We start from the raw sequence: 57,671 nt of genomic DNA on the forward strand, positions 1-57,671 counted from the left end.
AGGCCAGTCAGGAGTTGTACCGCGAGCTATTTCCCGACGACAACAAGCTGATCAACCTGCGCGCGCAATTCGACCAGCATCTCGCCGAGGCCGAAGGAGGAGGGCAGAGCCAGCTGCTCAGCCTGCTCGACCAGGCTGCCGCGGCGATCAATCAGGAGGGCGCGAAGGTGCAGGTGCAGCAGCTGGACTTCAATGCCCAGCGCGGCGACCTGGCGCTCAACCTGCAGGCCAACGACTTTGCCTCGCTGGAGAGCCTGCGTACGCGCCTGCAGGAGGCCGGCCTGGCGGTGGACATGGGCTCGGCGAGCCGTGAAGACAGTGGCGTCAGCGCACGCCTGGTGATTGGAGGTAATGGATGAGTGGCTTGGCTTCGCAACTGCAGGCGCGGATTGCCCATCATCCGCTGACCGCCCGCTGGCAGGGGATGCCGGCGCGTGACCGTCTGGCACTGGTGCTGCTCGGCGGCTTCCTGGCGCTGGTGCTGCTCTATCTGCTGGTGTGGCGGCCGGTCAGCCAGAACCTGGAGCAGGCGCGCAGCTTCCTCCAGCAGCAGCGGGCGCTGCATGCCTACCTGCAGGAGCATGCGCCGCAGGTGCGCTCGCTGCAGGGACGCCCGCAGGTCAGCATCGACGCTACCGCCTTGCAGGGCCTGGTGACCGGCAGCGCCGCCAGCCAGGGGCTGAATGTCGAGCGCCTGGACAACCAGGGCGACGGTGGCCTGCAGGTCAGCCTGCAACCCACCGAGTTCGCGCGCCTGTTGCGCTGGCTGGTGAGCCTGGAGGAGCAGGGCGTGCGAGTCGACGAGGCGGGGCTGGAACGGGCCGAGAAGGGGCTGGTGACCACCCGCCTGCTGCTGCGCGCGGGTTGATGCCGTTGCACCAGACGGGTGCCCTTGGCACCCGAATCGGGCATGAGCAAGACAGTCGCGAAAATCGATCCCGGAGAAAAATTTCAAGCAGGGTGTTGACTTAGCCAAGGCCTCTGCGTAAATTGCGCCACCTCGCAAGGCTACTCGGGTGATTAGCTCAGCCGGGAGAGCATCTGCCTTACAAGCAGAGGGTCGGCGGTTCGATCCCGTCATCACCCACCATATCTCTTGCGAGACCGACGCGCAGCGGTAGTTCAGTCGGTTAGAATACCGGCCTGTCACGCCGGGGGTCGCGGGTTCGAGTCCCGTCCGCTGCGCCATATATAGAGAAGCCCTCAGTTCGCAAGAACTGGGGGCTTTTCGCATCTGGTGGAAAATTTTCGCCGTCACCGTTTTGTCATCGGGAATCTTCAGTCTGTTGGCATGGTCTTTGTTTCAATCAAGACCTAACGACAGGAGGAAGAACCTATGGATGACTATGTCGAAGAGCTTCTCGAGTCCCGCGCCATCGAGCAGGACCCGGCCGAACCGGCCGAAGACGCCACCGAGCTTTAACCTGCCTGCAGGCGCTGGCTGCGGCGGAACTCCCCGGGAGTCTGCCCGCTCCAGCGCTTGAAGGCGCGCTGGAAGGCCTCTGCCGAGGCGAAGCCGAGCAGGTAGGCGATCTCGCCGAAGGCCAGTTCGGTATCGCGGATATAGGCCATCGCCAGATCCCGCCGCGTCTCATTGAGCAGGGTACGGAACTGCGTGCCTTCCTCGGCCAGCTTGCGCCTCAGCGTCCAGCTGGGTAATTGCAGTTTCCTCGCCACTTCGTCCAGCTCCGGCTCGCGGCCATGCAGCATCGGCCCCAGCAGGTGGGTGATGCGCTCGCGCAGGCTGCGGGTGCGGGTCAGCTGTTCCAGCTCCCGTTCGGCCAGTTCCAGCAGCTGCTGCCAGGTGCTGGGGCAGTGCTGAGCGAGGGGCTGATCCAGGCTGGCGTTGGCCAGGCGTAGACGGTTATGGGCGGCGCCGAATTCCACCGGGCAGCCGAAGCAGGTTTCGTAGCGCTCGGCATAGTCTGGCGCGGGGAACTCGATCTCCACCCGCTCCACCGTAAGCGTCTCGCCGAGCAGGGCGCCGAGCTGGTGGCGCCAGCTGGACAGCACCGAGTCCACCACGAACCGATTGAAGTCGTTGTACGGACTGATCGAGTAGAAGCTCAGCCAGGCGCCGCCGGCGTCTTCGGTGAAGCTCGACTGGCCGCGGTAGTTGTGGGCGTAGAGCGGCTCGAAGCGGATCAGCGTGCGTGCCGCCTCGCGCAGCGTAGGTGCCTGTCCGGCCGTGACACCCGCCAGGCCGGCCTGGCTGATATGGCTGTGGCGTCCCATCTCCAGGCCCAGGGCGCGATCGCCACTCAGGCCGATGGCGCTGTGGCCCAGGCGCATGTAGCGCGGGATCGACAGACGCTCGCGCGGCAGGGCCAGGCGGGCGGCGTCCAGGCGGAACTGGCGCAGCAGGTCGTCGGCGGCCAGGCCTTTCTCGGCCAGGGCGGCCACCAGGCCGTGGACGAAGGCGACGGACAGGTCGCCGAGGCGCACGCGGCTCGGTTTCATCTCACAGCCACAGGTTGAGCAGGCGGGCGCCGGGCGCTTCGTCGGCCACCTGCCGGTTGTCGCGCTGCACCGCCATGCTGCGCCCGTCGCTGCCCAGGCCCCACAACTGACCGCGCATGAACACGGCTATTCCGGCTCGGGCGGGAGTCTCCTGCAGCTGCGCCGGCAGCGAGTGGCGCAACCAGGCCTCGCCCTCGCTGAGCTCCCTGGCGCGGCTGCGCAGGTCGTCGGGGGTGCCGGACCAGATGCCGTTCCAGTGGTCGTTGCCATGCAGGAAGGCCGGCACTGCCAGCAATTCCACCTGTTGCGCGACCAGCGGTGCATAGCTCTCCGCCCGCCAGCTGTCGGTGCCGATCAGCACGCCCAGGCGCCCGGCCGGAGTAGCGACCACATGCAGTGCCTGGTCCGAGGCGGCGGCGGTGAAGCTGTCCTCGTCGCGATGCGGCAGCACCTTGCGCTGGGGCTGGCCGAGCGGCATGCCGTCGCTGCCGAACACCAGGCTGACGTTGTACAGCGGGCCGTCGCCGACCTGCAGCATGCCTTCCTCGACGCGTGGTTCCGGCAGCACGATGGAGCCGGCGACTATGGTCACCCCATAGGTCTCGGCCAGGCCGCCGAACAGGTTCTGGTAGTCGGCGGCCATCTGCTCGGCCTTCATCCGCAGCAGGGCGTCGCTGAAGCGCGCCGTGCCCTGGTTGGCCAGCAGCGCGCGGATCAGCTCCAGCGGATGGCTCAGTCCCAGCCAGACGCGCGCCTCGGCCAGGTCGCGGGCGGCGAACACCTCGCGCTTCTCGCCGACGGCTACCAGCCAGGTGCCGATATGTTCGGGCAGCACCACCACCGTCTTCGGATTCAGCAGGCCTTCGGCCTGGGCTTGGTCCAGGTAGGCGGCCAGCTTGCGGTGCAAATGCAGGGGACTGCGGTAGTCGGCGCGGTACAGCTCGGGCTGGATACCCAGCAGGTTGCCGCGGCCCTGGTCGCTGCCCAGGCTGAAGGCCAGCGAGCTGCGCAGGTCGCTGAGGAAATGGCTGGCGGGCCGCCACTGGATCCAGGCGGCGTAGGCGATCAGCAGGGTGACGAGCAGCAGCCAGAAGGTGCGGTGGAGCAACTTGAGCATGATGTGGCCTGGTGGCAAGTAAGCCGCCAGCCTAGGGCAAGGCGTCGCCTTTGCCTAGTCGGGCTGTTAGTTATGATCAATAACTTGTGCTTTTCGATCATTGAGCGGTCAGCGGCCGCTCTTTATCGTCTGCCGCAACAACGACCACGTGCGGATCAGTGCGTGGCAGACCGTGATAAGCCCGACGCTGTGGAGATGACCATGAGCAACGCCTACCCGAACCTGCTAGCCCCTCTGGACCTGGGTTTCACCACCCTGAAGAACCGTACCCTGATGGGCTCCATGCACACCGGTCTGGAAGAGAAGCCGGGTGGCTTCGAGCGCATGGCGGCCTATTTCGCCGAGCGTGCCCGTGGCGGCGTCGGCCTGATGGTCACCGGCGGCATCGGTCCGAACGAGGAGGGCGGCGTCTACTCCGGCGCGGCCAAGCTGACCACCGTCGAGGAAGCCGAGAAGCACAAGATCGTGACCCGCGCCGTGCATGAGGCGGGCGGCAAGATCGCCATGCAGATCCTGCATGCCGGCCGCTATGCCTACAGCCCGAAGTCGGTGGCGCCGAGCGCCATCCAGGCGCCGATCAACCCGTTCAAGCCGCGCGAGCTGGACGAGGAAGGCATCGAGAAGCAGATCCAGGACTTCGTCACCTGCTCGCTGCTGGCCCAGCAGGCCGAGTACGACGGCGTCGAGATCATGGGTTCCGAGGGTTACTTCATCAACCAGTTCCTCGCCGCCCACACCAACCACCGCACCGACCGTTGGGGCGGTAGCTACGAGAACCGCATGCGCCTGCCGGTGGAGATCGTGCGCCGCGTGCGTGAGGCCGTAGGCCCGAACTTCATCATCATCTATCGCCTGTCCATGCTCGACCTGGTCGAGGGCGGCAGCACCTGGGACGAGATCGTCCTGCTGGCCAAGGCCATCGAGAAGGCCGGCGCCACCATCATCAACACCGGTATCGGCTGGCACGAAGCGCGTATCCCGACCATCGCCACCAAGGTGCCGCGTGCGGCCTTCACCAAGGTCACCGCCAAGCTCAAGGGCGAAGTCAGCATCCCGCTGTGCACCACCAACCGCATCAACACTCCGGAAGTGGCCGAGCAGGTACTGGCCGAGGGCGATGCCGACATGGTGTCCATGGCCCGTCCGTTCCTCGCCGACCCGGACTTCGTCAACAAGGCCGCTGAAGGCCGTGCCGACGAGATCAACACCTGCATCGGCTGCAACCAGGCCTGCCTGGACCACACCTTCGGCGGCAAGCTGACCAGCTGCCTGGTCAACCCGCGTGCCTGCCACGAGACCGAGCTGAACTACATCCCGACCGCCACCGTGAAGAAGATCGCCGTGGTCGGCGCCGGCCCGGCCGGTCTGGCCGCCGCGACTGTTGCAGCGGAACGCGGCCATAGCGTGACCCTGTTCGACGCGGCCGGCGAGATCGGCGGCCAGTTCAATGTGGCCAAGCGCGTGCCGGGCAAGGAAGAGTTCTACGAGACCCTGCGCTACTTTAAGAAGAAGCTGGAAACCACCGGCGTCGACCTGCGCCTGAACACCCGCGTCAACGTCGACGACCTGGCCAAGGGCGGCTTCGACGAGATCATCCTGGCCACCGGTATCGCCCCGCGCACTCCGGCCATCGAAGGCATCGACAACGCCAAGGTGATCAGCTACCTGGACGCGATCCTGCAGCGCAAGCCGGTCGGCCAGAAGGTCGCGGTGATCGGCGCCGGCGGCATCGGCTTCGACGTCTCCGAGTTCATCACCCACGCCGGCGAGACCACCAGCCTGAACCGCGATGCGTTCTGGAAGGAGTGGGGCATCGACACCGCGCTGGACGCCCGTGGCGGCATCGCCGGGATCAAGGCTGAGGTGCATCCGGCCGCCCGCGAGGTGTTCCTGCTGCAGCGCAAGAAGTCCAAGGTCGGCGACGGTCTGGGCAAGACCACCGGCTGGATCCACCGCACCGGCCTGAAGAACAAGAACGTGCAGATGCTCAACTCGGTCGAGTACCTCAAGGTCGACGACGCTGGCCTGCACATCCGTATTGGCGAAGGCGAGCCGCAGGTGCTGCCGGTCGATACCGTGATCGTATGTGCCGGCCAGGACCCGCTGCGTGAGCTGCAGGACGGCCTGGTCGCCGCCGGCCAGAGTGTGCACCTCATCGGTGGCGCCGACGTGGCCGCCGAGCTGGACGCCAAGCGGGCGATCAACCAGGGCTCGCGCCTCGCCGCCGAGCTGTAACGGAAACGCCCCGCCCAGTGCGGGGCGTTTGCTATGTGGCTCATAACAACAAGGAGAAACCCATGTCCACCGATCTGCAATTGCAACCGGCGGCCGCCGCCAGCCTGCAGCGCTGGCACCAATTTATCGCCGCCAAGGATCTGCGCCAGCTGCCCGAGCTGCTGCATGCCCAGGCGGTATTCCGCTCGCCGATGGCGCACACACCTTATCCGGGCGCGCCGACGGTCAACATGATCCTCAACACCGTGCTGCAGGTGTTCCAGGACTTCGCCTATCACCGCGAGCTGGTCAGTGCCGATGGCCTGAATGTGGTGCTGGAGTTCTCGGCCCGCGTCGGTGAGCGCGAGCTCAAGGGCATCGACATGATCCGCTTCGACGAGAGTGGCAAGATCGTCGAGTTCGAGGTGATGGTCCGCCCGATGAGCGGTTTGCAGGCCCTCGGCGAGGAAATGGGTCGCCGTCTGGCGCCTTTCCTGGCGGCTGCCAAGGCCTGATTCGCCCAGCCCGTCACAGTTTCACCCTGCCGCCGGTCTGCTGCCGCGCGGCGGCAGGGCGCTGCCAACCCAGTCACATTGCCCGCGTTCCGTTTTCCCCTAGACTTGCCTGAAACAATGGATGGCGCCTGCTTCGCAGGTTATGTGCACGCGCGGAACAACCGTAGCGCGCCGATCGTGATCCCGGTGGCCTTGAGGAAAATCCATGAGCATGCAGAACAAAGCGCAGATGGTCGAAGCGGTGCTGTTCTTCAATGAACAGGGCGTCTGCAAGCAAATGCTCTTCCCCGAATTCGAGGCCCTGCTCGACAACGTGGTGAACATGCCCGAGTTCGCCGATCAGCAGATGCGCATGGCCTATGTGCTGATCAACCCGCGCCTGATGGTGCGTGCCGCGGTGTTCTTCTACCTGGACTTCGATGAGAGCGGCGCGGCCGACAAGGGCTGGAACCTGCCGCTGCGCCATCTGGCCGACAATGCCGGGCGTGGCCCGGACCTCGGCGCCGGCCCGATCCGCCTGGCCTGCCGCAGCCAGTGCCCGGTGTCCTGGCACCAGATGCACCTGTGGGACCCCAGCCTGGCGCCCGGCAAGAACGACCTGGCGGTGATCCGCGATGTGGTCAAGCGCAACGCCCTTGGCCTGCTGGCCGAAGAAGAGACCGCCGTGATGCTGCCGGAGCGCCTGCAGGTGGCCGCCGAAGATAAGTGGCAGGCGCCCGACCCCGCCCGCGAAGAGGCCGACAAGCAGGCCGAGCGCAAGGAACAGGAGCACCGCCTGAAGACCGCCCAGCTGATCAAGCAGCAGCGTCTGCGCATCAGCACCCTGGGCAAGCAGTACGAGGAAGAGCAGGCCCGCTTCAAGCTGGCCGCCGATGAGCGCCAGCGCTCGCTGCAGACCGAGATCCACAACCTGCACCAGGCCCTGCGTCAGCAGGAAGAGCTGAATGCCAGCCTCAAGGAGCAGCTGGGCGCCCAGGCCGATGGCATGCAGCAGACCCGCGAGGAGCTGTCCCGCCAGCTGCGCGATCTGGAGCGCCACGGCCGTACCGAGGCCGATATCCTGCGTGCCCAGTTCGATGCCGAGCTGCAGGCCCGGGTCGCCGCCGCGGTGGCGGAGTTCAAGGAACAGGTGGCCATTCGCGACGTCGAGCTGGCCTACCGCGCCGAGCAGGAGACCCAGCTGCAGAACGAACTGGAGCGTCTCAAGCGCGAGCGCGACGACCTGGCCAGCCAGGGTGGCGAACAGATCCTCGAACGCCTGGCCAAGCTCGGTGTGGTGTTTGTCGTCTATCACCCGGGTGCCGGCCACCTGACCATCCCGCTGCAGGATATCGCGCGTTACCAGAACAACCCCCTGAGCTATGCGGCGGCCAAGTGCTTCGTCTCCGAGGAGCAGTACCGCCAGTGGCTGGCCCACTACCAGCAGCCGACATGCGAGGCCAGCCTGCCGTCCGGCGATCGCTGCTCCATGCCTATCGACCGGGTGGAGACGCCCAGCCGCTTCGTGGTCGGCGAATCCAACTGCTGCGCGCGACACAAGGCCGGAGCGCGCCTGCGCACCGTGAGCTGAGCGGTTACCATGGAGCCCGGCGCCTGACTCCTGGCGCCCAGCCGATCAGCTCCCGCATGCCTATTGTCCTGCCGCCCTGGAACCCATCCGCGCCCCTGCAGCCCCTGCGGCTCGACTGGCTCGCGCGCGCCGCCGTCGAGGTGGCCGTGCTGCGCCTGGACCTGCTCGATCCGCTGATCTCCGGTAACAAATGGTTCAAGCTCAAGCCGCATCTCGAGGCTGCCGCGGTTGCGGGCGCCGACGGTCTGATCAGCCTGGGCGGCGCTCATTCCAATCACCTGCATGCCCTGGCCGCGGCCGGCCGGCGCTTCGGTTTCGAAACCGTCGGCCTGCTGCGCGGCGAGCCCCAGGCCACGCCCACGACCCGCGATCTGCAGGAGTGCGGCATGTGTCTGCACTGGCTCGGCTACGCCGGCTATCGCGACCGGCATCGTGCGGACTTCTGGCAGCCCTGGCGCGAGCGCTATCCACGGCTGCTGCCGGTGAGCGAAGGCGGTGGCGGTCTTCTGGCGGCCCGGGCCTGCGCAGCTATAGTCGAGTTGGCCAGGGCGCAGTTGGCCGAGCTGGGCTGGGACGACTACCACGGCTGGTGGCTGGCCGCCGGCACCGGTACCACGGCGGCCGGGCTGGTGCTGGCCGAAGGCGGCGAACGCCAGGTGCACGTGGCCATGGCGGTGCCGTCCGGTCATGGCGTGGAGAGCCAGCTGCAGGCCATCCTGCATGAGGCGGGGCGGGTCGATGCGGGCTACCGTCTGCTGGACGCCAGTCGTGGCGGTTTCGGCAGGATCGATGGGCCATTGGCGCAGTGCATCGATGATTGTGAGCGAGCCGGCGGACTGCCGCTGGAGCCGCTCTACACGGGCAAGGCCATGCTGGCATTGCGCGGCGAGGTGGAGGCCGGTTACTTTGCTCCGGGTACGCGCCTGCTGTTGCTCCATACCGGAGGCTTGCAGGGGCGCCGGGCCATGGCCCAACGCCTGGAAGAACTGGCAGCAGTACGCCAAGAATAATGAAGGACAGGTGTCGATGACCGAGCCGCTGAATCCCGAACAGCTGCGCAGCTTTACCCCGCTCAACGTGCTCTCCGAGCAGCAATGGCGCGAGTTGCGTCCCCAGCTGGTGCCACAGCCGCTATTGGCCGGCCAGCTGCTGTTCCGCCAGGGCGACCAGGCCCGCACCACCTATTACCTGCTGTCCGGCGAGCTGCTGTTGCGCGATGCCGACGGCCGCGAGGAGCGCCTGCAGGCTGGCAGCGAGGCCAGCTGCCATCCGCTCTCGCCGACCCTGCCGCGCCAGCACGAGGCGCGCGCGCTGAGCGACGTCAGCGTACTGGCCCTGGACAGCGCCAATCTCAGCCGCCTGCTGACCTGGCGTCTGGCCTACCAGGACCTGTTGCTGGACCTGGGCAGCAACGGCGACGACGTCGAGTGGTTGGAACGCCTGCTGGAAAACCCGTTGTTCACCAAGGTGCCGCCGGCCAACGTGCGCGCCATGCTCGAGCGCCTGCGCCCGATCGATCTGCCGACCGGCAGCCGGGTGCTGGTGGAGGGCGAGGGCGGCGACTGCTGCTACTTCCTCAAGAGTGGTCGCGCCGAGGTGTTCCGCGCGGGTGAGGGTGGCCGCCAGGTGCTGGCCGAGTTGGATGTCGGCGCCTGCTTCGGCGAGGAGGCGCTGCTCTCCGATCAGCCACGCAACGCCACCGTGACCATGATCGAGCCCGGCATGGTGCTGCGTCTGGATCGCCATGACTTCTTCGCTCTGCTCAAGGCGCCGGTGGTCGACGAAGTGTCGTTCGGCGAGGCCGCGCGCCTGTTGTCGAGCGGCGCCCAGTGGCTGGACGTGCGCCTGCAGGAGGAGTACGAACGCGGTCATGCGCAGCAGTCGCTGAACATGCCGCTGCACCTGCTGCGTCTGAAGGTGCGCCTGCTGGACAAAGGCAAGACCTACCTGTGCTACTGCGACAGCGGCAAACGCAGCGCCAGCGCCGTGTTCCTGCTGTCGCAGATGGGCTTCTCAGCCTACGCCCTGCGCGACGGCCTGGATGCGCTGCCGGCGGTACAGCGTGGCGCGCTGCTGTGCGAGAACGGCCCGGGCTACCTGGCCCGCTCCGGCGGGCGCACCGAACGCAGCCACTGATACCTAGCGCGGGGCGCAGTGCGGCCACTGGTCGTTGACCAGAAACAGCCGTTCGCCCTCGCGCCATTCATCGCCATCCCGCTCCAGACGCACCAGCAGCTGTGCCGGTGCCTGCTCAGGCAATCCCTCCATCCATACCGCCAGTTGTGCGAGCGACCAGAGTGCTGACGATGGCACGCGCGCCGGCGCCAGCCAGGCCTGCCTAGCCAGGGGCTGCCAGTGCTGCCCCGCCGTGGCAAGCCGCGCCCAGTCGCCGCGGCGCAACCAGCGCCCGCGCAGGTGCTCGGGGTTGCAGCCCGAGGGCGGGTGGCAGTCGCCGGGCCAGGGATAGAAAAGGTAGCCACTCAGCCAGGCGGCGGAGCGGGGCGGCTGCGTTGTCAGCTGCGCCAGCGTTGCCCGGGCCGCCGGGCTGGACGCCAGCGGCAACTGATGGCGGGCCAGATGGTTCAGCTTGAGTCCCAGGCGATCCTCGCTGGACGGCCCGAGCCAGTTGGCGGCATCCATACCGGGCTGCTGATCCGGCCCCAGATACAGCTTGATCGCCAGCTCCAGGTGGTGCACGCCTTCGTCGTCCTGCAGCAGCAGGTCCAGTTCGCCCAGCGTGTGGCCGGCCTGGCGTATCGGCAGATTGGCGGCCAGCAGCCGCACGTCCGGGGCTGCCTGCAGGGCGAACTGCCACAGTCGTTCGTAATAGCGGCCGAGGCGGCTGGAGCCGTTGGCCAGGTGCTCGCGCAGTGCCGCGCTGTGCGCTTCTTGGTGCAGCAGCCAGTCGACCAGGCGCTGTGGTTCGGCGAGCCAGCGACTGGCGGCCAGTGGATGGCGCAGGGGTAGCTCGCTGCCATCGAGCAGGGCGGGAGAGAGCAGGGCCCAGGCCAGGTCACGCACCTGGGGCTGGCGCAGCTGCGCCAATAGGTCATCCAGCGGCAGATTCATCGGCCGAGCATAGCCGAGGCGGTTTGCTGCGATCAGCGGCTTTCGCCCATAATCCGGCAACTCCCCCGTTGCAGAGCGCCCCATGGAGCAATTTCGCAATATCGGCATCATCGGCCGCCTGGGCAGCGCCCAGGTGCTCGACACCATTCGCCGCCTGAAGAAGTTCCTGCTCGAGCGTCACCTGCACGTGATCCTCGAAGACACCATCGCCGAGGTGCTGCCCGGCCACGGCCTGCAGACCTGCTCGCGCAAGAACCTCGGCGAGATCTGCGACCTGGTAGTGGTGGTCGGCGGTGATGGCAGCATGCTCGGCGCCGCCCGCGCCCTGGCCCGGCACAAGATTCCGGTACTCGGCATCAACCGCGGCAGCCTGGGCTTTCTCACCGACATCAAACCGGACGAGCTGGAGGTGAAGGTCGCCGAAGTGCTGGAAGGGCGCTTCCTCGAGGAGAGCCGCTTCCTGCTTGAGGCCGAGGTGCGCCGCCACGGCGAGGCCATCGGCCAGGGCGATGCGCTCAACGACGTGGTGCTGCACCCGGGCAAGTCGACCAAGATGATCGAGTTCGAACTGTTCGTCGACGGCCACTTCGTCTGCAGCCAGAAGGCCGACGGACTGATCATCGCCACGCCGACCGGCTCCACCGCCTACTCGCTGTCCGCCGGCGGGCCGATCATGCATCCCAAGCTGGACGCCATCGTCATCGTGCCGATGTACCCGCACACCCTGTCCAGCCGACCGATCGTGGTGGACGGCAACAGCGAGCTGAAGATCGTGGTGGCGGACGATCTGCCGATCTACCCGCTGGTGTCCTGCGACGGCCAGAACCACTTCACCTGCGCGCCCGGCGACACCATCACGGTGGCCAAGAAGCCGCACAAGCTGCGCCTGATCCATCCGCTCGACCACAACTACTACGAGGCCTGCCGCACCAAGCTCGGCTGGGGCGGCCGCCAGTGGAGCCACGACTGAGATGCTCCTCGACAGCGGGCGCGGCTACGATCTGATCGGCGACGTGCACGGCTGCGGGCGCAGCCTGGCGCGCTTGCTCGAGCAGATGGGCTACCGCCAGCAGGGCGGCGTCTGGCGTCACCCTCGGCGCATGGCGCTGTTCCTGGGGGACCTGATCGACCGCGGCCCGCGCATCCGCGAGGCGCTGCACCTGGTGCATGCCATGGTCGAGGCCGGCCAGGCCCTGTGCATCATGGGCAATCACGAATACAACGCACTCGGCTGGTACACCGAGGCGCCGCCGGACAGCGAGCGGCGCCATGTGCGCGAACACACGCCGCGCCACGAGCGGCTGCTGCAGCAGACCTTCCGCCAGTTCGCCGAACATCCGCAGGACTGGCGCGACTTCCTCGACTGGTTCCAGCAGATGCCGCTGTTCATCGACGCCGGGCGCTTCCGCCTGGTGCATGCCTGCTGGGATGACAGCCTGATCGGCGCGCTCAAGGCCGATTACCCGGACGGCCGCATCGACCGCGACTTCGTGGTGGCCTCGGCGGTGCCGGGCAGCTTCGCCAACCGGGTGTTCGAGCGCCTGCTGCGTGGCACCGACCTGCGCCTGCCCCAGGGCCTGACCCTGACCAGCGAGGAAGGCTTCACCCGCGCCTACTTCCGCACCAAGTTCTGGGAAGACGACCCGCAGACCTACGGCGACGTGGTGTTCCAGCCCGACGCCTTGCCCGACAACGTGGCCAGCCTGCCGCTGACTCAGACCGACAAGGGCCGCCTGCTGCAGTACGGCCTGGACGAGCCGATGCTGTTCGTCGGCCACTACTGGCGTCGCGGTCGCCCGGCGCCGCTGCGGCCCAACCTGGCCTGCCTGGACTACAGCGCGGTGATGTACGGCAAGCTGGTGGCCTATCGGTTGGATGACGAGCTGCAGATCGACCCGAACAAGTTCGTCTGGGTCGAGGTCGAGCGGCCGGAGGCACCGCAATGAGTCGGGTAGAGGCGCTGCGTTGCCCCTTGCAGGAAGACCTCAGCGGTTTTGTCGGCCTGTTGCGCCGCCTGCAGGTGCCGCACCGGGTCAGCGAGGAGCGTGACAGCCAGGTGCTCTGGGTGCCGGCCGGCTCATTGGCCGAGCAGGTGCGTGCGCTGTACCTGCGTTACCCGCAGGGTGCCGATGAGGCGGAACTGCCGACGCCTGCGCAGCCGGCTCGCCCGGGCTTCGTGGCACAGCTGCGCGCCAGCTGGATGACGGCGCTGGTGCTGCTGGCGACACTGGTGGTCGCAGCCATCACCCTGCTGGGTGAAAATTTCACCACCCTGCGCTGGCTGAGCTTCCAGGATTTCCATATTCAGGGTGAGTACATCTATTTCCAGCCGTGGTTGGCCAGCCTGGAGGCAGGGCAGTGGTGGCGACTGGTGTCGCCCATGTTCATTCACTTCGGCGTGCTGCACCTGACAATGAACGGCATGTGGTACTGGGAACTGGGGCGGCGCATCGAGGCACGCCAGAGCGGCTGGGCGCTCCTGGGCCTGAGCCTGCTGTTCGGCCTGCTGTCCAACTTCGCCCAGTTCTGGTTTGGCGGCCCTTCATTGTTCGGCGGCCTGTCCGGTGTGCTCTACGGTCTGCTCGGCTATTGCTGGATCTTCCAGCTGCTGGCACCGACCCCGGCCTACGCGCTGCCGCGCGGCGTGCTGGCGATGATGCTGATCTGGCTGCTGGTCTGCCTGTCCGGGGTGATCGACACCCTGGGCTTCGGCTCCATCGCCAACGCCGCCCACGTCGGCGGGCTGGCCGCCGGATGTGCCGCCGGCCTGATCGGCGGTGCACTGGCGCGTGCGCGCCGGTAAACTTGGCCCCCTGTTTAGCTTCCCGCTGTCGGAGTTCCCCGGATGTCGTCCTTTGCCGAAATGATCGAGAACATCACCCCCGAGATCTACCAGAGCCTCAAGCTGGCGGTGGAAATCGGCAAGTGGCCGGACGGCCGCAAGCTGACCCAGGAGCAGAAGGAGCTGTCGCTGCAGGCCATGATCGCCTGGGAAGTGCAGAACCTGCCCGAGGAAGAGCGCACCGGCTACATGGGCCCGCAGGAGTGCCAGTCCCACGCCGAGCCGATCCCCAACCTGCTGTTCAAATCCAACGACACCCTGCACTGATGACCCAGGCCATGAACGAGCTGGGCCGCGGTGCGCTGAGCAAGATGACCATCCGCCTGGGCGAGACGGCGCAATACGCCTTCCGCCTGGACGACACCGAGGTCCCGGTCAACCCGCTGCTGGGCAAACGCATCCGCCTGGAGTTCCTCGGCGCGATCCATTGCAGCCACTGCGGGCGCAAGACCAAGAAGAGCTTCGCCCAGGGCTACTGCTATCCCTGCTTCACCAAGCTGGCCCAGTGCGACAGCTGCATCATGAGTCCGGAGAAGTGCCACCACGAGCAGGGCACTTGCCGCGAGCCGGGTTGGGGCGAGCAGTACTGCATGACCGATCATGTGGTCTACCTGGCCAACTCCTCCGGGATCAAGGTCGGCATCACCCGCGCCACCCAGCTGCCGACCCGCTGGCTGGACCAGGGCGCCAGCCAGGCGCTGCCGATCTTCCGCGTGGCCACCCGCCAGCAGTCGGGCTTCGTCGAAGACCTGCTGCGCACCCAGGTGGCGGACAAGACCAACTGGCGCGCCCTGCTCAAGGGCGATGCCGAGCCCGTCGACCTCGCCGGCGTGCGTGAGCAACTGATGAGCAGCTGCGCTGAAGGCATCGCCGCGCTGCAGCAGCGCTTCGGCCTGCAGGCGATCCAGCCGGTCAGCGATGTCGAGGTGCTGGAAATCCGCTACCCGGTCGATGCCTACCCGACCAAGGTCGCCAGTCATGATCTGGAGAAGACCCCGGTGGTGGAGGGTATCCTCAAGGGCATCAAGGGCCAGTACCTGATTCTCGACACGGGCGTGATCAATCTGCGCAAATACACGGCCTACCAGGTCGCCGTACTCACCGAATAAGAGGCCACAAGCCGATGCGTACCGAACAGCCGAAAATGATCTACCTCAAGGACTATCAGGCGCCGGACTACCTGATCGACGAGACCCATCTGACCTTCGAGCTGTACGAGGACCACAGCCTGGTCCACGCGCAACTGGTGATGCGCCGCAATCCGGCCCTGGGCGCCGGCCTGCCGCCGCTGGTGCTCGACGGCCAGCAGCTGGAGCTGGTCCGCGTGTCCCTGGACGACCGCGAGCTGGCTGCCTCCGACTACCAGCTGACAGACAGCCACCTGACCCTGCAGCCGACGCAAGAACGCTTCGTCATCGACAGCACGGTGCGCATCCACCCGGAGAGCAACACCGCACTGGAGGGCCTGTACAAGTCCAGCGGCATGTTCTGCACCCAGTGCGAGGCCGAAGGCTTCCGCAAGATCACCTACTACCTCGACCGCCCGGACGTGATGAGCAAGTTCACCACCACGCTCTCCGCCGAGCAGCACAGCTACCCGGTGCTGCTGTCCAACGGCAACCCGATCGCCAGCGGCAGCGAAGGTGACGGCCGCCACTGGGCGACCTGGGAAGATCCGTTCATGAAGCCGGCCTACCTGTTCGCCCTGGTCGCCGGTGACCTGTGGTGCGTGGAAGACAGCTTCACCACCATGAGCGCCCGCGAAGTCACCCTGCGCATCTATGTCGAGCCGGAGAACATCGACAAGGTGCAGCACGCCATGGACAGCCTGAAGAAGTCGATGAAGTGGGACGAGGAGGTGTACGGGCGCGAGTACGACCTGGACATCTTCATGATCGTCGCGGTCAACGACTTCAACATGGGTGCCATGGAGAACAAGGGCCTCAATATCTTCAACTCCAGCTGCGTGCTGGCCCGCGCCGAGACCGCTACCGATGCCGCCCACCAGCGCGTCGAGGCGGTGGTGGCCCACGAGTACTTCCACAACTGGTCGGGCAACCGCGTGACCTGCCGCGACTGGTTCCAGCTGTCGCTCAAGGAAGGCTTCACCGTGTTCCGTGACGCCGAGTTCAGCGCCGACATGAACTCGCGCACGGTCAAGCGCATCGAGGACGTGGCCTACCTGCGTACCCACCAGTTCGCCGAGGATGCCGGCCCGATGGCCCACCCTGTGCGCCCGGATGCGTACATGGAGATCTCCAACTTCTACACCCTGACCATCTACGAGAAGGGTTCCGAAGTGCTGCGCATGATCCACACCCTGCTGGGCGCCGAGACCTTCCGCAAGGGCTCGGACCTTTACTTTGCGCGCCACGACGGCCAGGCGGTGACCTGCGACGACTTCGTCAAGGCCATGGAAGATGCCAGCGGCGTCGACCTGAGCCAGTTCAAGCGCTGGTACACCCAGGCCGGCACCCCGCGCCTGGAGGTCAGCGAGAGCTACGATGCGGCGGCCAACACCTATCGCCTGCAGCTGCGCCAGAGCTGCCCGGCCACGCCGGGGCAGAGCGAGAAGCTGCCGTTTGTGATTCCGCTGGAGCTGGCACTGCTCGACGCCCAAGGCCGCGAGTTGCCGCTGCAGCTGGTCGGTGAGGACAAGCCGGTCGGTCGTTCGCGCGTGCTGCAGGTGACCCAGCCCGAGCAGGCCTTCACCTTCGTCAATCTCGAGGCCAAACCGCTGCCGTCGCTGCTGCGCGGTTTCAGCGCGCCGGTCAAGCTGAGCTTCCCCTACAGCCGCGACCAGCTGATGTTCCTGATGCAGCACGACTCTGACGGCTTCAACCGTTGGGAGGCGGGCCAGCAGCTGTCCGTACAGGTGCTGCAGGAGCTGATCGGCCAGCATCAACGCGGCGAGGCATTGGTGCTGGATCAGCGTCTGGTCACGGCGCTGCGCAGCGTGCTGGAGAACGAGGCGCTGGATCAGGCCATGGTCGCCGAGATGCTCTCGCTGCCGGGCGAGGCCTACCTCACCGAGATCTCCGAAGTGGCCGATGTCGATGCCATCCACGCCGCCCGCGAGTTCGCCCGCGCGCAGCTGGCCGAGGCGCTGTTCGAGCCGCTGTGGGCGCGCTACCAGGCCAACCGCGAGGTTTCGCGCAACACGCCTTACGTGGCTGAATCCACTCACTTCGCTCGGCGCAGCCTGCAGAACATCGCGCTGTCCTACCTGATGCTGACCGGTAAGCCGGAAGTGCTGGCTGCGACGCTAGAGCAGTACGAGGCGTGCGACAACATGACCGAGCGCCTCACCGCATTGGCGGTGCTGGTCAATTCGTCCTTCGAGGCGGAGAAGGCCAAGGCGCTGCAGGCCTTCGCCGAGCACTTCAAGGACAACGCGCTGGTCATGGACCAGTGGTTCAGCGTGCAGGCCGCCAGCACTCTGCCGGGCGGCCTGGCTCGCGTGCAGGCGCTGATGCAGCACCCGGCCTTCACCCTGAAGAACCCGAACAAGGTGCGCGCGCTGATCGGTGCGTTCGCTGGGCAGAACCTGGTCAACTTCCATGCGGCCGATGGCAGCGGTTACCGTTTCCTGGCCGACCAGGTGATCAGCCTGAACGCCTCCAACCCGCAGATCGCCTCGCGCCAGCTGGGCCCGCTGACCCGCTGGCGCAAGTATGACTCCCAGCGTCAGGCTCTGATGCGCGGCGAGCTGGAGCGCATCCTTGCCTCCGGCGAGCTGTCCAGTGACGTCTACGAGGTGGTCAGCAAGAGCCTGGCCTGATCGTCGGCTGGATGTTACCGAGCGCTTGCTCGGTAGCATCCGCTGTTACTGCGCTGTTTCCTTTTCTCCTGGTCAGTTTTCACTGATCGCAAGAGCCCCGCCCCAGACGCTTTCTCCTAAAAAATACGAGCGGAATCACAAGGTTAGATAGCGCCAGTCGGGCGACAAATTGAGACATCCTCAGGCGACATTGGCCATATTTGGAACTGGCATGCCTGGCATCGAAAAACTCTCGCTGAATCTGGTTTCTTGGTATCGATCTTGAATAGTCCCGCGTCGGCCGAGAGCCGGGCGCGCCCGGCAAATCGGACATAACAAGAACAATCTATTCATGGAGTTGCCGATGGCCATCCCCTTGCGCAAGTCGTCTCTTTGTCTCGCTCCCGCCAAGGCGGGCTTTGCCCTCGCCGGGCTCATTCCGCTGCTGCTGGCAGTGCCGGCCAGTGCCGTCGAGTTCAGCTTCGCCGATGGCGAGGTGACCGGCTCGCTGGACACCACTCTGTCCTACGGTCAGTTGTACCGGGTACAGGGGCAGGACAAGACCAACGACGACACCAATGGCAACGACGGTAACCGCAACTTCGACACCGGCCTGGTTTCCGAGGTGTTCAAGGTTACCTCCGACTTGGAGGCCAATTACCAGAACTACGGCATGTTCGTGCGCGGCACCGCCTTCTATGACACCCAGATCATGGACAAGCGCAACGACAACGACGATTTCCGCCCGAGCCAGAGCTACCCGAACAACGACCATTTCACCGACGAGACCCGCAGCAGCGCTGGCAACAGCGCCGAGATCCTCGACGCCTACGTCTATGGCAACTGGGACGTGGGCAGCATGCCGCTGACCGTGAAGGTCGGCCGCCAGGTGTTCAACTGGGGCGAGGGCGTCTTCTATCGTGGCGGCATCAATACCACCAACCCGATCGATGCCGCCAAGTTCCGCCTGCCGGGCTCCGAGCTGAAGGAAGTGCTGGTGCCGGTGGAGGCCTTCAACTTCAACATCGGCCTGACCGACAATCTGTCCCTGGAAAGCTTCTACCAGTGGAACTGGAAGGAGTCGGCCATCGATCCGGCTGGTACCTTCTTCTCCGAGACCGATCTGTTCGCCGACGGCGGCAATACGGCCTACACGCTGAATGACTCCTTCGCCAATCCATTGCTTGCAGGGGCCTACAACGGCTTGGTGGCGGCCAATCAGCTGAGTGGTACGGACTATTACGATCCGACGACGGGCACCATCAAAGTCGCCAGTATAAAAAGCGACCTCAACGCCAAGAATGATGGACAGTACGGGTTTGCGTTGCGCTATATGGCTGAAGAGTTGAACTCTACGGAGTTCGGCCTCTACTACGTGAACTATCACGCCAAGGAACCGCAGATCTACGCCGACGTTAACGACTCCTATGCAGGCTTCAATCCCAACGTGCTGTGTAACACCACCGGCGGTACCTCCTGTGCAAACCTGCAGCTGGGCGCCGCGCTGGGTGTGCCCGGCGCCGCGCAAGCCCTGGCGGCAGCTGGTGGCCTTGGAGCAATCGATATCGCCAATCAGGTCGGGGCTCGCCGCGAGTACGTCGAAAACATTCGCATGTATGGGCTGAGCTTCAATACCAACATCGGTGAGGCATCGGTTTTCGGTGAGGTGGCTTATCGGCCCAACCTTCCGGTCGGCATCAGCGCCACCAACGACCTGCTGGGCGACCTGCTGGGGCAAGCGCTGCAGTTGGGTGGTGGCGGGCAGGCCGCTATCGCTGGCCGCGATGTCGCAATGAGTGGCCAGATTCACAACTACGAGCGCATCGAGGCGTTCAACCTGTCCCTCGGCACTATCTACAACTTCGGCCCGGCGATCAGCTTCGACTCGTTGATGGGCGTGGCCGAGATCGCCTCCGAGCACGCTCGCGCCAGCAGCCTGAGCTACACCGCCTACGACGGCAGCAAGCGTGGCTTCGCCGGTCGCCCGAACGGCGCCTACGTGTCCGACTACGACGACGAGGATCAGATCAGCCGTGACGCCTACGGTTATACCCTGGCCCTGTCCGGTACCTGGAACGATGTCTACGCCGGGGTCAACCTGTCGCCCTTCGCCGTGTTCAAGCACAACTTCCAGGGCAACTCGCACCAGACCGGCAACTTCGTCGAGGGGGCCATGGCCTACTCGGTCGGCCTGCGTGCCAGCTACCTGAACAGCCTGGAAGCCGAGGTGCAGTACACCGAGTACTACGGTGGCGGGCAGAACAACAGCGGTCGCGATCGCGACAACCTGGGCGTCAACCTCAAGTATTCCTTCTGAAACCGAATCACAGGGCAGGGCGGCCAGACCGCCCGGCTCGCCAGTACGGAGAACCACCATGTTGATGAAACACACGCTGATGGGCGCCGCAGTCGCCCTCGCGCTTTCCGCCGGCAGCGCCCTGGCCGCCGTTTCCGCCGCGGACGCGGCCAAGCTCGGCACCACGCTCACTCCCTTCGGCGCCGAGAAAGCCGGCAATGCCGACGGCAGCATTCCCGAGTGGACCGGCGGCATCACCCAGGTCCCGGCCGGTTACAAGGGCAGCGGCCAGCACCACGTCGATCCGTTCCCGGACGACAAGCCGCTGTTCACCATCACCAAGGCCAACCTGGACCAGTACAAGGACAAGCTGAGCGCGGGCCAGATCGCCCTGTTCAACTCCTACCCCGATACCTTCCAGATGCCGGTGTATCAGAGCCGTCGCTCGGGCTCGGCGCCGCAGTGGATCTACGACAACAGCATCAAGAACGCCACCACTGCCAAGCTGGTGGAGGGCGGTAACGGTTTCGCCGATGCCTATGGCGGCGTGCCGTTCCCGATCCCGCAGGACGGCGTCGAGGCGCTGTGGAACCACATCGTGCGCTATCGCGGCACCTACATCACCCGTCGTTCGGTGGAGGCTGCGGTGCAGCGCACCGGCGCCTATTCGCCGGTGGTGTCCGAGGTCGAGGCGCTGTTCCGCTACTACGATCCTAAGGGCAGCTACGGCGACCTGAACAACATCCTGTTCTACTACCTGAACTTCACCAAGAGTCCGGCCCGTCTGGCCGGTGGCGCCGCGCTGGTCCACGAGACCCTCGACCAGGTCAAGGAGCAGCGCCAGGCCTGGGCCTATGCGGCCGGCCAGCGCCGCGTGCGTCGTGCGCCGAACCTGGCCTATGACACGCCGATCGCCGCCTCCGAAGGCCTGCGCACCGCCGACGACACCGACATGTTCAACGGCTCGCCGGATCGCTACGACTGGAAGCTGCTGGGCAAGAAGGAGCTGTACATCCCCTACAACAACTACCGCATCGCCGCTGCCGGGGTGAAATATGACGACGTGCTGAAAGTCGGCCACGTCAATCCGGAGCTGACTCGCAACGAACTGCACCGCGTCTGGGTGGTGGAGGGCACGCTGAAGCCGGGCGCCCGCCATGTATACGGCAAGCGCACCCTGTTCCTCGACGAGGACAGCTGGCAGGCCGCGGTAGTGGATCAGTACGACACCCGTGGCGAGCTGTGGCGCGTGTCCATCGCCTACCTGAAGAACTACTACGACCTACCCACCACCTGGTCGGCCATGGAGGCCTTCCACGACCTGCAGAGCCGTCGCTACTACGTGCAGAACCTGGACAGCGAAGAGCCGACCACCGCCAACTTCAGCAAGGCGATTCCGGCCGAGAGCGAGTTCACTCCGTCGGCCCTGCGTCGTCGCGGTACTCGCTAAGAGCAACAGCAAGGCGGAGGCCGGCCTCCGTTGCTCCACCAGTTCTACTCCCGCCGCTCGTTCGAGTGGCTTTTGCGACCCGGTCTGTGACCGGGTCGACATTTTTCTGTCTGACCTCTCGGCCTGTTTCGGACCTCTCGGTCGTTGCCTCCGTGCGTGCGCTGCTGCGCGCTTTTGCCTGGATGTATCTGCTTAAACTGCCGCGCGATCGCGCTGGCATCCGGCCATCTCGATCATCGGTCATCACCCGCAATGCGCTGAATCGCTCGCGCCGGCAGTCCGCGCGCCAGGCATTGCTGCAGGCCTTCCGGAAAGGATGCGGGCTTCCGGCAACACCCTGGTGGTGGTGCTTACAGCTGGCCAGCCATGCCTGGCCTGAACGAGTGGAGCAAACAAGAATGTTGAAAGGATTGTTCGCGACCGGGCTGCTGCTGTGCCTGTCGAATGCCGCCCTGGCGGCGGTGAGTGCCGACGAGGCAGCCAAGCTGGGCGCCAGCCTGACCCCGCTGGGTGGCGACAAGGCGGCCAATGCGGCCGGCACCATTCCCGCCTGGAGCGGCGGTATCACTCAGGCCCCGGCGGGTTACGCCGGCCCCGGCCACCATCATGTCGACCCGTTCCCGCAAGACAAGCCGCTGTTCACCATCAGCAAGGCCAACCTGGAGCAGTACAAGGACAACCTCACGCCGGGCCAGCTGGCCCTGTTCAAGTCCTATCCGGACAGCTTCCAGATGCCGGTCTACCAGACCCGGCGCAGTGCTTCCGCGCCGCAGTGGGTATACGACAACACCCGGCGCAACGCGGAGAAGGCGCGCCTGCTGGAAGGTGGCAACGGTTTCGCCGAGGCCTTCGGCGGCATTCCCTTCCCGATTCCGCAGAACGGTGTCGAGGCCCTGTGGAACCATGTCGCCCGCTATCGCGGTACCTATGCGGTGCGCCAGTCCTCGGATGCCAGCGTGCAGCGCAATGGCAGCTATGCCCTGGTCACTACGCACCAGGAGGCGCTGTTCAACTATTACCAGCAGGGCGGTTCGGCCGAGCAGCTGGACAACATGCTGTTCTATTACATGGCCGTGACCAAGGCGCCGGCCCGTCTGGCCGGCGGCGCGCTGCTGGTGCACGAGACGCTGGACCAGGTGGAGCAGGCCCGCCAGGCCTGGGGTTACGCCGCCGGTCAGCGCCGCGTGCGCCGCGCACCCAACGTCGCCTACGACACGCCGCTGACCACCGCCGACAACCTGATGACCGCCGACGACAAGGACATGTTCAACGGCGCGCCGGATCGCTACGAGTGGAAGCTGCTGGGCAAGCGGGAGATCTACATCCCCTATAACAACTACCGGATCTCCAGCCCGGACGTCAGCTATGACCAGCTGATCAAGCCCGGCCACCTCGACCCGCAGTTCACCCGTCACGAGCTGCATCGGGTGTGGGTGGTGGAGGGCACGCTCAAGCCCGGCGCCCGGCATATCTACGCCAAGCGCACCCTGTACCTCGACGAGGACAGCTGGCAGGTGGCGGTGGCCGATCAGTACGACAGCCGTGGCGAGCTGTGGCGGGTCTCCATCGCCTACCTGAAAAACTACTACGAGCTGCCCACCACCTGGTCGGCGCTGGATGTGTTCCACGACCTGCAGTCCGGGCGCTACTACGTGCAAAACCTCGACAACGAGGAGCAGGGCACCAGCGACTTCAGCCAGCCGTTGCCCGAGTCCAATCACTTCTCGGTGGCGACCCTGCGCCGAGTCGGGACGCGTTGAGTTACCAGAGACGTGAAGGCAAAAGGCCGCTAGAGTGCTAGCGGCCTTTTACTATGTGGCGATTCTCGGTGATTCGGCGCTTAACAAAACATAACGTCACGCCGATTGTCAGGTTTTTCCAAAGCCGTATAGCATGAGCCCGCCTGATAAAAGGCAATGAACCCACCTATAAGAATAAAGGGGGAAATATATGCGTGAGCCCGTCGTGCGGCGCACCCGCTCCGGTTGCCTGACTTCCGTCCAGGCCCCGGCCCGTCATCACTCGCCGCTGGCGAAAGCGCTGTCGCTGCTCAGCGTATGTTCCGTCCTGGCATTCGCCGCGCCCCTGCCTCTGCAGGCCGCGGACGCAGCTGCCGTCCTCTCCATCGAATCGCCCCAGGCCGTGACCAGCCTGCTGCTCGACGTGACTCACGCCGGCAAGCGCCTGGTCGCCGTTGGCGATCGTGGCCACATCCTGTTTTCCGAAGACGCCGGGCGCAACTGGGTCCAGGCTCGTGTGCCGAGCCGCCAGCTGCTGACCGCGGTGTACTTCGCCGACGACAAGCATGGCTGGGCCGTCGGCCATGATGCACAGATCCTCGCCACCGACGACGGCGGCGCCAACTGGGATCTGCAGTTCGAAGACCTGCAGCGCGAAGCGCCGCTGCTGGACGTCTGGTTCCGCGACGCCAGCACCGGCTATGCCGTGGGCGCCTATGGCGCGCTGCTGGAAACCACCGACGGCGGCAAGACCTGGAACGACGTCAGCGACCGCATGGACAACGAGGACGGCTATCACCTCAATGGCATCACCGCCGTGAAGGATGCCGGCCTGTTTGCCGTGGGCGAGGCGGGCAGCATGTTCCGCTCCGCCGACTGGGGCCAGACCTGGGAGAAGGTCAAGGGGCCGTATGAAGGCACCCTGTTCGGCGCCATCGGCACCGCCAGCGCCAACACCGTTCTGGCCTATGGCCTGCGCGGCAACCTGTTCCGCTCCACCGATTTCGGCGCCACCTGGCAGCAGGTCAAGCTGCTCTCCGATAGCGGCCCGCTGGAGTTCGGCCTGGCCAACGCCAGCCTGCTCAAGGACGGCACCGTGGTCATCGTCGGCCATGGCGGCAGCGTTCTGACAAGCAAGGACTCCGGGCGCACCTTCACCGTGGTCAATCGTCCGGACCGGGCCTCCCTGGCCGGTGCCACCGACGACGCGGCCGGCAACCTGGTCCTGGTGGGGCAGGGCGGCGTGCAGATCGCTTCTCCGACTGGCGCCGAGCCAGGCCAAAAACAATAATCCGGGGCGAATGAGCATATGAGTTCCATGAGTAGCCATCACCAGGACAAGGCGACCTTCCTCGAGCGCCTGATCTTCAACAACCGGCCAATCGTGATCGCGCTGTGCACGGTGATCACCATGCTGCTGCTGTGGCAGGCCTCGCACATCCGGCCTTCGACCAGCTTCGAGAAGATGATCCCGCTGGAGCACCCCTTCATCGAGAAGATGCTCGAGCACCGCAACGATCTGGCCAACCTGGGCAACACCGTGCGCATCTCCGTGGAGGCGAAGGATGGCGACATCTTCTCCAAGGAATACATGGAGACCCTGCGCCAGATCCACGACGAGGTGTTCTACATCCCCGGCGTCGACCGTTCCGGTCTGAAGTCGCTGTGGAGCCCGAGCGTGCGCTGGACCGAAGTGACCGAAGAGGGCTTCGACGGCGGCGAAGTGATCCCGCAGACCTACGACGGCTCTGCGCAGAGCCTCGGCGAGCTGCGCAGCAACGTGCTGAAGTCCGGTCAGGTCGGCCGCCTGGTGGCCAACAACTTCAAGTCCAGCATCGTCGATGTGCCGCTGCTCGAGCAGTACCCGGACCCGAAGGATCAGAGCAAGCTGCTCAAGCTGGACTATCGCCAGTTCTCCCACGAGCTGGAGGAGAAGATCCGCGACAAGTACCAGGCGCAGAACCCCAATGTGCAGGTGCACATCGTCGGCTTCGCCAAGAAGGTCGGTGACCTGATCGATGGCCTGATCATGGTGGTGGCCTTCTTCGGCATCGCCCTGGTCATCACTCTGGTGCTGCTGTACTGGTTCAGCTGGTGCATCCGCTCGACCATCTCGGTGGTCTCCACCACCCTGATCGCGGTGGTCTGGCAGCTGGGCCTGATGAACCTGGCCGGCTTCGGCCTCGACCCGTACTCGATGCTAGTGCCGTTCCTGATCTTCGCCATCGGCATCTCCCACGGGGTGCAGAAGATCAACGGTATCGCCCTGCAGTCGAGCGATGCCGACAACGCCCTGACCGCTGCGCGCCGTACCTTCCGCCAGCTGTTCCTGCCGGGCATGATCGCCATCCTGGTGGACGCCGTCGGCTTCATCACCCTGCTGATCATCGACATCGGCGTGATCCGCGAGCTGGCCATTGGCGCCTCCATCGGCGTCGGCGTGATCGTGTTCACCAACCTGATCCTGCTGCCGGTGGCGATTTCCTACATCGGTATCAGCAAGAAGGCCGTCGAGCGCAGCAAGCGCGAGGCCAACTGCGATCAGCCGTTCTGGCGCCTGCTGTCCAACTTCGCCCATCCTGTAGTGGCGCCGATCTCGGTGGTCATCGCCCTGTCCGCCGGCGTGGCCTCCTTCTGGTACCAGAAGGCCCACCTGCAGATCGGTGACCTCGACCAGGGTGCGCCGGAGCTGCGTCCGGACTCGCGCTACAACAAGGACAACGACTTCATCATCAGCAACTACTCGACCAGTTCCGACGTGCTGGTGGTGATGGTCAAAACGCCGAACGAAGGTTGCTCCACGCACCAGACCCTGGCGCCTATCGACCAGCTGATGTGGCAGCTGGAGAACACCGAGGGCGTGCAGTCGGCCATCTCCATGGTCAGCGTGTCCAAGCAGGTGATCAAGGGCATGAACGAGGGCAGTCTCAAGTGGGAGACCCTGTCGCGCAACCCGGACATCCTCAACAACTCCATCGCCCGTGCGGACGGTCTGTACAACGCCGACTGCTCGCTGGCGCCGGTACTGGTGTTCCTCAACGACCACAAGGCGGCGACCCTCAAGCGCGCCGTGGGCGTGGTGGAAGAGTTCGCCAAGGAGAACAACAAGGACGATCTGCAGTTCATCCTCGCCGCCGGTAACGCCGGTATCGAGGCGGCCACCAACGAGGTGATCGCCACCTCCGAGCTGAAGATCCTGGTGCTGGTGTACATCTGCGTGGCGGTGATGTGTCTGATCACCTTCCGCTCCTTCGGCGCCATGCTGTGCATCATCCTGCCGCTGATCCTCACCTCCATTCTGGGTAACGCCCTGATGGCCTGGCTGGGTATCGGTGTGAAGGTGGCGACCCTGCCGGTGATCGCGCTGGGCGTGGGTATCGGTGTCGACTATGGCATCTATATCTACAGTCGCCTGGAAAGCTTCCTGCGTGCCGGTATGCCGCTGCAAGAGGCCTATTACCAGACCCTGCGCTCTACCGGTAAGGCCGTACTGTTCACCGGTCTGTGCCTGGCCATCGGTGTGGTCACCTGGATCTTCTCGGCGATCAAGTTCCAGGCCGACATGGGTCTGATGCTGACCTTCATGCTGCTGTGGAACATGTTCGGTGCTCTGTGGCTGCTGCCAGCCCTGGCGCGCTTCCTGATCAAGCCGGAGAAACTGGCCGGCAAGAAAGGCGGCTCGCTGTTCGCACACTGATCTGACGCAGTACTGAAAAGGGCTCCCTCGGGAGCCCTTTTTTATTGCCTGCTGTTTGTTCCTGGTCAGCTGCCGCGTCCGGTTAGCGGTGGCGGCTATCCCGGTCACCATTGGCTCAAGCAGGACCGCGGTTGGGGCGGGCGTGGCGCTCGAAGGCGCAGCAGTGCGGCTGACTGAAGGATCATCTCGGGGCTGTCCTGATGGTGCCCGAGGTGTTGTTGGAGTTGCTGCAGGCGGAGGGCAGGCAGCTGTGCGGCGGGCGACAGAGGCCATGCTGCGGATGAAGACGCTGGATATCTTCGAACTACAGCAGGCCTTCGCGGGGCAAATGGCGGGCATGAAAAAGCCGCCTTGCGGCGGCTCTTTCAGTACGGCTCGAATTACATGTTGGGGTAGTTCGGGCCGCCGGTGCCTTCCGGAGCGATCCAGGTGATGTTCTGGGCCGGGTCCTTGATGTCGCAGGTCTTGCAGTGCACGCAGTTCTGCGCGTTGATCTGGAACTTCTTCTCGCCGTCTTCCTGGGTCACCACCTCGTACACGCCGGCCGGGCAGTAGCGCTGCGCAGGTTCGTCGTACTTCGGCAGGTTGACGCTGAGCGGAATGCTGGCATCGGTCAGCTTCAGGTGGCAGGGCTGCTCTTCCTCGTGGTTGGTGTTGGACAGGAACACCGAGGAGAGTTTGTCGAAGCTCAGCTTGCCGTCCGGCTTCGGATAGTCGATGCGCTTCGACTCTGCAGCGGGCTTCAGGCAGGCATAGTCCGGCTTGGTGTCGTGCAGGGTGAAGGGGATCTTGCCGCCGAAGACGTTCTGGTCCAGCCAGTTCAGGCCGCCACCGAAGACCGGGCCGAACTTGTGCAGGGCCGGGCCGAAGTTACGGCTGCGGAACAGCTCATCAAACAGCCAGCTGGCCTTGAAGCCATCGACGTAACCATTGAGCAGGTCGCCGCCCTGGCCGTCGGCCAGCAGTGCATCGGCTACCGCTTCGGCGGCCAGCATGCCGGACTTCATGGCGGTGTGGCTGCCCTTGATCTTGGCGAAGTTCAGGGTGCCGAGATCGCAACCGATCAGGGCGCCGCCCGGGAAGACCATCTTCGGCAGCGAGTTCAGGCCGCCTTTGCAGATGGCGCGAGCACCGTAGGCGACGCGCTTGCCGCCTTCCAGGTACTGCTTGATCACCGGGTGGTGCTTGTAGCGCTGGAACTCGTCGAACGGCGACAGGAAGGCGTTGCCGTAGGACAGGTCGACGATCAGGCCGACCACAACCTGGTTGTTCTCCAGGTGATAGAGGAAGGAGCCGCCGGTGTTCTCGGTGCCGACCACGTCCAGCGGCCAGCCGGCGGTGTGTACTACCAGGCCCTGCTCGTGCTTGGCCGGGTCGATGTCCCAGATCTCCTTGATGCCGATGCCGTAGTGCTGGGCGTCGGCTTCGGAGTCGAGGTTGAATTTCTTGATCAGCTGCTTGCCGATGTGGCCACGGCAGCCTTCGGCGAACAGGGTGTACTTGCCGCGCAGTTCCATGCCGGGGGTGTAGTAACCCTCTTTCGGATGGCCTTCACGGTCCACGCCGAGGTCGCCGGTGATGATGCCGCGAACCACGCCGTTCTCGTCGATCAGCGCTTCCTGGGCGGCGAAGCCTGGGTAGATCTCGACGCCCAGAGCTTCGGCCTGCTGGGCCAGCCAGCGGCACAGGTTGCCCAGGGAGATGATGTAGTTGCCTTCGTTGTGCATGGTCTTGGGCACGAACAGGCCCGGCACTTTGATGGCGCTGTCAGCGTTCTTCAACATATAGATGTCGTCACGCTTGACTTCGGTGTTCAGCGGCGCGCCCAGCTCTTTCCAGTTGGGGAACAGCTCGTTCAGGGCGCGCGGCTCGAAGACCGCACCGGAGAGGATGTGAGCGCCGACTTCGGAACCCTTCTCGACCACGCAGACGCTGATTTCTTTGCCGGCGTCGGCGGCCTTCTGCTTCAGTCGGCAGGCGGCGGAGAGGCCCGAGGGGCCGGCGCCGACGATGACGACGTCGAATTCCATAAATTCGCGTTCCACAGAGAATCTCCTACTCAAGGCTTCTTCGGTGTTATTGATCTGGCTTGGCTAGGCTTTCTCTGGCCTGCGCGCTGGGCATTATATATATAGCCCCTTGCACGTCCAATACAAACGTTTGTTTGAATTTTGTCAAAGCCGTGTAGCGCAAGGCTTGGCGCCAGATAAATGGGAGTTTTTCGTGTTGACCGAAAAGGGCGTTCCGGTCAAGATACGGGCGGTTTTGCGTTCGCCGTATGGGCTGACCGTCGGTTCCGGCCGACTAGCATCACCGGCCAGGCTTGCCTTGGCGACATTCTTATTCACCGGAGAGTAACGAGGAATCCATGAAGGTTCTTGTAGCTGTCAAACGAGTGGTCGACTACAACGTCAAAGTCCGCGTCAAGGCGGACAACTCCGGCGTCGACCTCGCCAACGTCAAGATGTCGATGAACCCCTTCTGCGAAATCGCCGTGGAAGAGGCCGTACGTCTGAAGGAAAAAGGTGTGGCGAGCGAGATCGTCGTCGTCACCATCGGCCCGAACACCGCTCAGGAGCAACTGCGCACCGCTCTGGCCCTGGGTGCTGACCGTTCGATCCTGGTTGAGACCAACGAAGAGCTGAACTCCCTGGCCGTGGCCAAGCTGCTGAAAGCCGTGGTCGACAAGGAGCAGCCGCAACTGGTCATCCTGGGCAAGCAGGCCATCGACAGCGACAACAACCAGACCGGCCAGATGCTGGGCGCCCTGACTGGCTTCGCCCAGGGTACCTTTGCCTCCAAGGTCGAACTGGCTGGCGACAAGGTCAACGTGACCCGCGAAATCGACGGCGGTCTGCAGACCGTTGCTCTGGCCCTGCCGGCGATCGTCACCACCGACCTGCGCCTGAACGAGCCGCGCTACGCGTCGCTGCCGAACATCATGAAAGCCAAGAAGAAGCCGCTGGACGTGGTTACCCCGGACGCCCTGGGCGTTTCCACCGCTTCCACCGTCAAGACCCTGAAAGTCGAAGCGCCTGCTGCCCGCAGCGCCGGCATCAAGGTCAAGTCCGTGGCTGAACTGGTCGAGAAACTGAAGAACGAGGCGAAGGTAATCTAAATGACTATCTTGGTTGTTGCAGAACACACTAACGCCGCTCTGGCCGCTGCCACTCTGAACACCGTTGCCGCTGCTCAGAAGATCGGTGGTGATATCCACGTGCTGGTCGCCGGTTCCAATGCCGGTGCTGCTGCCGAAGCCGCTGCCAAAATCGCTGGCGTGAGCAAGGTGCTGGTTGCCGATAACGCCGCCTTCGCCAACCAGCTTCCGGAGAACGTCGCTCCGCTGGTTGCCGAGCTGGGCAAGGGCTACAGCCACATCCTGGCCGCCGCCACCAGCAACGGTAAGAACATCCTGCCGCGCGTTGCCGCTCAACTGGACGTCGACCAGATCTCCGAGATCGTTGCCGTCGAAAGCGCCGACACCTTCAAGCGCCCGATCTATGCCGGTAACGCCATCGCTACCGTGCAGTCCTCGGCTGCCGTGAAAGTGATCACCGTGCGTGGTACCGGTTTCGACGCCGCTGCTGCCGAAGGTGGCTCCGCTGCCATCGAAGCCGTTACCACTGGCGGCGACGCCGGCAAGTCGTCCTTCGTCGGCGAAGAGCTGGCCAAGTCCGACCGTCCGGAACTGACCGCTGCCAAGATCGTCGTTTCCGGCGGCCGTGGCATGCAGAACGGTGACAACTTCAAGCACCTGTACGCTCTGGCCGACAAGCTGGGCGCTGCCGTTGGCGCCTCCCGCGCTGCCGTCGACGCCGGTTTCGTGCCGAACGACATGCAGGTTGGCCAGACCGGCAAGATCGTCGCTCCGCAGCTGTACATCGCGGTCGGCATCTCCGGTGCCATCCAGCACCTGGCAGGCATGAAGGACTCCAAGGTCATCGTCGCCATCAACAAGGACGAAGAAGCCCCGATCTTCCAGGTGGCTGATTACGGCCTGGTGGCTGACCTGTTCGAAGCCGTACCGGAGCTCGAGAAACTGGTCTGATCCAGCTTCTTCGCTCTCGCAAAAAACCCGCTCATCGAGCGGGTTTTTTGTTTGTGCAAGGCCGGCTTCTACAGGCTGTCGAGGAAGGCCTGATAGTGCTGCGCCGTTTCCTCGGGGCGCTCGATCATCGGCGCGTGGCCGCAATCCTTCATCACTACCACGGTCGGTTTCTTCAGCAGCGGCTGCATCACCTCGATGCTGGAGACATGCAGGGCACGGTCCTGCTCGCCCCACAGCACCAGGGTCGGTACCTGGATATTCGGCAGCTCGGGCTCCAGCGGCACATAGTGCCCACGCAGCTGGGCGAAGATGCGGTCGTAGTTCTCCTGGTTGGCCACCGACCTCTCGGCAAAGTAGCGCTTGAGAGACTCAGGCAGCGGCGGCGGAGTGACGAAGACGAAGTTCATCAGAGCGTCGAAGTCTTCGGCTCTGCGGACCACCAGCGGATTGGGCTCGCCGCGCTCGAGGCGCTGGATCATTTCGCTCTTTTGCGGTGCAGTGACTCCCGCATTGTCCAGAAGCGCGACACTCAGGACCTGTTCGGGATGGCGCGCGGCATACAGCGCGGCGATATGCCCGCCCATGGAATTGCCGATCAGGTGCAGCTTGTCGAGCTGCAGAGCGTTGGCGAAGGCCCGCACCCGCTCCATCTGACTGACCACATCGTAGCTGGCATCCGGTTTGCTGCTCTCGCCGAAGCCGGGTAGGTCCAGGGCGATGACACGGTAGCGGTGGGTAAGGTGACGGGAGAAGCGCAGCCAGTTATCACGATCGGCGCCGAATCCGTGAATCATCAGCAGTGTTTCACCGTCCGCCGGCCCGCCTTCGTAGTAATGTATGGCCAGCCCGTCGACCGTGATTGCTTTTGGGGAGACTCCCGCCAACTGGCGTTCGACGAACCGCACACCGGCCACCAGCGCGGCAGGGGAGAGGTACAGCGCACCGGCCGCGCCTGCCAGCAGCAGGGCAATGCCGAGGGCGATTTTTTTCATGGCGAATCCTTATCGCTAATAATTATTAGGCGTGCTTGCTACGCTAGCATGAAGAGCGCGGGGCTGGTGAAGGCCCGCCGCTTGCCACGCATACCAGCGGTGCTTCCGATGCGAAAGATGTTGTCGTTGAAAATCCTCGGCCTCATGGGCCTGTTGCTGCTTCCCGGCCTGGCCTCGGCCGCCGGCAAGTGCGAGCGCCTGGTCGCCACCGGCAACCCCGAATATCCGCCCTATCTGTGGCGTGACCCGCAGAGCCCGCAGCACCTGGTCGGTGCCAATGCCGACCTGCTGGCACTGATCGGCAAGCAGCTGGGGGTGAAGATCGAGATCATCTACACCGGTCCCTGGTCCCGCGCCCAGGATGAGGTGCGCACCGGTCGGGTCGACCTGCTGGCCGGCGCCTTCCTCACCCTGCCGCGCCTCGAGAGCATGGACTACGTGTATCCGGCCTTCTTCAGCACGCCCAGCGTGGTCTGGGTGCGCAAGGGTCAGGGCTTCCCCTACAGCGGCTGGGAAGATCTGCGCGGGCGTACCGGCGGCACGCTGGTGCACAACAGTTTCGGTCAGCAGTTCGACAGTTTCGCCAAGGCCAACCTCAGCCTCGAAGAAGTGCCGAGCCTGATCCAGGCCTTCCAGAAACTGCTGCTGGGGCGCACCGACTATGTGATCTACGAGCGCTACCCGGGCGTGGCACTGGCCAACACCCAGGGCATGCTGGAGAGCCTGGAAACCCTGGAGCCGCCGATCTCCAGTGAAGGCCTGTACCTGACCCTGTCGCACAACTCCGCCTGCAACGATCCCTGGCTGCGCGGACAGCTGGCGAAAAAGATGACAGAATTGACCGCCGCCGGCCTGCCGGAGTCCCTCCTGCAGCGCAATCTGGAGCGCTGGAAAGCCCAGCAGGCGCAAGCCGCCGACGTTCCCCCGCAAGAGCAGGAAGATTCTCAGTGAACCCACGTTTAACCCTTGTCCTGGCAGTGCTGGCGCTGGCCGGCTGTGCCAACGACCCGGCGCCGAACGAGCAGATGCGCCTCACCGTTCAGGCCGTCGAGCAGGCGCGCGCGGTCGGTGCAGATCCGCAACTCGAGGAGATGCGTGAGGCCGAGCGCAAGCTGGCCCGCGCCGAGAAGAACATGGGCGAGGAGGACTACAAGCGCGCCCGGGTGTTCGCCGAACAGGCCGAGCTCGACGCTCGCCTCGCCGAGGCCAAGGTCCTCAACCAGAAGAGCCAGAAGCAGCTCGATGAACTGAACGCGCGCCTCACCCGCCTGCGCAAGCAACTGGGAGAGCTGCCGTGATGCCGAAGATGACCATGGGCGGCGCTCTGCTGCTCTCCCTGGCGCTGCTGGGCGGTTGTGCCAGCCAGCATAGCCAGCAGGTGCTGGGCGAGGCCGAGGCCAGCTTCCAGCAGGTGAAGGAAGATCCGGACGTGCTGCGCAGCGCACCCAAGGATGTGATCCGTGCAGGTGAGTCGCTGGCCCGCGCCGAGCGTCTGTCCAACTACTGGGGCAGCGCCGACGATGTCGCACACTACGCCTTCCTCAGCCAGCGCTACAGCCAGATCGCCCGTCAGCACGCCGACCTCAACCTCAACCAGGAACGCCTGGCCAAGCTCGAGCTGGAGCGCGAGCGCCTGCAGCTGGCGCTGCGCGAGGCCAAGCTGCTCAGCGCCCAGCAACAGGGCCAGTGGCTGGAGGAGCAGGTGGTCAGCCTGGCCGCCAGCGAGACCGATCGCGGCCTGGTCATGACCCTCGGCGACGTGCTGTTCGACGCCGGCCGTACCGAGCTGAAGGCTTCCGCCAACCGCACCATCCTCAAGCTGGTGCAGTTCCTCCAGATCAACCCGCGGCGCACCATCCGCATCGAGGGCTACACCGACAACCGTGGCGTGGCGGCAGAGAATCTGGAGCTGTCGCGGGCCCGTGCCCAGGCTGTGGCCGACGTGCTGGCCGACCTCGGCATCGATGCCAAGCGCATGCAGGTGAAAGGTTACGGCGAGGCCCACCCGCTGGCGGAGAACGCCTCGGCCAAGGGCCGCGCGCAGAATCGCCGGGTCGAGATACTGATCTCCGACGAGGCTGGCCAGCTCGGCGAATACCGCTGAGTAAGCTGTGCGCTCAACGAAACCCCGGTGCCTCGGCCCGGGGTTTTTTATTAGACCAAAGTCTAATCAGGCCCATGCAGGTCCGCACCTAAACTAGAACAGATGGAACTGTACCGCTGGCAAATGTTCTGACTGTATCGTCAAGCATCAGCTGCATTTCGCTACTGTTACGGTCCAGTACTGCAAGGAGCCTCCTCATGACCAGTTTGTTGCTTTACCAGCGCATCGCCCAGCAGCTGGCCGAGGATATCCGCCGCGGTGTCTATCAGCCGGGCGAGCGCGTGCCCTCGGTGCGCAAGATGAGTTCGCAGCTCAGCGTCAGCCACGCCACCGTGCTGCAGGCCTATGCCAACCTGGAAGACATGGGCCTGATCCGCGCCCGCCCGCAATCCGGCTTCTACGTGCACCAGACTGCCGGCCTGACCGCGTCCACGCCGGATATCGCTCGCGTCGAGCGGCCGGCCATGGTCACCCGCAGCAGCATCATCAGCCAGGTGCTCAACGATTCGCGCCAGGACGGCGTGTTTCCCCTCGGCGCCGCCGTGCCGCACGTGGACTACCTGCCGGTGCGCTCGCTGCACCAGCAACTGGCCAAGGTCACCCGCTTCCAGAGCCCGCGCGCGTTCAGCTACATGTTCAGCCCCGGCTACGAGCCGCTGCGCCGCCAGGTGGCGATCCGCATGCGCGATGCCGGCGTGGTGGTCGATCCTTCCGAAGTGGTGATCACTCACGGCTGCGTGGACGCCATCCACATGGCCCTGCGCGTGCTGACCCAGCCCGGCGATCTGATCGCCGCCGAGTCGCCGACCTATTACGGCCTGCTGCAGCTGGCCGAGGTGCTCGGCCTCAAGGTCATCGAGATCCCCAGCGACCCGACCACCGGCCTCAGCCTGGAGGCCCTGCAGCTGGCCGCCAACCAGTGGCCGATCAAGGCTCTGGTGCTGACCGCGCGGCTGTCCAATCCGCTGGGTGGCAGCATTCCCGAAGAGCGGCAGAAACAGCTGCTGCGCCTGACCCGCGATCACGGCATCCAGGTGATCGAGGACGACATCTATGGCGAGCTGTTGTTCGAGCCAGGGCGCAGCAAGGCGCTCAAGGCCCATGATCGCGACGACCAGGTGGTGTACTGCTCGAGCTTCTCCAAGACCCTGTCACCGGGCGTGCGCATCGGCTGGATCATCGCCGGTGGCTATCAGGAGGAGGTGGAACGGCTGCAGACCTTCAGCACCCACTCGGCCTGCAGCGTGACTCAGATGGGCGTGGCCGCCTACCTGGAGAACGGTGGCTACGACCGCCACCTGCGGCATATCCGTCAGGAGTACCGCAAGAACATGACTGCCTACCAGCTGGCGGTGCAGCAGCACTTCCCCGAAGGCACGCAGATGACCCGCCCCTACGGTGGTTTCATCCTCTGGGTCAGTCTGCCGGGCAAGGTCAGCGCCCAGGAGCTGCACGTGCGGGCGCTGCAGCAGGGGATCAGCATCGCGCCGGGGATGATCTTCAGCAACACCGAGCAGTTCAACCACTGCCTGCGCCTGACCTGTGGCGTGCCGTGGAACCGCGAGTCCGAGCGGGCGATCATGACTCTCGGCATGCTGGCCAAGCAGCTCTGTCAGGAGTCGGCTGGCGGCCAGCAATAGGTGCAGCGAATCGACCCGCCGGTAGGCGGGTCAGTTCTTTCAGGTGCTGGCGAGTGCGGTCGAGAAGCGCTCGCTGCGCAGAGCCCGCCAGGTCCATAGCGCGCCGAGCAGGTCCGGCAGGCCGAGCACCAGCAGCATGGGCGAGACCATGCCGGTGGCGACGAAGACGCCGAACACCGCCAGCACCGAGGCGCGCACCGGCACGGTGGCGGCGATGAAGGGCCGCAGGTCCCGGCGCCCGGCCAGGCTGTAGTAGATGCCCAGGTAGATCACCAGCAGCCCGACGATGCGGATCCACACCTCCTCGGTCAGTGGGAAGCCGAACAGCGCCAGCAGCAGGTTGGGTGTCAGCAACAGCGTTGCCCCCAGCACCAGCAGGTAGCAGCCAAAGGCGAAGATGGTTTTTCCGGACGGGCTCATCAGGGTTTCCTTGTACTGAGTTGAATCAATCGGTGGTGTCGGTCAGCCGGTAGGCCTCGGCATCGAAGCGCCGGGTCGCGCGGCGGAAGCTCCAGCTGAAGCCCGGCCAGATCACCACGTTGCGCCCGCTCTCCGCGTGCTTGTACCAGCTGCGGCAATTGCCCACGGACCACACCGCGCCCTGCATGCGGCTGCGCAGGGCCGCATTGAAGCGCTCCTGCACCTGCGGCTGGATATCCAGGCTGTTCGCCCCCTGGGCCTCCAGGGTGTCCAGGGCGCCGAGGATGTAGGCGACCTGCGACTCGATCATGTAGACGATGGAGTTGTGGCCGAGCCCGGTATTGGGGCCCATCAGCAGGAACAGGTTGGGGAAGCCCGCCACCGTGGTGCCCTTGTAGGCCTCGGGGCCCTGGCTCCAGGTGTCGAGAATGTCCTGGCCGTCGCGGCCGAAGATCATCCCACGAGGGAAGGGCGTGCTGGCCTTGAAGCCGGTGCCGAGGATCAGCAGGTCGACCGGGTGGCGCTGGCCGTCCTCGGTGATCACCGCGTCCTCGTCGATCTCGCGGATGCCCTGGGTCACCAGGCTGACATTGGCCTGGGTGATGGCCGGGTAGTAGTCGTTGGAGATCAGGATGCGCTTGCAGCCGATGGCATAGCGCGGCGTCAGCTGGCGGCGCAGCTCCGGGTCGCGTACCTGGCGGCGCAGCAGGTTGAGGGCCAGGAAGCGGTGGAAGGCCATCAGCCGCGGATTGAAGGCGAAGCCCAGGGCGCGGGTCTCGTGGGTCGCGTAGATGAAGCTCCTGACCAGCCGCTGCAGCCGTGGGAAACGCCGCAGCAGGCCGCGTTCGAAGCCCGAGAAGCCACGGTCCGGCTTGGGGATGATCCACGGCGGGGTGCGCTGGAACACCGTGAGTGCACCGGCTGCCGGCTGGATCTCGGGAATGAACTGGATGGCCGAGGCACCGGTGCCGATCACGCCGATGCGCTTGCCCTCGAGGTCGTAATCGTGGTCCCAGTGCTGGGAGTGGAAGACGCGGCCGCGAAAGCGCTGCAGGCCGGCGATGTTCGGGTAGTCGGGCGTGGACAGGGCGCCGGTGCCGGCGACCACGAAGCGGGCGAACACCACCTGGCCGGCGCCATCGGTGACCTGCCACAGGGCGCGCTTTTCCAGCCAGCGCAGCGAGGCGACCTCGCGCTGGAAGTGGATATGCGGCAACAGCTGGTACTTATTTGCGCAATGCGCCAGGTAGTCGCGAATCTCCGGCTGCGGCGAGAAGCGCCGCGACCAGTCCGGGTTCGGCTCGAAGGAGAACGAGTAGAGGTGCGAGGGGATGTCGCAGGCGCAGCCGGGATACTGGTTGACCCACCAGGTGCCGCCGACGCCGGCCTCCTTCTCGTACACCACGAAGTCGTCTTCGCCGCGCTGCTTGAGGCGCACGGCCATGCCGATGCCGGAGAAACCGGCACCGATGATCAGGACCCGGTAGATCTTCTCCGCTGTCAGGGACGCGTTGAGCTGTGCAGTCATCTTCTTCTCTTGTCGCTGCTGGGTTTCTATCGCGTGGGCAAGCTCAACGGACCTGGGCCAGCGCCTCGTCGGACGGCGCGCGCGCTCTGCTGGGCTGCTCGATCTGCGCGGCGATGGCGTCCGCCTGCACCTGCAGGATGTCCGGGCCGGTGCGCGGGCCGAACAGGCCGGTGAAGTGCAGGAACATGCGCCAGCCGAAGCCCAGGCCATCGCCGCGCTTGCGTGGGATCAGGTGCAGGTGGGCATGGGGAATGTGCTGGTTGCTGGCCTTGCCGTCGTTGACGATCAGGTGCGAGCCCTCGACGCCGAAGCCGGCGCGGCGCTGGGCGGCGAGCAGCTTGTCGAAGGTCAGGTAGAGATGCTGGCGGGTGGCGGCCGGTAGCTGGTCGAGCGTCTCCACGTGCTGGCGCGGAATCAGCAGCACATGGCCCTGGCCCAGCGGGTGGATGTCCATGAAGGCGAAGCAGTGTTCGTCCTCGTAGACCTTTACGGAGCGTTCGGTGCCGGCGGCGATCCTGCAGAACAGACAGTCCATGGCCATTTCCTCAGCTGGCGTCGGCGGCCGGCGCAGCCCCGTGGCGGGACTCCCGCGGCTGACGGGCGAAGAGGCGGGCGAGCAGCCAGCGGTCGCGCAGGAACGGCTTGTTGTCGAGCAGCGCGTGGACCTTGTGCAGGTTGAAGAACGGCACGCCCGGATAGACGTGGTGCTCGACGTGGTAGTTGATGTTGGCCCAGATCAGGCTGAGCACGCGGCTGGGTATGGTGATGGTGTTGTGTGCCAGGTCCAGGCGCTGCTCGTCCTCGCTGCCGAGGGTGGCCATCGGGAAGTGCTCGTAGCCGCGCGAGATCGGGTTGATCAGCAGCGCCAGCAGCAGCACCGGCAGGATGAAGATCAGCACGAACTGGTAGAGCATGCCCATGCTGGAGAACCAGACGCCGAGCGCCACCATCGTCACCAGGTTGAACACTAGCTCGCGCAGCACCAGGTTGCGCACCTTGCTGCCGTAGCGCACCAGGGAGAAGTAGGTGAAGCGTGGCACGAACACGGCGATGCGCAGGAACATCCACTTCACGCCGCTGGCGTAGTTCCACTCGTCCGGGTCCTTGTCCGCATCGCCCAGGTAGCGGTGGTGATACTTGTGGCACTCGGTGAAGGACGAGTAGGGGAAGACGATGAACCAGGCGAAGAAGCGCCCGACCCAGAGGTTGCAGATTCCGGAGCGGAAGGCGTTCTGGTGGCCGCAGTCGTGCTGCAGGATGGTGAAGGCGTGCATCTGGTTGCCGAGTACCAGCACGGCGAGCAGCTGCACCAGCCAGTGCTCGCTGAGCAGGATGGCGGCGGCGCCGGCGACCCACACCGCCACATGCAGCGCCGACCAGAGCAGGAACCTGACCGGGTCGGGCTGCTGCAGGGCCAGCAGTTGCGCCTGGCGCTCGCGGTCGACCTTCAGCTCCGCGCGCTTGGCCAGGCGGATCTCGTCTTGTGCCGCCAGAATCGCTTCTCTATCCACCACGTCCACCTTCCTCGGATTGTTCTGGGTTACTCGACCTGCAGTCGCACGTCGTCTGTCGCCGGATAGCCGATGCACATGAGCGCGTGGCCCATCTTCAGTTCGGCCGAGGACAGGCCATGGTCCTCGCGCATCTCCACTTCGCCGGCCAGCTTGGTGCAGATGCAGGCGGTGCAGAAGCCGCTGCGGCAGGAGAAGGGCGGCTGTACGCCGTTGGCCAGGGCGGCTTCGAGAATGGTCTGACCCGGGGGCACGGCGAAGTTGAATTCCTGGCCCTGCATCAGCAGCTGAACCTGCTTCGGCGCGTTGGACTGCGCCGGCGGCTGGGGGCTGGCCTTGGCCGGGGTGAAGCTCTCCATGTGCACCGCTTCGGGGGGCACGCCCATGGCCTGCAGAGCCTCGGTCACTTCGTCCATCATGCCGTTGGGGCCGCAGGCGTAGTACTCGATGGCGTAGCCCGGCGGGTTCGGCAGCGCCTGGAGGATCTCGCTGACCCGCTGGCGGGTCAGACGGCCGCTGTGCGGGTGGGGCGACTCCGGCTGGGACAGCACGTGCAGCAGGTTCAGGCGCTCGCCGAACAGGCGCTGCAGCTGCTCCAGCTTGTCGCGGAAGATCACCGAGTCGGTGTTGCGGTTGCCATAGATCAGCGATACCCGCGAGTCCGCCTCGAAATGCAGCGCCGACTTGAGGATGGAGAAGATCGGCGTGATGCCGCTGCCGGCGGCGAACAGCACCAGGTGGCGGCGCTTGCCCGGCTGCGGGGCGAAGGTGAAGCGCCCGTGGGCGCCCAGGGTATGCACCGCGTCGCCGGCGGCCAGCTGCTGCACCAGGCGGTTGGACACCTTGCCGCCGGCGATGCGCTTGACCGTGATCGACAGGGTCTTGTCCAGGCCCGGCGTGCTGCTGATCGAGTAGGCCCGGCAGCCCTTGGCGCCGTCGCCATCCACGTCGACTTCCAGGGTCAGGTACTGGCCGGCGGTGTAGCGGATCTTCCTCAGCAGCGGCTGCTTGAGGTGGATGGTCACCGCATCCTCGGTTTCCCGCTCGATGTAGGCCACTTTCAGGGTCAGTGCTTTGCTCATGGCGTTCACGTCCGCTGCGCTTGCTGGGGGAAGTGCAGAGGGCGGGGCGCGGCCTGGTGGCCGGCGGCGCTCTGCTGGTAGGCCTGCTCATGCTCGGCGATGGGCGCGGCGGCGCAGCGGCGCTTGAGCAGGGCGACCTTCTCGGCCTGGGACAGCGGCTCCCACCAGTCCAGCTTGTCGGCCAGCGCGTTGAAGCGGCGCAGCATCAGCATGAGGAACAGGTCGAGCACGCTGAGGTCGCGGAACACCAGGGACTGCGAGGCCTTCAGTTCCGGCTTGATGCGTTCGAACAGCGCCGGGCTCTCCGACCAGTGCACGTTCTCCCAGTGGTGGTGGCAGGCGTGATAGCCCTCGTTGAGGGTGTTCACCGGCTTCTCCAGCAGGGTCACGGTGTTGTACATGAAGTCCTTGGGGTCCTGCTGGCCGCCGTAGAAGGCGTGCTGGCTCCAGTGGATAACGCCCATCAGGAAGTTGCTCGCGCACCAGGGCACCAGCATGTACAGCACCGCGATCGGCAGGCTGTACAGCGCCAGCAGGGCGAACAGGGCCAGGTGCAGCACATTGCCGACGATCATGCTGCGCATCTGCGCCGGTTTGCGCTTGCTGCGGAAGTACAGGTACGGCGACACCAGCAGCTGCTGGTACATCACCTCGCGCACCATGTAGACGAGGAAGTGCCAGGCGTTGGCATGGTCGTAGCGGGCGGTGGCGTAGACATCCAGCGGGCCGGCGTTTTCCCGGTGGTGCTGCTGCAGGTGCGCCGCCGCATGCGGGGTCAGGCCCATGGGGATGGCGAAGAACATGTAGAGGAAGGAGTTGCCGGTCCACTTCTCCAACACGCTGGCGCGCTTGAACAGGCCGCCGACCTTGTGGCCTTCCTGGTGCATGGAGCTGAACGAGCGCACGAAGGCGCGGATGTTCGGGCCGTAGACGCAGGCGTAGAAGCCCAGCACCAGCGGCCAGGAGATCTCCACGATGACCAGCTGGGCGATGAAGATCGGTATGGCGGTCAGGCCCAGGGTGATGGCCGCGGCCAGGATCGGCTCGTCGCGCGGGTCCTTCAGCACCCGATTCGCCAGGCGCTGGACCTGGCCGTGATAGGCGGCGGTGATGGCGCCACCGAGGGCGCAGTAGCCGGGGATCGCCTGCAGGATGCGCCGGCCCAGCTGCAGCGTCAGCGCCAGGGCGAGGATCACGCCAATGGCCGCGGTGTTGAACACCAGCAGCACGGCGAACAGGGGAATGGCGAAGAAGTGGAACAGCGGATGGATGTTGCCCGGCCGCACCGGATAGAGCGTGTCTGTCGTCGCCATGATTTCAGGCTTCCTGCTGAGTCATGTGGATCATCGCGCCGCGCCCGCACCGACCTCGGCCGGCGCGGGGCGACGCAGTGCCTTAGCCTTGCGCCGCCGGTGCGGCGGCCGAGTCCCGCAGGTATGCCGCGAGCAGCGGCGTGGCGGCGGCGCGGGAGATCGGGTGGAAGCAGATCGCCCGGGAGGCGGCCAACAGGTAGGCGACTTCGTCGGAGGCGATGAAGGCCATGCCACCCAGCAGCTCCACGGCCAGGTTGGTGGAACGCTCGATGGTGCCCTGGACCAGGAAGCGGGTGCACAGCGCCTTGCTGTAGCTGGCCTCGTCGGCGGCGCGCTGTTCTTCCAGGTCACGGGCCGCACCGACCAGGGCCTGGTGCGCGCCTTCCAGTTCGATGGCCAGCTGGGCCAGCGGGGCATCCTCGGTGTGGCGTTTCTTCAGCAGCAGCTCGACCAGCGCCGAAGCCACGCCCAGGTAGGTGCCGCCGACCATCAGCTGGAACCAGCAGAGGCCGGACAGCGAGGTTTCCTGGGCGGAGGCGGCCACTGCTTCGTCGTCCACGGCCTCGGCCAGCAGCATGCGCTCGGCGGGCACGAACACGTCGTCGAAGACCAGCGCGTTGCTGTCGGCGGCCTGCAGCACCGGGGTATTCCAGAAGCGCTCGCGGGATACCCCGTTGCCGTCGTTGAACACCACGGCGAAGCCCTGGGTGATGCTGCCGTCATCGTTCTCGCGGGCCACGCCGACGACTATCACGTCCATGTTGTGGCTCATGGTGCAGGGCTTCTTGGTGCCGCGCAGCAGGTAGCCGCCCTCGACCGGGGTGACCTTGACGCTGGTGTTGAAGATCTCCGCGCCGACCTTGCCTTCGGCGAATGCCGAGGCGATCAGCAGCTGGTCCTGGCAGATGCCGTAGAGCAGCTCGTCCGCCGCCGGAATCAGACCGCCGAGCTGCACGATGGTGGCGATGGTGTGGTGGTGCATGGTCATCATCACCGCCAGCGACGGGCTCAGGGCGCCGACCGCGCGCAGTATCTCCACCGTCTCGCGCGGCGAGGCGCCGAGGCCGCCGTAGGTCTCGGGGATGATCAGGCCGGCGGCCTTGTAAGAGCGGAACAGCTCGCACAGCTCGCTGGAATCTGCCTTCTCCAGCGCCATGCGGCCGCGGGCTTCCAGGGCGGCGATCAGGCCCGGCAGGCGGGCTTCGGTGACGCTTCGTGCGTGTTTCATCGACATGGGATAGTTCTCGAGTTGTTCTTGTGGTTATCCGGCCATCTCGACCAGTTGCTCGACGGCGGGGGCGAAACCGAAGTTCAGGGCCAGCTCGAAGATGGCCTCGGCCTCTTCCAGCGGCGGACGCTTGCCGATGCTGTAGTCGCGCGTCTTGCCGGCCATGGTCAGCACCATGGTTTCGGCCAGGCAGCTGAAGGTCACGCCGGTGGGCAGGTCGGTGAGGTTCTGGTTGCCGAAGCGGTAGCCGCGCTCGGGCAGGTGGATCAGGCCACCCTCTATGACCGTCACGTCCGGACGCTGCGGCAGCGAGGAATGACCAATATCCGGCGGCTGCGCGCAGTCGCAGATGATCGCGTTGTGGTGCAGCGCGGCCGGGTCGATGAAGGCGGAGCCGTTGGAGGTGGCCGAGAGCACGGCCTCCAGCTTGGGCAGCCAGTGGGCCAGGTCGGAGGCGACCACCACCGGCGGTTGCACGTTGCTGTGCTGGCGAACCAGGGCATCGACGGCGTCGAACAGCTCGCGCAGCTGGGCGTCGTCACCCAGGTCGCGCTCCAGCAGGCTGGCCACCGTCTGCTGCGACAGCAGCGCGGCGAGGGGCTTGCCGATACCGCTCGGGTGCCCGCTGTGGATGCCGCGCAGGGCCGTGGCATACAGCTCGCCGCCGACCAGCCGCAGCTCGTGCATGGCGCCCTGGTTGGCCGCGTTGCCGAGCAGCACCAGGTGTTCGGTGAACTTGCCCAGGCGCAGGCTGGCCAGGCGGCCCACAGAGCCGTAGGCACCGATCACCCCGGTCAGCCGCTTGGCCAGCGGCGCGCCGCGGTTGGCGCAGGTGCTGAGCAGGGCGTCGACGCCGACCATGGCGGTGAGGCTGTTGCCGGTGGTGGTGTGGAAGCGGTCGTTGACCACGTCCAGGCCGGCGTTGGAGATCACCGAGGTGTAGGCGCCGAGGCCGACGAAGTCGACGCCCAGCGGGCGCACCGCGTCCAGGTAGTTGTCGATCAGCTTGCGCCGCTTGCCCAGGCTCAGGCGCATCAGGTCGCGCGGGTGCAGCAGGCTGCCGACCAGCCAGCCTTCCACGTAGTCGCCCTGGTCGTTGTAGATCTGCCGGGCATGGAAGGACACGCCGGCATCCAGGTCGGGCTTGGCCCAGTCGGAGAACTCGGCCAGCCAGTCCTGCATGAAGGCCTTCTCCTCGCCGACCACACCAAGGGCGTCGACTATGTTGTCGCCGTTGACGCTCTCCTGGGTGGTGGGGTGCAGCAGGAAGGCGAAGCGTCCCAGGCAGCGGCCGCCACGGTCATGGTTGCGCGGCTTGCCGGCGCTGGGCGCCGACCACTTGGCCAGCGGCCCGCGCTGGGCAGGGAAGCCCTGGGCCTCGAGGATCAGGCGGTGCTGCTGGTCGTGGGCGATCAGCTCGGCGGCGGCGGTCAGGCCGTCCACCAGCACGTCGATATCTTCCTGGGCGATGCTCAGCGGCGGCTGGATGCGCAGCACGTTGCCCTCGTTGAGGGTCGGCAGGCAGTACACGCCATGGCGGGTCTTCAGGTAGCCGCAGACGATGGGCACCAGGGCGCCGAAGGCGCTGGCCAGGGACAGGGTGTAGAGGCGCTCGCCGGACCAGCGGCGGAACTTGAGGCCGAGCATCAGGCCGCGGCCGTCGAGGCTCTCGAACACCTGCGGGTAGCTTTGCACCAGGTTTTCCAGACGGGTGCGCAGATAGCCGCCGCGCTCGGCCGCCTGGCGCACCACGGCGCGGTCGTTGGCGGTGAGGTGCTCGACCACCGCCAGGCCGATGGCCGCGGTGAAGCCGTTCACGCCGAAGGTGGAGCTGTGGTGGCGGTCGAAGTCGCGGCTCCAGCACTGCTCGCCGTAGATGCAAGCGCCGATCGGCACCAGACCGCCGCCCAGCGCCTTGGCCAGCAGCAGCATGTCGGGGGTGAGGCCGTTGGCTTCGGCGGCGAACAGCTGGCCGGTGCGGCCCAGGCCGGTCTGGATCTCGTCCAGCACGAACAGGGCGCCGTGCTTGCGGCACAGGTTCTGCGCCGCCAGCAGGTAGCCCGCCGGCGGGGTGATCATGCCGGCCTCGCCCTGGACCGCCTCGACGAAGAAGGCGGCGACGCGCTGCTCCTTCAATATCGCTTCGAGGGCTTCCAGGTCGCCATAGGGCACGTGGCTGAAACCGTTGCCGCGGATATGGAAGGGCTCGCGGTAGACCGGCTTGCCGGTCACACCCACGGCGCCCTGGGTCTTGCCGTGGAAGCCGGTGTGGGTGCCGACGATCAGCTCGCGGTTGGTGGCGGCGCGCGCCAGCTTGATGGCGGCCTCCACCGTCTCCGCGCCACTGGTGGCGAAGCTGACCCTGGCCATCTCGCCGGGCGCGATCTCGATCAGGCGCGCGGCCAGTTGCTCGGCCAGCGGGTTGCCCAGAGGCTGGATGAAGGAGGGCAGGCCGGAGTCGAGGAAGGCGATGGCCGCCTCGCGGATATGTGGCGCGCCATAGCCGAACGGCACGGCGCCGAACTGGCCGACGAAGTCGATCAGCGTATGGCCGCTGGCGGTGGTGATGCGGGTACCTTGGGCGCTGGTCACCGTCTCGTCGAGACCGGCGAAGTCGAGCAGTTCCTGGCGGGTGCGGTTGATCAGGGAAGGGCTCATGCTGGCTTACCTCGCATCCCCGGTGATGACGGAATGCAGGTGCGCGCTGATCTTGCGCACGCTGTCATGCTGGTAGGCGAACTCGGGATCCAGCGAGATGCCGAAGAGGTCCTCGAACTCGGCAGAGAGTCCGACGATGAGGACCGAGTCGACGCCCATCTCGTGGAACGAGCGCTCCAGGTCGAGGGAGCTCGAGTCGAGTTCCAGTAGCCCAGCCACGGTCGCCGTGACGGAGGCGGTTATCTCGTCAATATGCACATGTCCTCCACAAGTTCCCTGTCCATATAAAAAGGTCTATATCGCCACGCAGTGGAATAAGACTTGGGCGTTGTAAGCGCAGCGGCATGAATGCCCGAAGGCGTGAATAATTGTTCTTATGGTGCTGCGCGAAATTACTCTCGAGGACAAGTGTTTTCCTTGTGGGATATCACTTGGGAGTTGCGATGTTGGGTGTCCGATGTTTCGCGCTCAATACTCCAAGTGGAGTAATGGCACCGGTTATTTGTGACTTTTGCGCTGGCATATAAACGTCATGAATTATCTGGGGCGAACGGCAATATGGGACGGCAGTTCAATACTGCCGTCCCAGTTGTTATTTAGGGGGGAGTTGTCTGTTATTCGTCGGAGAATAACGCGGCGATCTGGGCCCGACTCGATGCATGCAGTTTGCTGAGGATGTTCTGCATGTGGGTCTTCACCGTCTTGTCGCTGATGCCGAGGATCTGGCCGATTTCCCAGTTGGTCTTGCCGCGCACCACCCAGCGGGCGATCTCGGTTTCCCGGCTCGACAGCAGCGAGGACGCCTGGGGGCTGCCGCGATCGTTCTGCTGCTCGCGCAGCTGTTTGCTGCCGCGTACGCGGTTCAGCGCGATGTGCAGGTAGGGCGCCAGCACGGTCATGCGCAGTTTGTTCTCGTGGCTGATGTTGGCGGCCGCGTTGACGAAGTAGTAGCCGGTGAAGGTGTTGCGCTGCAGTCCCGGGAGCACCATCCAGGCCACGTTGTCGATGCCGTGACGGCGGAAGATATCGGCCCAGATGCACTCGGTCGGGGTCTTCAGGTCGCAGGTGGTAGTGAACTTCGGGCGCCCGTAATGCTCGGCCAGGTCGATGTCCAGCGGCGGCACCAGGCCTTCGTTGCCGACGATCTCGCCCAGGCACTCCTCCGACATGGCATCGGTATGGATCAGGTTGTAGACGAAGGCGCGGTGCGCCCTGATCCGGCCGCTGGCGAAGATGAAGTGTTCGCACGGCAGGTACATCGCCAGGGCCTGCTGAGTGCGCAGCTTGAGGTCGTCTATGGTGCGTACCGAGGCGATGGCCGTCAGCATCCGCACCAGGGTCAGGCGCTCCTGATTGGCCTCCGGCAACAGCGGCAGCACCGGCGGCGAGTTGCGCTCACTGTCATACACGGCCGCCAGCGGTGCCCTCAGGGTATGCACCAGGCCGGAGGTCGGAGCTCGGAGCAGGGCACTGCCCGCCAGGAAACTCATGCTTCCAGGGTCTGGCTGTTGAGAGTGGAATCGAGCAGGACACGACCGCCAAGCTCGGCGACCACGACTTTCCTGCTCACCTCGATGCTGTCCGCCGGCAATTCCTCATGCAGCGCGCGGATCAATGGTTCGAACAGGCGCCGACACTCCTGGCGCCTGACCTTGCCGCTGGACGTGCGCGGCAGCGTGCCGCCGAACACCAGCAGGACTATGGGTTGTGCCACCCGGTGCTGTTGCCAGAGATCGGCCTTGATGTCGGCCAGCACGCGCGCCACGTCCAATTGCCGGACGGAGCGCCGCTCCACTTCCTGGGCCACCACCAGTTGCTCGCTGTCCTCCAGCTCGACGCTGAACACCGCCGAGCCGTCCGGGCGGAAGCTCTCGTCGGCGCGGAACACCGTGCTCTCGATATCGCCGGGATGGTGGTTGACGCCATTGAGGATGATCAGGTCCTTGAGGCGGCCGGTGACATACAGCTCGCCGTCGAGCAGGAAACCGAGATCACCGCTGCGGAAGTAGTTGCTGTGTCCGGCCTGTTCCGGGCGCGCCGGGAGGAATGCCTCGGCGGTGCTCTCCGGGCGTCGCCAGTAGCCCTGGGCGACGCTGTCGCCGACCACGCAGATCTCGCCGACCCGGCCCTCGGGCAGGCGTTCGCCGGTCTGCGGATCGCCGATGAAGGGCTCGTGGCCGGGAATGCCGCGCCCGCTGCTGACCAGGGTGCGTACCCGCACCTCCGGCGACTCCATGACGAAGGCGTGGGCCACCGGCTCGGCGCGGTTGTCTTCGAGCAGCGGGGCATGGAAGTGGCGGATCACCGGCTCGCGCACGGCGCGGTCGCAGGTGACCAGCAGAGTGCCTTCGGCCAGGCCGTAGCAGGGGAAGGCCGCACCGCTTTTGAAGCCGCAGCGGGAGAACTTGGCGTGGAAGGACTCGAGCGTCTGCGCCCGCACATGCTCGGCGCCGTTGAAGGCGATCTCCCAGCAGCTGAGGTCGAGGTCGGCCAGTTCCTCGTCCTTGACCTTCTTCAGGCACAGTTCATAAGCGAAGTTGGGGCCGCCGCTGATGGTGCCGCGGTACTTGCTGATGGCCTGCAACCAGCGCAGCGGGCGTTGCAGGAAGTGGATCGGTGCCATCAGGGTGCAGGGGTAGCCGACATAGACCGACTGCAGGATGCCGCCGATCAGGCCCATGTCGTGGTAAGGCGGCAGCCAGCTGACGTTGTGGCTGCCCTGATGGGTGGAGAAGTTCTCGTGGATGCTCTGCGAGTTGTGGATCAGGTTGCCGTGGGTGACCACCACGCCCTTGGGCGTGCCGGTGGAGCCCGAGGTGTATTGCAGGAAGGCGGCGTCGGCGCGGGTGACCGCGACCGGGCTCCAGTCGCTGGCGCTGGTGTCGAGCTGGGTGATGTCCAGCACCTGTGTCGCCGGTGCCGTCTCGGCCAGCCGGGTGCGAATCGCCTCGGTGTCTTCCCGGGTGGTCAGGGCCGCCGCCGGGTTGCAGTCGCCGAGGATGCCGTCCAGGCGATCCAGGGTCTTGGTGGCGCCTGGCGGGTAGGCCGGCACCGCGATCAGGCCGGCATACAGGCAGGCGAGGAAGCCGGTCACATAGTCGAGGCCTGGTTTGAGCAGGATCAGCACCCGGTCGCCCGGCACGCAATGGCGTTGCAGGGCGGCGGCCGCGGCGCGGGCGGCGCGGTCCAGTTCGGCGAAGGTGATGGTGATCTCGTTATCGCGGCCGTCCAGCAGAAAACGGTAGGCGAGTTGATCGGGAATCGTCTTGGCGTGGTGTTGCAGACTCTCCGCGAAGTTTGCGTAAGAGAGGTGCTGGTTATGCTCTTTTTCGATCATGTGCTCAACTTTCCCCGATCACTTATATCGATCTTCTATGACCATTATTCCGAACAACCGGAGCCGTCTGCGTAGAAGGCTTTGCCGCATTCATCCTCTTGAAGCATCTATCCGAAGGGAATACTCCAAACGGCGTATATCTGCCATCTCTCTCCCTACCGCATATTCGACAGACGGTCCGATATGTCGACGAGTTCAACTCCCGAAGGACTTCAGCTCTTTTGGTGTCCTTATATGTGAACCGGCAGGTTCTATATTTCGCGATATTACAAAGCCAGCGCTATTGGATTGGATGCTGTTATTTCGAACACTTGCACATGAATAGTGCAGGCCGATGACAGCCACTCTCCAAGAATGCGTTGCGTTGAATGAACAACCCGTCAGGAGAGTGCGATGCCCTTTAGCGAATACGCAGAATTCGATGCCCTCGGGCTTGCCGAGTTGGTCAGGAAGCGCGAGGTGCAGCCCTCCGAACTGGTAGAGGAGTCGATCCGCCGCATCGAGGCCCTCAACCCCGCGACCAACGCGGTGGTCTACAAGGCCTACGACACGGCCAGGGCACTGGCGGCGCAACAGGACCGGGCCACGCCTGCCGGCCCGCTGCATGGCGTGCCGTTCCTGCTCAAGGACATCCTCGGCGATTGCCAGGGCATGCCGTCGGCACTGTCGTCGTGCATGTTGCGCGAGCGGGTGATGGAGCAGGACTGCGAGCTGGTCAGCCGCTGGCGCAAGGCCGGGCTGAATTTCATCGGCAAATCCAACACCCCGGAGTTCGGCATCCTGCCGACCACCGAATGCGCCTTCTACGGGCCGGCGCGCAATCCCTGGAACCTGGACTACTCGACCGGCGGCTCCAGCGGCGGCGCGGCGGCGGCGGTGGCCTGCGGCATGGTGCCGGCGGCCCACGGCAATGATGGTGGCGGCTCGATCCGCATTCCCGCCTCGTGCTGCGGCCTGGTGGGGCTCAAGCCGACCCGCGCACGCAACTCGCTGGCCCCGGATTTCGGCGAATTGCTCAGCGGCCTGCTCGACGAGCATGTGCTGACCCGCACGGTGCGCGACAGCGCCGCCTTGCTCGATGCCACCCACGGCGTGGTGCCGGGCGATCCCTATCGCGCTCCGCCGGTGAGCGGCACCTTCCTCGGCGAGCTGGCGCGCGAGCCCGGCAAACTGCGCATCGCCTTCTCCCGCGTCGACCCGGCCGGTCGGCCGCTGCATCCCGATTGCATCGAGGCGGTGGAGAAGACTGCCAGGCTGCTGGAATCGCTCGGCCATGTGGTCGAGGAGGCGCAGCCGCAGATCGAGCCGGAAAGCTTCGTCGGTGCCTTCACCACCCTGTGGTTCTCCGGCATCGCCTTCGCCGTGGAACTGATGAGCCTGCAACTGGGGCGCCCTCCGCAGGAGGGCGAGCTGGAAGGCCTGACCCGTGCAGTGCAGCAGCGTGGCCGTGCCGTCAGCGCGGTGGAATACCAGCTGTCCGAGCTGGTGCTGCAGCAGGTCGGCCGGGAGATGGCGCGTTTCCATCAGACCTACGACTGCTGGCTGACGCCGACCCTGGCGACCCCGCCGATCCGCAATGGTGTGGTCGATGTGCAGGAACAGGACCTGGACAAGGCCTACGCACCGCTGCTGGACTACAGCCCGTTCACCGCCATCCACAACGCCTCCGGGCAGCCGGCCATTTCCCTGCCGGTGCACTGGAATGCCGCGGGCCTGCCGATCGGCCTGATGCTCAGCGCCGAGTTCGGCGGCGAGGCGCTGCTGCTGCGCCTGGCCGGCCAGCTGGAACAGGCGCAACCGTGGAAGCAGCGGCGCCCGGAGCTGTTCCTGCAGCTGCAGGCCGCCGCCCCGGCGCTGGCCTGAGCGAGGAGGGCGCGATGACGGTCCACGAGCCCCTGCGGCAAACCGCGGAAACTGCCGTGCCCTGGCCCACCGACGCGCTGAGCCGCGAGGAGCTGGCGCGCTTCGGCAAGGAGCTGATCCGCCAGACGCTGCCCTTCACCGTCGAGGATCGGCGCCGCAGCTGGTGGCATTTCTGGACCAGCTTCGCGGCGCTCGCGCTGTTCGGCGTCGGCGCCGCCGCACCGCTGTGGTGGCCGCTGCGCCTGGTGTTCAGCGTGCTGCTCGGGCTGGCGCTGGTGCGCATGTTCGTGCTGTTCCATGACTACATGCATGGCGCGATATTGCGCGGCTCGCGCTTCGCCGATCTGTTCTTCAAGGGCTACGGCCTGATGCTGCTGGCGCCGCCGACGCTGTGGAAGCAGTCCCACGACTACCACCACGGCCACAGCTGCCAGTACGTCGGTGCCGAGCAGGGGCGCCTGCCGCTGCTGTCCACCCATACCGACCTGGGCACCTTCCCGCTGATCTCCACCGAGGAGTACGCCCGCGCCAGCACCTGGAAGCGCCTGCGCTATCGCATCGCGCGCCACCCGCTGATGATCCTGCTCGGTTCGCAGACCATCTTCGTGTTCAGCATCTGCCTGGTCTCGCTGATCACCCAGCCGCGCCACCGCTGGTGGTCGCTGCTGGCCCTGTCGCTGAACCTGGCCACGGTGCTGCTGCTGTCGCACTTCGCCCCCGACCTGCTGCTGTACCTGCTGCTGATCCCCATCCTGGTGGGCTCGGCGCTGGGCGTGTACATGTTCTACTGCCAGCACAACTTCCCCGGCGCGCGTTACCCCCAGGGCGAGGACTGGGACTACGTGGAGACGGCGATCCATTCCTCCAGCTACATGCGCACCGGACCGGTCATGGCCTGGTTCACCGCCAATATCGGCTACCACCATGTGCACCATGCCAATTCGACCATCCCTTTCTATCGCCTGCCCGAGGCGATGGCGGCGATCCCGGCGCTGCGCGAGCCGACCGTCACCTCGCTGCATCCGCGTGATATCTGGCGCTGCCTCAGCCTCAAGCTGTGGGACCCGGCGGCCAAACGCATGATCAGCTTCCGCGAGTTCCACCAGCAGGCCGCCGCCCGGGCCGCCGAGGGAATTTCGCAGGGGGCTTAACCCGGACCGGCATGGCGCTGCGTCTACCCAGGCGAATGGACTTTTCGCCCGAGGAGAACCCGCCATGTCCAGCATCACCGTTCTGATTCGCCAACCCCTGCTCGCCGGCTTCGGCGCCACCCTGGCGCTGGGCCTGGTGGCCTGCAGCGCCTCCAACGATGAACCCGCCACCAGCGTCGTGGTGCCCAAGGCGGCCGAGTCCCGTGCCAAGCAGGAAATGCTGCACGAGGAGGTCGATGCCAACGCCTCTTATGCTCCGCAGCCCGCAGCCGTGGCCGGTGCCCTGGAGGCGCGCAAGGCCATGCCGCAGAGCGTGCCGATGATCGCCCCGGCGGCGCCGCTGGCCGACAGCGCCGCCTTCGGCTACCAGGACGTCTACCGCGAGCAGTACCAGAAGATCGAGAGCAGCCCGGTGCAGGCCGTGGCCCAGCAACCGGTATCGACCTTCAGCATCGACGTCGACACCGGCGCCTACGCCAATGTGCGGCGCTTCCTCAACGACGGCAGCCTGCCGCCCAAGGACGCGGTGCGCCTGGAGGAGCTGGTCAACTACTTCCCCTACGCCTATCCCAAGCCCGAGGGTGACGTGCCGTTCAGCGTCGCCACCGAGCTGGCGACCACCCCATGGAACCCCGAGACCCGCCTGCTGCGCGTGGCGATCAAGGCTGCCGACCTGAGCGCCGCCGAGCTGCCGCCGGCCAACCTGGTGTTCCTGGTCGACGTGTCCGGCTCCATGGACCGCCGCGAGGGCCTGCCGATGGTGCAGAGCACGCTCAAGTTGCTGGTCGATCAGCTGCGCCCGCAGGATCGCGTGGCCCTGGTCACCTATGCCGGCAATGCCAGCGTGGTACTGGAATCCACCGCCGGCAGCGAGAAGGCCAAGATTCGCACCGCCATCGACCAGCTCACCGCCGGTGGCTCCACCGCCGGCGAGTCGGGCATCCAGCTGGCCTACCAGGAAGCGCAGAAGGGCATGCTCGAGGACGGCATCAACCGCATCCTGCTGGCCACCGACGGCGACTTCAACGTCGGCATCAGCGACTTCGAGACGCTCAAGCAACTGGCCGCCGACAAGCGCAAGACCGGTGTGTCGCTGACCACCCTCGGCTTCGGTACCGACAACTACAACGAGCAGCTGATGGAGCAGCTGGCCGATGCCGGCGACGGCAACTACGCCTACATCGACAACCTGCGCGAGGCGCGCAAGGTGCTGGTCGACCAGCTCAGCTCGACCCTGGCGGTGGTGGCCAAGGACGTGAAGATCCAGGTCGAGTTCAACCCGGCCGAGGTCAGCGAGTACCGCCTGCTGGGCTACGAGAACCGCGCGCTGAAGCGTGAGGACTTCAGCAACGACAAGGTCGACGCCGGCGAGATCGGTGCCGGGCATACCGTCACCGCCCTGTACGAAGTGGTGCCGGTGGGCGCCAAGGGCTGGCTGGAGCCGCTGCGCTATGCCCAGACCAAGGAGCAGCAAGGCAAGGCCGGCGAGATCGCCTGGCTGCGCCTGCGCTACAAGGCCCCGCAAGGTGGTGCCAGCAAGCTGGTCGAGCGCCCGATCGGCAAGGGCGAGGCGACGCCGATCGCCGAGGCCAGCGACGACCTGCGCTTCGCCGCCGCGGTGGCCGCCTTCGCCCAGCAGCTCAAGGATGCCAAGTACACCGGCAACTTCGGCCTGGCCGACAGCGCCAAGCTGGCGCGTGGGGCCAAGGGCGAGGATCCGTTCGGCCTGCGTGGCGAGTTCGTGCAGCTGGTGGAACTGGCGCAGAGCCTGCAAACTCCGCAAAACGTTCAAGTCAGGGCCGACTAATTGAACCAACCACTGAAGGACGATGACGCCGCGCTCTTGCGGCGTTATCGCAATGGCGAGGCGGCGGCGTTCACGCAACTCTATGAGCGCCACCGCCTCGGCCTGTTCCGCTTCCTGCTCGGCCTGTGCGGCGACCATGCGCTGGCCGAGGAGGTGTTCCAGGACACCTGGATGAGCCTGATCCGCAGCGCCAGCGAGCAGCGCGAGGCGGTGCTGTTCAAGACCTGGCTGTACCAGATCGCGCGCAATCGCCTGATCGACCACTGGCGCAAGAGCGGGCGCCACCAGGGAAAGCTCGATGAGTACGACGAGGCGCAGCACGCCAGCGCCGACCCCGGCCCCGGCCCCGAGCAGCAGCTGCTGCTCAGTCGCGATCAGGAACGCCTGCAGGCGGCGCTGGCCGATCTGCCCGAGGAGCAGCGCGAGGTGTTCCTGCTGCGCGCCCACGGCGATCTTGAACTTCACCAGATTGCCGAACTCACCCGTACTCCGGCGGAAACCGTGAAGAGCCGCCTGCGTTATGCGCTGAACAAGTTACGTCGGCTGCTGGCCGATCCGGCTTCGGCCGAGGAGGTATCCGCATGAGCCAACACGATCAAGATCTGCAGCAGGAGCAACAACTGCTGGAGCATTTCCGCGAGCACAGCCGCGGCGAGCCCTCCGCGGCCGTGGACGCCCTGATCCTCGCTGCCGCCCACAACGCGCTGGTCGATGCCCAGCCGCGCCTCAGCTGGTCGCAGCCCCTGCACGCCTGGCTGTTCGGCGCCGGCAGCCGCACCCGCTGGTCCATGGCCGTGGCCGGCCTGGCGGTATTCGGCATCGGCCTCAACCTGGCGCTGCATACCCGCGAGCAGCTGCCGCAGGCCTACGACGCGCCCGCACCGGCCTCCGCCCCGGCATTGCAGGAAATGGCGCCGGCACCGATAGCGGAGGCGCGCAAGCAGAGCGCCGAGCGCGAGTACAAGAAGGCCGAACAGCCAGAACAGTCCGTGGCCGGCGCCCTGGATTCGGGCGCCGCCTTCTCGGTCTCGCCACCGGCCGCCGCCGCGCCGCGGCAGATGGCCCCGGCCAAGCCATTGGCGGCGCCGTCGGTCGAAGCCATGGCCAACTCTGCCGCCGCCCCAGCCGAAGCGGATGCGGCGCGTGAGGCTCGGGCCCGTGCCAAGGCTGCTGCCCAGGCAAAGGCCAAGTCAATTGCAGCGGCGCAAGCGGCTAAGCAGCGTGCGGAGGTGCAGGGCGGCGCAGTGTTGAGCGATTCGCTAAGCGAGGATCAACTGGCCGAAACCCTGGGCCATTCCGATGTGGACGAGGCGCCGCCGCTGGAGCTGCAACTGCACAATGTGCTGAACATGCGTAAGGCCGGGCAGCACGTCGACGCCGATCGGCTGCTGGCCATGCTCAAGCAGCAGCATCCGCAGCGGGACCTGGACGCCGAGCTGAAGCGCCTGCAGGCCGAGCTGGAAAAGCCGGACAGTTCGCGCTAGCGGCGAACGCGTCCGGCTACACTGCGGCTCCTTTCACGCGCAAGGAGCCGCGCCGTGCATTCCGCCGACCCGAACCCGGACGAGCCGCTTTCCCACCTGCTGCTCAAGCTGGTCTGGGAGCTGTTCAAGCTGGTCGCGCCCATCGTGGCGCTGACCCTGATCCATCCGCTGCTGGCATTGGGAGCGGTGCTGCTGGCCGCGCTGTTCGCCTGGGCCGGGGTGCGCCTGGTCTGGCTGCGTCTGGCGCGCTTGTGCAACGGGCTGGTGACGGCGGGGGCTATCGGCTTCGGCTTTTCCATCATTCACTGGGCACCGACCTGGTGGGGCATTCCTGCGGGCATCCTGCTGCTATTCACCGGCCTGGGCCTGGCGGCGGCGCTGGAGAGGCGCCTCGGCCTGGCCAGGGTCAAGCCGCAGCCAACCGAGGCGGCGACGGTAAGCGGAATCAGCGCCTGGGGCGGTGCTGACCTGCTGACCCCGGAGGGCGAAGTGGTGCGCACCTTCGCCTGGGGCGAGATCGCCATGGGCGGGCCGACCTACGGCAACTACCTGTTCCCCGATGGCGTGCTGCTGGCGGGCATCGGTGCCTCGGCGCGCTTCTCCAGCAGCGGCCGCTACTTCGCCGCGCCGCTGCCCAGCCGCGACACCTGGGGCCTGCTGATCCTCGATCGCCAGGAGCGACGGGTCTATCGCAGCGCCGAGGTTGGCGAATTCTGGGAACTCGACGAGTTCAGCGACGAGGCCATCAGTGGTCGGCACAGCCCGCTGGTGGGCAACCAGAGCTACCGCATGGCGCTGGCCGATCTGTTGCGCCAGAGCGAGGCGGTCGACCTGATCGCGGTGGCTGATCTGTGGCTGGAACCGGCCTGGGTGCCCGTGCTGGCAGACCGGGAGTTTCCGGCGCCGGTGGGGACACATTGCCTGCGCGGTATCGCCCATCTGCCCGAGAGCCTGCGCGGCCTGGACGACCCGCTACAGCCGCTGCGCTATCCGAGCCTGCGCCTGGAAATCGATGGCAGACCCAGCGACCTGCTGCTCGCCGCCGAAGCGGCGCCGGTGTGGCGTGCCGATGGCCAGGCGCTGGTGTGCCATGCCGCCGCGCTGCAGGCGACCTCGCATTGGTCGCGGCCGCTCTGGCTGTGGCAGGCCGGCAAGGGCTGGCGGCAGCTGCCCGAGCCCTGGGTCGACGCGGACGACGAGCCCGGCCTGGCCTGGGACGGGCCGCTTGAGCTGAGCGAGCAGGAGCTGACGCTGGGCGGGCGGATGACTACGCCACAGCTCGATCATCTGCGCTTCGGCTACGCGCTGCATGACTATCACAGCGATGTGGAAGCCTGCATCGGCCATGATGCCGAGGGCCGCATCCTGGCCGGCGAGCAGTGCGGTACCGGCCTGCTCCGCGTGCTGCCGCTGGCGGGCCAGGGGCTGCGTGGCGAGGGCGCCGTGCTCGGCGAGCCCTTGCTCGGTGGCGAGCCTCCACGCTTCGAATGGCTGCGCGACGGCGTAGACGGGCGTCTGGGCGCCTACGCCTGCCATATCGGCGACTGGGTGCTGAAGGGCGAATGGCTGCTCGATCACCGGGTCTCCGATTGCGGTAGCTACCTGGCCCTGGTGGCCTTCGCCGAGGCGCCTGCCGTGCCACATCGCGTCTGCGTGGTGGATATGCAGCGGCGCCGCCTGCTGGAGTTCGCCGGGCAACCGCTGGTGGCACGCCTGCTGGATTTTCGCGCTGGCGTGCTCAGCCTTGCCCTGGTGCGTGGCCGTCTGGCTCGCGACGAGGACGACACGCCGCTGCGCCGCTTCGACCGTGCCGCGCCGGCCGCGCTGCGGGCGGCGCGTTTTATCCAGCGGGAGGAGGACTCGCGCCTCTATTACCAGCGCCTGGAGCTGCACGTAGGCGAGGAGGCGCTAGAGGCCCTGTCGAACTGGCGTGTGGTCGAGTGCCCGCAGGTGGCCAATGCCGACGGCGATTTCGTGTTGCCGGCGCCAGGAGGCGGCGATGCGGCCTGGCTGTTCGGCGCCCAGAGCGAGTATCGCGACCATTACCTGCGCGAGCGCCATCCGCGCGGTGGCGGTTGCCTGCTCACCGCTTCCGGGCTGGCGGTGGCCGATCTGGGCCCGTCGCTGATCTGGTCCGCCGATGGCCGTTACCTGGCGCTGACCCGGTATATCCCGCGCATGCAGGTGGCGGAGCGGGTCGACACCGACCAGTGGCAGCTGCTGTTGCTCGACACCCAGGAGCGCACCCTGCGCAGCACCGGCAGCCACATGGGCTGCATGCCGCAGTTCCTGCGCTTCGCGGACGGGGTGATCGAATGGCGGGTGCTGCCCAACGACTGGGAGCACGAGGATTCCGCCGCGGAATGGCAGGTGCGCCGTCTGCCGCTGAGCGAGCTGCTGCCCCTGTGCGGGACGCCGTTGCAGGCACGCGGCGCGCTCTGGCTACCGCCCGAGGAGCTGGTTCGCGCCGGCCAGTGGCAAGGGCTGGATGCCGCTGCGCTGCAGGCCTGGCGCAACATCGAGTAAATCCTTCGGCTTGCCAGAAACGGGGGGAGGGGCGAGCATTGGGGCAACAGTTTGCGAAATCTGCTGCCATGAATTTCATTCGAGTGCTGGCGCTGCCCCTGGTCCTCGGCCTGGTGGCCTGCGACGAGCCACCCAAGCCACCGGTGCCCGTACCGGAGCCACCCAAGACCGAGACCGCTCCTGCCAAGGCGCAACCCGCTGAGCCTGCCGATCCTGCGCCTGTAGTCACGAACAAACTGGTGCCGGAGAA

47 protein-coding genes and 2 tRNA genes (2 of these 49 running past the window's edge) are annotated in these 57,671 nt (G+C 65.8%); 33 read left to right on the forward strand and 16 right to left on the reverse strand.

The window, feature by feature from the left end; all coding sequences use genetic code 11:
• The 4 genes from gspL to FFS62_RS09330 all read left to right on the forward strand — a co-directional run.
• Positions 1 to 359, forward strand: partial view of a type II secretion system protein GspL gene (gspL, locus tag FFS62_RS09315; RefSeq protein WP_137972552.1) — the 3' portion only. The gene continues 787 nt to the left of window position 1, outside the view; 359 of the gene's 1,146 nt are visible here — the last part of the coding sequence; the start codon falls outside the window, past its left edge; the stop codon is at positions 357 to 359.
• A complete protein-coding gene (locus tag FFS62_RS09320) occupies positions 356 to 868 on the forward strand; it encodes a type II secretion system protein M (RefSeq protein ID WP_137972553.1) in 513 nt (170 codons plus the stop codon). The genes gspL and FFS62_RS09320 overlap by 4 nt, the downstream gene beginning before the upstream one ends.
• 146 nt (positions 869 to 1,014) lie before the next feature.
• Positions 1,015 to 1,090: transfer RNA gene (locus FFS62_RS09325), tRNA-Val, on the forward strand.
• Between the two features lie 21 nt (positions 1,091 to 1,111).
• Positions 1,112 to 1,188: transfer RNA gene (locus FFS62_RS09330), tRNA-Asp, on the forward strand.
• Positions 1,189 to 1,419: 231 nt separating this feature from the next.
• Here the strand turns inward: FFS62_RS09330 and FFS62_RS09335 are convergent.
• Positions 1,420 to 2,460: an AraC family transcriptional regulator gene (locus tag FFS62_RS09335; protein ID WP_137972554.1), complete on the reverse strand. Its 1,041-nt coding sequence runs from the start codon at positions 2,458 to 2,460 to the stop codon at positions 1,420 to 1,422.
• A 1-nt stretch (position 2,461) separates the two neighbouring features.
• A complete protein-coding gene (locus tag FFS62_RS09340; RefSeq protein WP_137972555.1) occupies positions 2,462 to 3,577 on the reverse strand; it encodes a carbon-nitrogen hydrolase family protein in 1,116 nt (371 codons plus the stop codon).
• 201 nt (positions 3,578 to 3,778) lie between these two features.
• Here FFS62_RS09340 and FFS62_RS09345 point away from each other — a divergent pair, with 201 nt between their 5' ends.
• The 5 genes from FFS62_RS09345 to FFS62_RS09365 all read left to right on the forward strand — a co-directional run bounded on the left by FFS62_RS09345 (position 3,779) and on the right by FFS62_RS09365 (position 10,012).
• Positions 3,779 to 5,812: an FAD-dependent oxidoreductase gene (locus FFS62_RS09345; protein ID WP_371920113.1), complete on the forward strand. Its 2,034-nt coding sequence runs from the start codon at positions 3,779 to 3,781 to the stop codon at positions 5,810 to 5,812.
• Positions 5,813 to 5,874: 62 nt separating this feature from the next.
• Positions 5,875 to 6,306, forward strand: a complete 432-nt coding sequence (locus tag FFS62_RS09350; protein ID WP_137972556.1) for a nuclear transport factor 2 family protein — start codon at positions 5,875 to 5,877, stop codon at positions 6,304 to 6,306.
• 205 nt (positions 6,307 to 6,511) lie between these two features.
• On the forward strand, positions 6,512 to 7,876 hold the full coding sequence (locus tag FFS62_RS09355) for a chromosome partitioning protein ParA (protein WP_137972557.1): 1,365 nt from the start codon (positions 6,512 to 6,514) through the stop codon (positions 7,874 to 7,876).
• A 56-nt stretch (positions 7,877 to 7,932) separates the two neighbouring features.
• Positions 7,933 to 8,886 carry a 1-aminocyclopropane-1-carboxylate deaminase/D-cysteine desulfhydrase gene (locus FFS62_RS09360; protein WP_137972558.1) on the forward strand — a complete coding sequence of 318 codons (954 nt, stop codon included), beginning with the start codon at positions 7,933 to 7,935 and terminating at the stop codon, positions 8,884 to 8,886.
• Between the two features lie 16 nt (positions 8,887 to 8,902).
• Positions 8,903 to 10,012, forward strand: coding sequence for a cyclic nucleotide-binding domain-containing protein (locus FFS62_RS09365; RefSeq protein WP_137972559.1), 1,110 nt, complete (start codon positions 8,903 to 8,905; stop codon positions 10,010 to 10,012).
• Positions 10,013 to 10,015: 3 nt separating this feature from the next.
• Here FFS62_RS09365 and FFS62_RS09370 read toward each other — a convergent pair whose 3' ends face one another.
• A complete protein-coding gene (locus FFS62_RS09370) occupies positions 10,016 to 10,945 on the reverse strand; it encodes a DUF1853 family protein (RefSeq protein WP_137972560.1) in 930 nt (309 codons plus the stop codon).
• An 82-nt stretch (positions 10,946 to 11,027) separates the two neighbouring features.
• Here FFS62_RS09370 and FFS62_RS09375 point away from each other — a divergent pair, with 82 nt between their 5' ends.
• From FFS62_RS09375 to FFS62_RS09425, 11 genes are all read left to right on the forward strand, one after another.
• Complete coding sequence (locus FFS62_RS09375) at positions 11,028 to 11,915, forward strand: NAD(+) kinase (protein ID WP_137972561.1); 888 nt, start codon at positions 11,028 to 11,030, stop codon at positions 11,913 to 11,915.
• A gap of 1 nt (position 11,916) precedes the next feature.
• Positions 11,917 to 12,891, forward strand: coding sequence for a metallophosphoesterase (locus FFS62_RS09380; protein ID WP_137972562.1), 975 nt, complete (start codon positions 11,917 to 11,919; stop codon positions 12,889 to 12,891).
• Positions 12,888 to 13,748, forward strand: a complete 861-nt coding sequence (locus FFS62_RS09385; RefSeq protein WP_137972563.1) for a rhomboid family intramembrane serine protease — start codon at positions 12,888 to 12,890, stop codon at positions 13,746 to 13,748. The genes FFS62_RS09380 and FFS62_RS09385 overlap by 4 nt, the downstream gene beginning before the upstream one ends.
• 42 nt (positions 13,749 to 13,790) lie before the next feature.
• The gene (locus FFS62_RS09390; RefSeq protein WP_021699693.1) at positions 13,791 to 14,054 is read left to right on the forward strand and encodes a YeaC family protein; all 264 of its coding nucleotides are present in this window, start codon (positions 13,791 to 13,793) and stop codon (positions 14,052 to 14,054) included.
• Positions 14,055 to 14,065: 11 nt separating this feature from the next.
• Positions 14,066 to 14,896: a DUF2797 domain-containing protein gene (locus FFS62_RS09395; protein ID WP_137973390.1), complete on the forward strand. Its 831-nt coding sequence runs from the start codon at positions 14,066 to 14,068 to the stop codon at positions 14,894 to 14,896.
• Positions 14,897 to 14,910: 14 nt separating this feature from the next.
• Complete coding sequence (gene pepN / locus FFS62_RS09400) at positions 14,911 to 17,568, forward strand: aminopeptidase N (protein ID WP_137972564.1); 2,658 nt, start codon at positions 14,911 to 14,913, stop codon at positions 17,566 to 17,568.
• A 343-nt stretch (positions 17,569 to 17,911) separates the two neighbouring features.
• The gene (locus tag FFS62_RS09405; protein WP_137972565.1) at positions 17,912 to 19,864 is read left to right on the forward strand and encodes a DUF1302 domain-containing protein; all 1,953 of its coding nucleotides are present in this window, start codon (positions 17,912 to 17,914) and stop codon (positions 19,862 to 19,864) included.
• 58 nt (positions 19,865 to 19,922) lie between these two features.
• Complete coding sequence (locus tag FFS62_RS09410; protein WP_137972566.1) at positions 19,923 to 21,293, forward strand: DUF1329 domain-containing protein; 1,371 nt, start codon at positions 19,923 to 19,925, stop codon at positions 21,291 to 21,293.
• Between the two features lie 398 nt (positions 21,294 to 21,691).
• Positions 21,692 to 23,053 carry a DUF1329 domain-containing protein gene (locus FFS62_RS09415; protein WP_137972567.1) on the forward strand — a complete coding sequence of 454 codons (1,362 nt, stop codon included), beginning with the start codon at positions 21,692 to 21,694 and terminating at the stop codon, positions 23,051 to 23,053.
• Positions 23,054 to 23,243: 190 nt separating this feature from the next.
• Positions 23,244 to 24,323, forward strand: a complete 1,080-nt coding sequence (locus tag FFS62_RS09420; protein WP_137972568.1) for a YCF48-related protein — start codon at positions 23,244 to 23,246, stop codon at positions 24,321 to 24,323.
• 18 nt (positions 24,324 to 24,341) lie between these two features.
• Positions 24,342 to 26,729, forward strand: coding sequence for an RND family transporter (locus FFS62_RS09425; RefSeq protein ID WP_171016302.1), 2,388 nt, complete (start codon positions 24,342 to 24,344; stop codon positions 26,727 to 26,729).
• A gap of 380 nt (positions 26,730 to 27,109) precedes the next feature.
• On the opposite strand, the gene FFS62_RS09430 is transcribed toward FFS62_RS09425, so the two are convergent.
• A complete protein-coding gene (locus FFS62_RS09430; RefSeq protein ID WP_137972570.1) occupies positions 27,110 to 28,792 on the reverse strand; it encodes an electron transfer flavoprotein-ubiquinone oxidoreductase in 1,683 nt (560 codons plus the stop codon).
• 305 nt (positions 28,793 to 29,097) lie between these two features.
• On the opposite strand from FFS62_RS09430, the gene FFS62_RS09435 reads away from it, so the two are divergent.
• Both FFS62_RS09435 and FFS62_RS09440 read left to right on the forward strand, forming a co-directional pair.
• Positions 29,098 to 29,847 carry an electron transfer flavoprotein subunit beta/FixA family protein gene (locus FFS62_RS09435; protein ID WP_043310197.1) on the forward strand — a complete coding sequence of 250 codons (750 nt, stop codon included), beginning with the start codon at positions 29,098 to 29,100 and terminating at the stop codon, positions 29,845 to 29,847.
• Positions 29,848 to 30,777 (forward strand): electron transfer flavoprotein subunit alpha/FixB family protein, encoded by a 930-nt coding sequence (locus FFS62_RS09440; protein ID WP_137972571.1) that lies wholly within the window; start codon positions 29,848 to 29,850, stop codon positions 30,775 to 30,777.
• A 68-nt stretch (positions 30,778 to 30,845) separates the two neighbouring features.
• On the opposite strand, the gene FFS62_RS09445 is transcribed toward FFS62_RS09440, so the two are convergent.
• Entirely contained in the window at positions 30,846 to 31,769 is a 924-nt protein-coding gene (locus FFS62_RS09445) for an alpha/beta fold hydrolase (RefSeq protein ID WP_137972572.1), read from the reverse strand.
• 117 nt (positions 31,770 to 31,886) lie between these two features.
• On the opposite strand from FFS62_RS09445, the gene FFS62_RS09450 reads away from it, so the two are divergent.
• From FFS62_RS09450 to FFS62_RS09465, 4 genes are all read left to right on the forward strand, one after another.
• Complete coding sequence (locus FFS62_RS09450; RefSeq protein ID WP_137972573.1) at positions 31,887 to 32,720, forward strand: ABC transporter substrate-binding protein; 834 nt, start codon at positions 31,887 to 31,889, stop codon at positions 32,718 to 32,720.
• A gap of 20 nt (positions 32,721 to 32,740) precedes the next feature.
• Complete coding sequence (locus FFS62_RS09455; RefSeq protein WP_137973391.1) at positions 32,741 to 33,067, forward strand: DUF4398 domain-containing protein; 327 nt, start codon at positions 32,741 to 32,743, stop codon at positions 33,065 to 33,067.
• Positions 33,067 to 33,873 carry an OmpA family protein gene (locus FFS62_RS09460; protein WP_137973392.1) on the forward strand — a complete coding sequence of 269 codons (807 nt, stop codon included), beginning with the start codon at positions 33,067 to 33,069 and terminating at the stop codon, positions 33,871 to 33,873. Before FFS62_RS09455 ends, FFS62_RS09460 begins: the two co-directional genes overlap by 1 nt.
• Before the next feature lie 197 nt (positions 33,874 to 34,070).
• On the forward strand, positions 34,071 to 35,513 hold the full coding sequence (locus FFS62_RS09465) for a PLP-dependent aminotransferase family protein (RefSeq protein WP_137972574.1): 1,443 nt from the start codon (positions 34,071 to 34,073) through the stop codon (positions 35,511 to 35,513).
• Between the two features lie 39 nt (positions 35,514 to 35,552).
• On the opposite strand, the gene FFS62_RS09470 is transcribed toward FFS62_RS09465, so the two are convergent.
• The 11 genes from FFS62_RS09470 to FFS62_RS09520 form a co-directional block, all read right to left on the reverse strand.
• Positions 35,553 to 35,933, reverse strand: coding sequence for a hypothetical protein (locus FFS62_RS09470; RefSeq protein WP_137972575.1), 381 nt, complete (start codon positions 35,931 to 35,933; stop codon positions 35,553 to 35,555).
• A gap of 25 nt (positions 35,934 to 35,958) precedes the next feature.
• Positions 35,959 to 37,461 (reverse strand): NAD(P)/FAD-dependent oxidoreductase, encoded by a 1,503-nt coding sequence (locus FFS62_RS09475; RefSeq protein ID WP_137972576.1) that lies wholly within the window; start codon positions 37,459 to 37,461, stop codon positions 35,959 to 35,961.
• Between the two features lie 43 nt (positions 37,462 to 37,504).
• Positions 37,505 to 37,996, reverse strand: a complete 492-nt coding sequence (locus tag FFS62_RS09480; protein ID WP_137972577.1) for an HIT family protein — start codon at positions 37,994 to 37,996, stop codon at positions 37,505 to 37,507.
• A 10-nt stretch (positions 37,997 to 38,006) separates the two neighbouring features.
• Entirely contained in the window at positions 38,007 to 38,972 is a 966-nt protein-coding gene (locus FFS62_RS09485) for a fatty acid desaturase (RefSeq protein ID WP_137973393.1), read from the reverse strand.
• Between the two features lie 29 nt (positions 38,973 to 39,001).
• Positions 39,002 to 40,054 carry a ferredoxin--NADP reductase gene (locus FFS62_RS09490; RefSeq protein ID WP_137972578.1) on the reverse strand — a complete coding sequence of 351 codons (1,053 nt, stop codon included), beginning with the start codon at positions 40,052 to 40,054 and terminating at the stop codon, positions 39,002 to 39,004.
• A 5-nt stretch (positions 40,055 to 40,059) separates the two neighbouring features.
• Entirely contained in the window at positions 40,060 to 41,367 is a 1,308-nt protein-coding gene (locus tag FFS62_RS09495) for a fatty acid desaturase (RefSeq protein WP_137972579.1), read from the reverse strand.
• Positions 41,368 to 41,449: 82 nt separating this feature from the next.
• Positions 41,450 to 42,601, reverse strand: a complete 1,152-nt coding sequence (locus FFS62_RS09500) for an acyl-CoA dehydrogenase family protein (RefSeq protein WP_137972580.1) — start codon at positions 42,599 to 42,601, stop codon at positions 41,450 to 41,452.
• A 27-nt stretch (positions 42,602 to 42,628) separates the two neighbouring features.
• On the reverse strand, positions 42,629 to 45,253 hold the full coding sequence (locus FFS62_RS09505) for an aminotransferase class III-fold pyridoxal phosphate-dependent enzyme (protein WP_137972581.1): 2,625 nt from the start codon (positions 45,251 to 45,253) through the stop codon (positions 42,629 to 42,631).
• A 6-nt stretch (positions 45,254 to 45,259) separates the two neighbouring features.
• Positions 45,260 to 45,511 carry an acyl carrier protein gene (locus FFS62_RS09510; protein WP_137972582.1) on the reverse strand — a complete coding sequence of 84 codons (252 nt, stop codon included), beginning with the start codon at positions 45,509 to 45,511 and terminating at the stop codon, positions 45,260 to 45,262.
• Between the two features lie 356 nt (positions 45,512 to 45,867).
• Positions 45,868 to 46,743 carry a LuxR C-terminal-related transcriptional regulator gene (locus tag FFS62_RS09515; RefSeq protein ID WP_137972583.1) on the reverse strand — a complete coding sequence of 292 codons (876 nt, stop codon included), beginning with the start codon at positions 46,741 to 46,743 and terminating at the stop codon, positions 45,868 to 45,870.
• Positions 46,740 to 48,590, reverse strand: coding sequence for a fatty acyl-AMP ligase (locus FFS62_RS09520; protein ID WP_137972584.1), 1,851 nt, complete (start codon positions 48,588 to 48,590; stop codon positions 46,740 to 46,742). Before FFS62_RS09520 ends, FFS62_RS09515 begins: the two co-directional genes overlap by 4 nt.
• A 393-nt stretch (positions 48,591 to 48,983) precedes the next feature.
• Between FFS62_RS09520 and FFS62_RS09525 the strand changes: the two genes are divergently transcribed.
• The 7 genes from FFS62_RS09525 to FFS62_RS09555 all read left to right on the forward strand — a co-directional run.
• Positions 48,984 to 50,453 carry an amidase gene (locus FFS62_RS09525; protein ID WP_137972585.1) on the forward strand — a complete coding sequence of 490 codons (1,470 nt, stop codon included), beginning with the start codon at positions 48,984 to 48,986 and terminating at the stop codon, positions 50,451 to 50,453.
• A 56-nt stretch (positions 50,454 to 50,509) separates the two neighbouring features.
• Positions 50,510 to 51,604, forward strand: a complete 1,095-nt coding sequence (locus FFS62_RS09530; protein ID WP_256662184.1) for a fatty acid desaturase — start codon at positions 50,510 to 50,512, stop codon at positions 51,602 to 51,604.
• A gap of 64 nt (positions 51,605 to 51,668) precedes the next feature.
• Positions 51,669 to 53,411 (forward strand): VWA domain-containing protein, encoded by a 1,743-nt coding sequence (locus FFS62_RS09535; protein WP_137972587.1) that lies wholly within the window; start codon positions 51,669 to 51,671, stop codon positions 53,409 to 53,411.
• Positions 53,412 to 53,996, forward strand: coding sequence for an RNA polymerase sigma factor (locus FFS62_RS09540; RefSeq protein WP_137972588.1), 585 nt, complete (start codon positions 53,412 to 53,414; stop codon positions 53,994 to 53,996).
• Entirely contained in the window at positions 53,993 to 54,895 is a 903-nt protein-coding gene (locus FFS62_RS09545) for a hypothetical protein (protein ID WP_137972589.1), read from the forward strand. Before FFS62_RS09540 ends, FFS62_RS09545 begins: the two co-directional genes overlap by 4 nt.
• 54 nt (positions 54,896 to 54,949) lie before the next feature.
• On the forward strand, positions 54,950 to 57,421 hold the full coding sequence (locus FFS62_RS09550; protein WP_137972590.1) for a hypothetical protein: 2,472 nt from the start codon (positions 54,950 to 54,952) through the stop codon (positions 57,419 to 57,421).
• Between the two features lie 68 nt (positions 57,422 to 57,489).
• Positions 57,490 to 57,671, forward strand: the beginning of a protein-coding gene (locus FFS62_RS09555; protein WP_137972591.1) for a hypothetical protein. It continues 373 nt past the right edge of the window; the window shows 182 of its 555 coding nt (coding positions 1-182); the start codon lies at positions 57,490 to 57,492; its stop codon lies off the right edge, out of view.

The organism is Pseudomonas sp. F(2018), from assembly GCF_005508865.1.
GTDB lineage: Bacteria > Pseudomonadota > Gammaproteobacteria > Pseudomonadales > Pseudomonadaceae > Aquipseudomonas.

Coding starts and splice junctions, on each gene's coding strand:
- FFS62_RS09410 (WP_137972566.1), top strand. CDS start 19,923: ATGTTGATGAAACACACGCTGATGGGCGCCGCAGTCGCCCTCGCGCTT.
- FFS62_RS09490 (WP_137972578.1), bottom strand. CDS start 40,054: ATGAGCAAAGCACTGACCCTGAAAGTGGCCTACATCGAGCGGGAAACC.
- FFS62_RS09370 (WP_137972560.1), bottom strand. CDS start 10,945: ATGAATCTGCCGCTGGATGACCTATTGGCGCAGCTGCGCCAGCCCCAG.
- FFS62_RS09350 (WP_137972556.1), top strand. CDS start 5,875: ATGTCCACCGATCTGCAATTGCAACCGGCGGCCGCCGCCAGCCTGCAG.
- FFS62_RS09470 (WP_137972575.1), bottom strand. CDS start 35,933: ATGAGCCCGTCCGGAAAAACCATCTTCGCCTTTGGCTGCTACCTGCTG.
- FFS62_RS09340 (WP_137972555.1), bottom strand. CDS start 3,577: ATGCTCAAGTTGCTCCACCGCACCTTCTGGCTGCTGCTCGTCACCCTG.
- FFS62_RS09335 (WP_137972554.1), bottom strand. CDS start 2,460: ATGAAACCGAGCCGCGTGCGCCTCGGCGACCTGTCCGTCGCCTTCGTC.
- FFS62_RS09320 (WP_137972553.1), top strand. CDS start 356: ATGAGTGGCTTGGCTTCGCAACTGCAGGCGCGGATTGCCCATCATCCG.
- FFS62_RS09440 (WP_137972571.1), top strand. CDS start 29,848: ATGACTATCTTGGTTGTTGCAGAACACACTAACGCCGCTCTGGCCGCT.
- FFS62_RS09465 (WP_137972574.1), top strand. CDS start 34,071: ATGACCAGTTTGTTGCTTTACCAGCGCATCGCCCAGCAGCTGGCCGAG.
- FFS62_RS09495 (WP_137972579.1), bottom strand. CDS start 41,367: ATGGCGACGACAGACACGCTCTATCCGGTGCGGCCGGGCAACATCCAT.
- pepN (WP_137972564.1), top strand. CDS start 14,911: ATGCGTACCGAACAGCCGAAAATGATCTACCTCAAGGACTATCAGGCG.
- FFS62_RS09395 (WP_137973390.1), top strand. CDS start 14,066: ATGAACGAGCTGGGCCGCGGTGCGCTGAGCAAGATGACCATCCGCCTG.
- FFS62_RS09380 (WP_137972562.1), top strand. CDS start 11,917: ATGCTCCTCGACAGCGGGCGCGGCTACGATCTGATCGGCGACGTGCAC.
- FFS62_RS09355 (WP_137972557.1), top strand. CDS start 6,512: ATGAGCATGCAGAACAAAGCGCAGATGGTCGAAGCGGTGCTGTTCTTC.
- FFS62_RS09415 (WP_137972567.1), top strand. CDS start 21,692: ATGTTGAAAGGATTGTTCGCGACCGGGCTGCTGCTGTGCCTGTCGAAT.
- FFS62_RS09390 (WP_021699693.1), top strand. CDS start 13,791: ATGTCGTCCTTTGCCGAAATGATCGAGAACATCACCCCCGAGATCTAC.
- FFS62_RS09545 (WP_137972589.1), top strand. CDS start 53,993: ATGAGCCAACACGATCAAGATCTGCAGCAGGAGCAACAACTGCTGGAG.
- FFS62_RS09460 (WP_137973392.1), top strand. CDS start 33,067: ATGCCGAAGATGACCATGGGCGGCGCTCTGCTGCTCTCCCTGGCGCTG.
- FFS62_RS09360 (WP_137972558.1), top strand. CDS start 7,933: ATGCCTATTGTCCTGCCGCCCTGGAACCCATCCGCGCCCCTGCAGCCC.
- FFS62_RS09345 (WP_371920113.1), top strand. CDS start 3,779: ATGAGCAACGCCTACCCGAACCTGCTAGCCCCTCTGGACCTGGGTTTC.
- FFS62_RS09535 (WP_137972587.1), top strand. CDS start 51,669: ATGTCCAGCATCACCGTTCTGATTCGCCAACCCCTGCTCGCCGGCTTC.
- FFS62_RS09500 (WP_137972580.1), bottom strand. CDS start 42,601: ATGTCGATGAAACACGCACGAAGCGTCACCGAAGCCCGCCTGCCGGGC.
- FFS62_RS09365 (WP_137972559.1), top strand. CDS start 8,903: ATGACCGAGCCGCTGAATCCCGAACAGCTGCGCAGCTTTACCCCGCTC.
- FFS62_RS09450 (WP_137972573.1), top strand. CDS start 31,887: ATGTTGTCGTTGAAAATCCTCGGCCTCATGGGCCTGTTGCTGCTTCCC.
- FFS62_RS09420 (WP_137972568.1), top strand. CDS start 23,244: ATGCGTGAGCCCGTCGTGCGGCGCACCCGCTCCGGTTGCCTGACTTCC.
- FFS62_RS09520 (WP_137972584.1), bottom strand. CDS start 48,590: ATGATCGAAAAAGAGCATAACCAGCACCTCTCTTACGCAAACTTCGCG.
- FFS62_RS09480 (WP_137972577.1), bottom strand. CDS start 37,996: ATGGACTGTCTGTTCTGCAGGATCGCCGCCGGCACCGAACGCTCCGTA.
- FFS62_RS09375 (WP_137972561.1), top strand. CDS start 11,028: ATGGAGCAATTTCGCAATATCGGCATCATCGGCCGCCTGGGCAGCGCC.
- FFS62_RS09515 (WP_137972583.1), bottom strand. CDS start 46,743: ATGAGTTTCCTGGCGGGCAGTGCCCTGCTCCGAGCTCCGACCTCCGGC.
- FFS62_RS09445 (WP_137972572.1), bottom strand. CDS start 31,769: ATGAAAAAAATCGCCCTCGGCATTGCCCTGCTGCTGGCAGGCGCGGCC.
- FFS62_RS09425 (WP_171016302.1), top strand. CDS start 24,342: ATGAGTTCCATGAGTAGCCATCACCAGGACAAGGCGACCTTCCTCGAG.
- FFS62_RS09405 (WP_137972565.1), top strand. CDS start 17,912: ATGGCCATCCCCTTGCGCAAGTCGTCTCTTTGTCTCGCTCCCGCCAAG.
- FFS62_RS09435 (WP_043310197.1), top strand. CDS start 29,098: ATGAAGGTTCTTGTAGCTGTCAAACGAGTGGTCGACTACAACGTCAAA.
- FFS62_RS09505 (WP_137972581.1), bottom strand. CDS start 45,253: ATGAGCCCTTCCCTGATCAACCGCACCCGCCAGGAACTGCTCGACTTC.
- FFS62_RS09475 (WP_137972576.1), bottom strand. CDS start 37,461: ATGACTGCACAGCTCAACGCGTCCCTGACAGCGGAGAAGATCTACCGG.
- FFS62_RS09525 (WP_137972585.1), top strand. CDS start 48,984: ATGCCCTTTAGCGAATACGCAGAATTCGATGCCCTCGGGCTTGCCGAG.
- FFS62_RS09385 (WP_137972563.1), top strand. CDS start 12,888: ATGAGTCGGGTAGAGGCGCTGCGTTGCCCCTTGCAGGAAGACCTCAGC.